At 68.0% G+C, this 53,547-nt stretch carries 61 protein-coding genes, 1 other RNA gene and 1 pseudogene (2 of these 63 only partly in view); 25 read left to right on the top strand and 38 right to left on the bottom strand.

Going from position 1 to position 53,547, the window contains the following annotated elements; translation table 11 throughout:
* The 6 genes from gnd to Q0907_RS16400 form a co-directional block, all read left to right on the top strand.
* Positions 1-793, top strand: partial view of a phosphogluconate dehydrogenase (NAD(+)-dependent, decarboxylating) gene (gnd, locus tag Q0907_RS16425; RefSeq protein WP_299346835.1) — the 3' portion only. The gene continues 116 nt to the left of window position 1, outside the view; the window shows 793 of its 909 coding nt (coding positions 117-909); the start codon falls outside the window, past its left edge; it ends in the stop codon at positions 791-793.
* A gap of 57 nt (positions 794-850) precedes the next feature.
* Positions 851-1,528 (top strand): type 1 glutamine amidotransferase domain-containing protein, encoded by a 678-nt coding sequence (locus tag Q0907_RS16420; protein ID WP_296282867.1) that lies wholly within the window; start codon positions 851-853, stop codon positions 1,526-1,528.
* A 62-nt stretch (positions 1,529-1,590) separates the two neighbouring features.
* A complete protein-coding gene (locus tag Q0907_RS16415; RefSeq protein WP_296282868.1) occupies positions 1,591-1,878 on the top strand; it encodes a DUF3247 family protein in 288 nt (95 codons plus the stop codon).
* Entirely contained in the window at positions 1,878-2,072 is a 195-nt protein-coding gene (locus Q0907_RS16410; RefSeq protein ID WP_296282869.1) for a CPXCG motif-containing cysteine-rich protein, read from the top strand. The genes Q0907_RS16415 and Q0907_RS16410 overlap by 1 nt, the downstream gene beginning before the upstream one ends.
* A gap of 73 nt (positions 2,073-2,145) precedes the next feature.
* The gene (locus Q0907_RS16405; RefSeq protein WP_343229823.1) at positions 2,146-3,456 is read left to right on the top strand and encodes a sorbosone dehydrogenase family protein; all 1,311 of its coding nucleotides are present in this window, start codon (positions 2,146-2,148) and stop codon (positions 3,454-3,456) included.
* A 68-nt stretch (positions 3,457-3,524) separates the two neighbouring features.
* The gene (locus tag Q0907_RS16400) at positions 3,525-3,959 is read left to right on the top strand and encodes a hypothetical protein (protein WP_299346833.1); all 435 of its coding nucleotides are present in this window, start codon (positions 3,525-3,527) and stop codon (positions 3,957-3,959) included.
* 243 nt (positions 3,960-4,202) lie between these two features.
* Here Q0907_RS16400 and Q0907_RS16395 read toward each other — a convergent pair whose 3' ends face one another.
* Positions 4,203-6,050, bottom strand: a complete 1,848-nt coding sequence (locus Q0907_RS16395; RefSeq protein WP_299346831.1) for an ABC transporter ATP-binding protein — start codon at positions 6,048-6,050, stop codon at positions 4,203-4,205.
* 52 nt (positions 6,051-6,102) lie between these two features.
* Positions 6,103-6,675 (bottom strand): NAD(P)H-dependent oxidoreductase, encoded by a 573-nt coding sequence (locus Q0907_RS16390; protein WP_299346829.1) that lies wholly within the window; start codon positions 6,673-6,675, stop codon positions 6,103-6,105.
* Positions 6,676-6,743: 68 nt separating this feature from the next.
* On the opposite strand from Q0907_RS16390, the gene soxR reads away from it, so the two are divergent.
* Positions 6,744-7,220 carry a redox-sensitive transcriptional activator SoxR gene (gene soxR, locus Q0907_RS16385; protein ID WP_299346828.1) on the top strand — a complete coding sequence of 159 codons (477 nt, stop codon included), beginning with the start codon at positions 6,744-6,746 and terminating at the stop codon, positions 7,218-7,220.
* A gap of 4 nt (positions 7,221-7,224) precedes the next feature.
* Positions 7,225-7,815: an HAD family hydrolase gene (locus Q0907_RS16380; RefSeq protein WP_299346827.1), complete on the top strand. Its 591-nt coding sequence runs from the start codon at positions 7,225-7,227 to the stop codon at positions 7,813-7,815.
* An 84-nt stretch (positions 7,816-7,899) separates the two neighbouring features.
* Here the strand turns inward: Q0907_RS16380 and Q0907_RS16375 are convergent, their stop codons facing one another.
* Complete coding sequence (locus Q0907_RS16375) at positions 7,900-8,952, bottom strand: oxidoreductase (RefSeq protein WP_299346825.1); 1,053 nt, start codon at positions 8,950-8,952, stop codon at positions 7,900-7,902.
* Positions 8,953-9,119: 167 nt separating this feature from the next.
* Between Q0907_RS16375 and Q0907_RS16370 the strand changes: the two genes are divergently transcribed.
* Together Q0907_RS16370 and Q0907_RS16365 are read left to right on the top strand one after the other, a co-directional pair.
* Positions 9,120-9,473, top strand: a complete 354-nt coding sequence (locus Q0907_RS16370) for a BON domain-containing protein (RefSeq protein ID WP_299346823.1) — start codon at positions 9,120-9,122, stop codon at positions 9,471-9,473.
* A gap of 171 nt (positions 9,474-9,644) precedes the next feature.
* Positions 9,645-10,139: a lipocalin family protein gene (locus Q0907_RS16365; protein ID WP_299346895.1), complete on the top strand. Its 495-nt coding sequence runs from the start codon at positions 9,645-9,647 to the stop codon at positions 10,137-10,139.
* A 128-nt stretch (positions 10,140-10,267) separates the two neighbouring features.
* On the opposite strand, the gene Q0907_RS16360 is transcribed toward Q0907_RS16365, so the two are convergent.
* From Q0907_RS16360 to Q0907_RS16330, 7 genes are all read right to left on the bottom strand, one after another.
* Positions 10,268-10,786 carry an acyloxyacyl hydrolase gene (locus Q0907_RS16360; RefSeq protein WP_299346821.1) on the bottom strand — a complete coding sequence of 173 codons (519 nt, stop codon included), beginning with the start codon at positions 10,784-10,786 and terminating at the stop codon, positions 10,268-10,270.
* A gap of 150 nt (positions 10,787-10,936) precedes the next feature.
* Positions 10,937-12,352 carry an efflux transporter outer membrane subunit gene (locus Q0907_RS16355; RefSeq protein WP_299346819.1) on the bottom strand — a complete coding sequence of 472 codons (1,416 nt, stop codon included), beginning with the start codon at positions 12,350-12,352 and terminating at the stop codon, positions 10,937-10,939.
* On the bottom strand, positions 12,346-13,095 hold the full coding sequence (locus Q0907_RS16350; protein ID WP_299346817.1) for an SDR family oxidoreductase: 750 nt from the start codon (positions 13,093-13,095) through the stop codon (positions 12,346-12,348). The genes Q0907_RS16355 and Q0907_RS16350 overlap by 7 nt, the downstream gene beginning before the upstream one ends.
* A 27-nt stretch (positions 13,096-13,122) precedes the next feature.
* Positions 13,123-16,293 (bottom strand): multidrug efflux RND transporter permease subunit, encoded by a 3,171-nt coding sequence (locus Q0907_RS16345; RefSeq protein ID WP_299346815.1) that lies wholly within the window; start codon positions 16,291-16,293, stop codon positions 13,123-13,125.
* 136 nt (positions 16,294-16,429) lie between these two features.
* Positions 16,430-17,635 carry an efflux RND transporter periplasmic adaptor subunit gene (locus Q0907_RS16340; RefSeq protein ID WP_299346813.1) on the bottom strand — a complete coding sequence of 402 codons (1,206 nt, stop codon included), beginning with the start codon at positions 17,633-17,635 and terminating at the stop codon, positions 16,430-16,432.
* 127 nt (positions 17,636-17,762) lie between these two features.
* Entirely contained in the window at positions 17,763-18,560 is a 798-nt protein-coding gene (locus Q0907_RS16335) for an SDR family oxidoreductase (protein WP_296282903.1), read from the bottom strand.
* A gap of 5 nt (positions 18,561-18,565) precedes the next feature.
* A complete protein-coding gene (locus Q0907_RS16330) occupies positions 18,566-19,021 on the bottom strand; it encodes a hypothetical protein (protein ID WP_299346811.1) in 456 nt (151 codons plus the stop codon).
* Between the two features lie 354 nt (positions 19,022-19,375).
* Between Q0907_RS16330 and Q0907_RS16325 the strand changes: the two genes are divergently transcribed.
* A complete protein-coding gene (locus Q0907_RS16325; protein WP_299346809.1) occupies positions 19,376-20,404 on the top strand; it encodes a LysR family transcriptional regulator in 1,029 nt (342 codons plus the stop codon).
* 208 nt (positions 20,405-20,612) lie between these two features.
* On the top strand, positions 20,613-21,158 hold the full coding sequence (locus Q0907_RS16320; RefSeq protein WP_299346808.1) for a hypothetical protein: 546 nt from the start codon (positions 20,613-20,615) through the stop codon (positions 21,156-21,158).
* Positions 21,159-21,385: 227 nt separating this feature from the next.
* Here Q0907_RS16320 and Q0907_RS16315 read toward each other — a convergent pair whose 3' ends face one another.
* Entirely contained in the window at positions 21,386-21,784 is a 399-nt protein-coding gene (locus tag Q0907_RS16315) for an OmpA family protein (RefSeq protein WP_299346893.1), read from the bottom strand.
* Positions 21,779-23,806, bottom strand: a pseudogene (locus Q0907_RS16310) (sodium-translocating pyrophosphatase); the annotation flags it as partial. The gene Q0907_RS16315 and the pseudogene Q0907_RS16310, both read right to left, overlap by 6 nt.
* Positions 23,807-24,066: 260 nt before the next feature.
* Here Q0907_RS16310 and Q0907_RS16305 point away from each other — a divergent pair.
* Positions 24,067-24,588 carry a hypothetical protein gene (locus Q0907_RS16305; protein ID WP_296282885.1) on the top strand — a complete coding sequence of 174 codons (522 nt, stop codon included), beginning with the start codon at positions 24,067-24,069 and terminating at the stop codon, positions 24,586-24,588.
* 51 nt (positions 24,589-24,639) lie between these two features.
* Here Q0907_RS16305 and Q0907_RS16300 read toward each other — a convergent pair whose 3' ends face one another.
* From Q0907_RS16300 to Q0907_RS16270, 7 genes are all read right to left on the bottom strand, one after another.
* Positions 24,640-25,128 (bottom strand): DUF2846 domain-containing protein, encoded by a 489-nt coding sequence (locus tag Q0907_RS16300; RefSeq protein ID WP_296282886.1) that lies wholly within the window; start codon positions 25,126-25,128, stop codon positions 24,640-24,642.
* 6 nt (positions 25,129-25,134) lie between these two features.
* Positions 25,135-25,791, bottom strand: a complete 657-nt coding sequence (locus tag Q0907_RS16295) for a hypothetical protein (RefSeq protein ID WP_299346807.1) — start codon at positions 25,789-25,791, stop codon at positions 25,135-25,137.
* 103 nt (positions 25,792-25,894) lie between these two features.
* Positions 25,895-26,263 (bottom strand): DUF4440 domain-containing protein, encoded by a 369-nt coding sequence (locus Q0907_RS16290; RefSeq protein ID WP_299346805.1) that lies wholly within the window; start codon positions 26,261-26,263, stop codon positions 25,895-25,897.
* Between the two features lie 31 nt (positions 26,264-26,294).
* Complete coding sequence (locus Q0907_RS16285) at positions 26,295-26,426, bottom strand: hypothetical protein (RefSeq protein WP_299346803.1); 132 nt, start codon at positions 26,424-26,426, stop codon at positions 26,295-26,297.
* A 69-nt stretch (positions 26,427-26,495) separates the two neighbouring features.
* Positions 26,496-26,885: a DUF488 family protein gene (locus tag Q0907_RS16280; RefSeq protein WP_299346802.1), complete on the bottom strand. Its 390-nt coding sequence runs from the start codon at positions 26,883-26,885 to the stop codon at positions 26,496-26,498.
* Positions 26,882-27,031, bottom strand: a complete 150-nt coding sequence (locus Q0907_RS16275) for a hypothetical protein (RefSeq protein WP_299346800.1) — start codon at positions 27,029-27,031, stop codon at positions 26,882-26,884. The genes Q0907_RS16280 and Q0907_RS16275 overlap by 4 nt, the downstream gene beginning before the upstream one ends.
* A 34-nt stretch (positions 27,032-27,065) precedes the next feature.
* The gene (locus tag Q0907_RS16270; protein ID WP_299346799.1) at positions 27,066-28,322 is read right to left on the bottom strand and encodes a 6-phosphofructokinase; all 1,257 of its coding nucleotides are present in this window, start codon (positions 28,320-28,322) and stop codon (positions 27,066-27,068) included.
* A 121-nt stretch (positions 28,323-28,443) separates the two neighbouring features.
* Between Q0907_RS16270 and Q0907_RS16265 the strand changes: the two genes are divergently transcribed.
* The 3 genes from Q0907_RS16265 (at position 28,444) to Q0907_RS16255 (ending at position 31,112) form a co-directional block, all read left to right on the top strand.
* A complete protein-coding gene (locus tag Q0907_RS16265) occupies positions 28,444-29,022 on the top strand; it encodes an adenylate kinase (protein ID WP_192310496.1) in 579 nt (192 codons plus the stop codon).
* A gap of 136 nt (positions 29,023-29,158) precedes the next feature.
* Entirely contained in the window at positions 29,159-30,526 is a 1,368-nt protein-coding gene (mpl, locus tag Q0907_RS16260) for a UDP-N-acetylmuramate:L-alanyl-gamma-D-glutamyl-meso-diaminopimelate ligase (protein WP_299346891.1), read from the top strand.
* Positions 30,527-30,533: 7 nt separating this feature from the next.
* Positions 30,534-31,112 carry an LON peptidase substrate-binding domain-containing protein gene (locus tag Q0907_RS16255; RefSeq protein WP_296282906.1) on the top strand — a complete coding sequence of 193 codons (579 nt, stop codon included), beginning with the start codon at positions 30,534-30,536 and terminating at the stop codon, positions 31,110-31,112.
* A gap of 107 nt (positions 31,113-31,219) precedes the next feature.
* Here Q0907_RS16255 and Q0907_RS16250 read toward each other — a convergent pair whose 3' ends face one another.
* Complete coding sequence (locus Q0907_RS16250) at positions 31,220-33,229, bottom strand: bifunctional DedA family/phosphatase PAP2 family protein (RefSeq protein ID WP_296282893.1); 2,010 nt, start codon at positions 33,227-33,229, stop codon at positions 31,220-31,222.
* A 128-nt stretch (positions 33,230-33,357) separates the two neighbouring features.
* Here Q0907_RS16250 and Q0907_RS16245 point away from each other — a divergent pair, with 128 nt between their 5' ends.
* The 4 genes from Q0907_RS16245 to Q0907_RS16230 all read left to right on the top strand — a co-directional run bounded on the left by Q0907_RS16245 (position 33,358) and on the right by Q0907_RS16230 (position 35,924).
* Complete coding sequence (locus Q0907_RS16245; RefSeq protein WP_296282907.1) at positions 33,358-33,954, top strand: phosphotransferase; 597 nt, start codon at positions 33,358-33,360, stop codon at positions 33,952-33,954.
* A gap of 138 nt (positions 33,955-34,092) precedes the next feature.
* Positions 34,093-34,908: an NAD(P)-dependent oxidoreductase gene (locus Q0907_RS16240; protein ID WP_299346798.1), complete on the top strand. Its 816-nt coding sequence runs from the start codon at positions 34,093-34,095 to the stop codon at positions 34,906-34,908.
* A 17-nt stretch (positions 34,909-34,925) separates the two neighbouring features.
* On the top strand, positions 34,926-35,363 hold the full coding sequence (locus Q0907_RS16235) for a VOC family protein (RefSeq protein ID WP_299346797.1): 438 nt from the start codon (positions 34,926-34,928) through the stop codon (positions 35,361-35,363).
* Positions 35,364-35,387: 24 nt separating this feature from the next.
* Positions 35,388-35,924, top strand: a complete 537-nt coding sequence (locus Q0907_RS16230; RefSeq protein ID WP_296282896.1) for an isochorismatase family protein — start codon at positions 35,388-35,390, stop codon at positions 35,922-35,924.
* Between the two features lie 9 nt (positions 35,925-35,933).
* Here Q0907_RS16230 and Q0907_RS16225 read toward each other — a convergent pair whose 3' ends face one another.
* Positions 35,934-36,818: an ion transporter gene (locus Q0907_RS16225; protein WP_296282897.1), complete on the bottom strand. Its 885-nt coding sequence runs from the start codon at positions 36,816-36,818 to the stop codon at positions 35,934-35,936.
* Between the two features lie 105 nt (positions 36,819-36,923).
* On the opposite strand from Q0907_RS16225, the gene Q0907_RS16220 reads away from it, so the two are divergent.
* Positions 36,924-38,153, top strand: coding sequence for an acetylornithine transaminase (locus Q0907_RS16220; protein WP_299346794.1), 1,230 nt, complete (start codon positions 36,924-36,926; stop codon positions 38,151-38,153).
* 1 nt (position 38,154) lies between these two features.
* Here the strand turns inward: Q0907_RS16220 and Q0907_RS16215 are convergent, their stop codons facing one another.
* The 6 genes from Q0907_RS16215 to thiE all read right to left on the bottom strand — a co-directional run bounded on the left by Q0907_RS16215 (position 38,155) and on the right by thiE (position 43,985).
* Positions 38,155-39,447 carry a HAMP domain-containing sensor histidine kinase gene (locus tag Q0907_RS16215; protein WP_299346793.1) on the bottom strand — a complete coding sequence of 431 codons (1,293 nt, stop codon included), beginning with the start codon at positions 39,445-39,447 and terminating at the stop codon, positions 38,155-38,157.
* Positions 39,444-40,133, bottom strand: coding sequence for a response regulator transcription factor (locus Q0907_RS16210; RefSeq protein WP_299346791.1), 690 nt, complete (start codon positions 40,131-40,133; stop codon positions 39,444-39,446). Before Q0907_RS16210 ends, Q0907_RS16215 begins: the two co-directional genes overlap by 4 nt.
* A 3-nt stretch (positions 40,134-40,136) precedes the next feature.
* Positions 40,137-41,261, bottom strand: a complete 1,125-nt coding sequence (locus Q0907_RS16205) for a type 1 glutamine amidotransferase domain-containing protein (RefSeq protein ID WP_299346789.1) — start codon at positions 41,259-41,261, stop codon at positions 40,137-40,139.
* A gap of 66 nt (positions 41,262-41,327) precedes the next feature.
* Complete coding sequence (locus Q0907_RS16200; protein ID WP_299346787.1) at positions 41,328-41,957, bottom strand: HAD-IA family hydrolase; 630 nt, start codon at positions 41,955-41,957, stop codon at positions 41,328-41,330.
* The gene (gene hemL, locus Q0907_RS16195) at positions 41,954-43,246 is read right to left on the bottom strand and encodes a glutamate-1-semialdehyde 2,1-aminomutase (protein ID WP_299346786.1); all 1,293 of its coding nucleotides are present in this window, start codon (positions 43,244-43,246) and stop codon (positions 41,954-41,956) included. The genes Q0907_RS16200 and hemL overlap by 4 nt, the downstream gene beginning before the upstream one ends.
* A 100-nt stretch (positions 43,247-43,346) precedes the next feature.
* Positions 43,347-43,985 (bottom strand): thiamine phosphate synthase, encoded by a 639-nt coding sequence (thiE, locus tag Q0907_RS16190; protein ID WP_299346784.1) that lies wholly within the window; start codon positions 43,983-43,985, stop codon positions 43,347-43,349.
* A 35-nt stretch (positions 43,986-44,020) separates the two neighbouring features.
* Between thiE and Q0907_RS16185 the strand changes: the two genes are divergently transcribed.
* Positions 44,021-44,242, top strand: coding sequence for a rubredoxin (locus tag Q0907_RS16185; RefSeq protein WP_299346783.1), 222 nt, complete (start codon positions 44,021-44,023; stop codon positions 44,240-44,242).
* 83 nt (positions 44,243-44,325) lie between these two features.
* On the opposite strand, the gene Q0907_RS16180 is transcribed toward Q0907_RS16185, so the two are convergent.
* Genes Q0907_RS16180 through Q0907_RS16170 form a run of 3 tightly spaced genes read right to left on the bottom strand, consistent with a single transcriptional unit; the run spans position 44,326 to position 46,154 of the window.
* Positions 44,326-45,174: a SirB1 family protein gene (locus tag Q0907_RS16180; protein ID WP_296278171.1), complete on the bottom strand. Its 849-nt coding sequence runs from the start codon at positions 45,172-45,174 to the stop codon at positions 44,326-44,328.
* A gap of 38 nt (positions 45,175-45,212) precedes the next feature.
* The gene (locus Q0907_RS16175) at positions 45,213-45,659 is read right to left on the bottom strand and encodes a DUF192 domain-containing protein (RefSeq protein ID WP_299346782.1); all 447 of its coding nucleotides are present in this window, start codon (positions 45,657-45,659) and stop codon (positions 45,213-45,215) included.
* Positions 45,660-45,719: 60 nt separating this feature from the next.
* Positions 45,720-46,154, bottom strand: a complete 435-nt coding sequence (locus Q0907_RS16170; RefSeq protein ID WP_299346780.1) for a hypothetical protein — start codon at positions 46,152-46,154, stop codon at positions 45,720-45,722.
* A 148-nt stretch (positions 46,155-46,302) separates the two neighbouring features.
* Between Q0907_RS16170 and Q0907_RS16165 the strand changes: the two genes are divergently transcribed.
* The gene (locus Q0907_RS16165) at positions 46,303-46,692 is read left to right on the top strand and encodes a hypothetical protein (protein WP_296278174.1); all 390 of its coding nucleotides are present in this window, start codon (positions 46,303-46,305) and stop codon (positions 46,690-46,692) included.
* Between the two features lie 14 nt (positions 46,693-46,706).
* Here the strand turns inward: Q0907_RS16165 and Q0907_RS16160 are convergent, their stop codons facing one another.
* The 8 genes from Q0907_RS16160 to Q0907_RS16125 all read right to left on the bottom strand — a co-directional run bounded on the left by Q0907_RS16160 (position 46,707) and on the right by Q0907_RS16125 (position 52,515).
* Complete coding sequence (locus Q0907_RS16160) at positions 46,707-47,375, bottom strand: SH3 domain-containing protein (protein ID WP_299346778.1); 669 nt, start codon at positions 47,373-47,375, stop codon at positions 46,707-46,709.
* 14 nt (positions 47,376-47,389) lie between these two features.
* Positions 47,390-48,040, bottom strand: coding sequence for a ribose-5-phosphate isomerase RpiA (gene rpiA / locus Q0907_RS16155; protein ID WP_296278176.1), 651 nt, complete (start codon positions 48,038-48,040; stop codon positions 47,390-47,392).
* Positions 48,041-48,107: 67 nt separating this feature from the next.
* On the bottom strand, positions 48,108-48,575 hold the full coding sequence (locus tag Q0907_RS16150; protein WP_296278177.1) for an EVE domain-containing protein: 468 nt from the start codon (positions 48,573-48,575) through the stop codon (positions 48,108-48,110).
* A complete protein-coding gene (locus Q0907_RS16145; protein WP_299346775.1) occupies positions 48,572-49,171 on the bottom strand; it encodes a 5-formyltetrahydrofolate cyclo-ligase in 600 nt (199 codons plus the stop codon). The genes Q0907_RS16150 and Q0907_RS16145 overlap by 4 nt, the downstream gene beginning before the upstream one ends.
* Before the next feature lie 204 nt (positions 49,172-49,375).
* Positions 49,376-49,562, bottom strand: a non-coding RNA gene (gene ssrS, locus Q0907_RS16140) — 6S RNA.
* A gap of 84 nt (positions 49,563-49,646) precedes the next feature.
* On the bottom strand, positions 49,647-49,943 hold the full coding sequence (locus Q0907_RS16135; RefSeq protein WP_296278179.1) for a cell division protein ZapA: 297 nt from the start codon (positions 49,941-49,943) through the stop codon (positions 49,647-49,649).
* On the bottom strand, positions 49,940-50,161 hold the full coding sequence (locus tag Q0907_RS16130; RefSeq protein WP_296278180.1) for a TIGR02449 family protein: 222 nt from the start codon (positions 50,159-50,161) through the stop codon (positions 49,940-49,942). Before Q0907_RS16130 ends, Q0907_RS16135 begins: the two co-directional genes overlap by 4 nt.
* A 158-nt stretch (positions 50,162-50,319) precedes the next feature.
* Positions 50,320-52,515 carry an EAL domain-containing protein gene (locus Q0907_RS16125; RefSeq protein ID WP_299346773.1) on the bottom strand — a complete coding sequence of 732 codons (2,196 nt, stop codon included), beginning with the start codon at positions 52,513-52,515 and terminating at the stop codon, positions 50,320-50,322.
* A 197-nt stretch (positions 52,516-52,712) separates the two neighbouring features.
* Between Q0907_RS16125 and Q0907_RS16120 the strand changes: the two genes are divergently transcribed.
* Complete coding sequence (locus Q0907_RS16120) at positions 52,713-53,255, top strand: UPF0149 family protein (protein WP_299346771.1); 543 nt, start codon at positions 52,713-52,715, stop codon at positions 53,253-53,255.
* Positions 53,255-53,547: the 5' end (the start) of an aminopeptidase P N-terminal domain-containing protein gene (locus Q0907_RS16115; RefSeq protein WP_296278183.1), read on the top strand. Its footprint extends 1,033 nt past the window's final position; 293 of the gene's 1,326 nt are visible here — the first part of the coding sequence; the start codon lies at positions 53,255-53,257; the stop codon falls past the right edge of the window. Before Q0907_RS16120 ends, Q0907_RS16115 begins: the two co-directional genes overlap by 1 nt.

Genomic DNA, 53,547 nt, shown 5'->3' with positions numbered 1-53,547 from the left:
CGAAGCGCGCGGCATCGTGCCGCATGCCAGCCTGCAGAACGCCGTGGCCGCGCTGCCTTCGCCGCGCGTGGTGTGGCTGATGGTGCCCGCCGGACCGGTGGTGGACGACACGCTGGCGCAGCTGCGCCCGCTGCTCGGCGCGGGCGACGTCGTCATCGACGGTGGCAACTCCCACTACAAGGACAGCCAGCGCCGCGCGCTGGAACTCGGCGCCGCCGGCATCCACTACCTCGATTGCGGCACCAGCGGCGGCGTGTGGGGGCTGGCCGAAGGCTACAGCCTGATGATCGGCGGCGACGTGGATGCGGCGCATGCGCTGGCGCCGGTATTCGCCACGCTCGCGCCCACGCCGCAGACCGGTTGGGGACGGGTGGGGCCGAGCGGCGCGGGCCACTTCGCCAAGATGATCCACAACGGCATCGAGTACGGAATGATGCAGGCCTACGCCGAAGGCTTCGCCATCCTCGAGAAGAAGGAGGCGATGGAGTTCGACCTGGCGGGACTGGCGGAAATCTGGCGGCACGGGAGCGTGGTGCGCTCGTGGCTGCTCGACCTGACCGCCGATGCCTTGAAGAAGAACCCGGCGATGGACGGTATCGCCCCGTATGTGGCGGACTCCGGCGAGGGCCGCTGGACGGTGGCCGAGGCGATCGACCTGGACGTGTCCGCGCCGGTGATCACGATGTCGCTGCTGGAGCGCCTGCGCTCGCGCGAACACGACGCCTATGCCGACAAGCTGCTGTCGGCGATGCGCAACGAGTTCGGCGGCCATGCCGTGAAGAAGGCGGACTGATCACCCGGTCTTATCGCATCCGGCGCTAGCCTGTGCGCCCGATTGCAGGAGATGCCGATGAAGATCCTGATGGTGCTGACCTCGCACGACCGCCTGGGCGAGACCGGGCAGAAGACCGGCTTCTGGCTGGAGGAATTCGCCGCGCCGTACTACGTGTTCAAGGAAGCCGGTGCCGACATCGTGCTGGCCTCGCCGAAGGGCGGCCAGCCGCCGCTGGACCCGAAGAGCGATGCCCCCGACGCGCAGACGGCTGCCACCGTGCGCTTCAACGAAGATGCCGAGGCGCTCTCGGCGCTGGCCAACACACGGCCATTGAAGGACGTGGTGGACGCGGAATTCGACGCGGTGTTCTATCCCGGCGGACACGGCCCGATGTGGGACCTCGCCGAGGATGCGGATTCCATCCGCCTGATCGAACAGACCTTCTCCGCCGGCAAGCCGGTGGCGGCGGTGTGCCACGGCCCCGCCGTGTTCCGCCACCCGCGTGGCGCCCTGGGCGAGCCGCTGGTGAAGGACAAGCGCGTGACCGGGTTTTCCGATGAAGAGGAAGCGGCGGTAGGCTTGACCGACATCGTGCCGTTCTCGCTGGAAGACGCGTTGAAGCGGAACGGGGCACGCTATGAGCGCGGGGCAGTGTGGCAGTCGTACGTGGTGACCGATGGCCGGCTGGTGACGGGGCAGAACCCCGCTTCGTCGGAAGCAGCGGCCCACGAGGTGCTGCGGCTGCTGCGCTGACGCCATTCACGGCGCCTTACTCCGGAAGGACTAGGGTGCGTCACCGATCGCAGGAGCACGACATGACGGATGGGCCAGGGCACCTCTACACGCAGCAGGCCGACATCGCGCGCATGGAGGCGCTGATAGGCCAACTGCCGGACGAAGCGAGGGTGGAGATCGTGCTCACCGATGGCGGCACGATCACCGGCGTGGTGCCCGCGCGTCCGACGGTGCAGGTCTTCCGCGATGCGCAGGGCGGAGAGGGATTCAACGCGGTCGTCCGCATCGAGGACCACACGCGGCCCGACGTCACCCATTACCTGTGGCTGGACCGCATCGCGTCCGTCACCGCGCTGGGATCGGCCTGATGCCGCACCTGCCCGCCTTCGACATCGACTGCCCTTACTGCGGCGAGACCATCACGCTGGTGGTGGACGATTCGGGCGGCGACCAGCAGTACATCGAAGACTGCCACGTGTGCTGCAAGCCGATCGAGGTGCGCGTGCGTGTCGACGATGACGGCGCGGTCGAGGTCGATGCGTGGGGGCAGGACGACGCCTGAGCCGGCAGGCAGGTTGACGCCGCGTTCGCACCGGCGCGCCTAGGCTCGCCGCTTCCTCCCGGGAGTGCGTGCGATGACGATGATCCGCTGCCTGTTGCCGTGGTTGCTGCTGGGCTGCCTGTCGTGTTCCAGCCATGCGCAGGCGCCCAGCGAGACCGGGCCGCAGCCCGCCTTGCCCGCACCGTCGCAGCGCTGGATTCCCACCGTCAACGTGGCGCCCGCCGTGGGTTGGCCGGAGGGGACCGCCCCCACGCCGGCCCCTGGCCTGCGGGTCACCGCCTTCGCCCGCGGACTGGACCATCCGCGCTGGCTGTACGTGTTGCCGAACGGCGACGTGCTGGTCGCCGAAACGAACGCGCCACCGAAGCCGGCCGAAAAGAAAGGGCTGCGCACCTGGTTCATGAAACGCACGATGAAGAAGGCCGGCGCCGCCGTGCCCAGCGCCAATCGCATCACGCTGCTGCGGGACGCGGACAGGGATGGCGTGGCGGAGGTGCGTGACGTATTCCTCGCCAACCTGATGTCGCCGTTCGGCATGTCGCTGGTCGACGGCCGCCTGTACATCGCCAATGCCGATGCCATCGTCAGCGTTCCGTATCGCGACGGACAGACCCGCAGTGACGCCATGCCGGTGAAACTGGTCGACCTGCCGGGTGGCCCGCTCAACCATCACTGGACCAAGAGCCTGCTGGCCAGCGCGGACGGCAGGTTCCTCTATGTCGGTGTCGGGTCCAACAGCAACGTCGGCGAAAACGGCATGGGTATGGAGGTCGACCGGGCGGCGGTGCTGCAGGTGGAGATCGCGACCGGCGCGCGTCGCGTGTTCGCGGGTGGCCTGCGCAATCCGGTCGGACTGGCATGGGAACCGCAGACCGGTGCGCTGTGGACCGTGGTCAACGAGCGGGACGAACTCGGCGACGCACTGGTGCCCGACTACCTGACTTCGGTGCGCGAAGGCGCGTTCTACGGGTGGCCGTACAGCTACTACGGCCAGCATGTGGATACGCGCGTCGAACCGCCGCGTCCGGATCTGGTGGCGCGCGCCACCGCGCCGGACTATGCACTGGGGGCGCATGTCGCGGCGCTCGGGCTGGCCTTCCATGACGGCGCGGGCTGGCCGGCGGCGCTGCAGGGTGGCGCCTTCATCGGCGAGCACGGATCCTGGAACCGGCGCGATCCCGCCGGCTACACGCTGGTGTTCGTGCGCTTTGCCGGTGGCCGTCCGCAGGGGATGCCGGTGGACGTGCTGACCGGCTTCCTCGACGCCGACGGCAACGCGCGTGGACGGCCGGTGGGCGTGGCGGTGGACGCGCGCAATGGCGTGCTGCTGGCCGATGACGTGGGCAATGTCGTGTGGCGGGTAGCGCCGACCGGCGGACCGTAACGGCGGTATCGCATGTCCCGGCGCTATGCTCATCCCCGGTTCCGACAACGACCCTGGGGAGGGCAATGATGACGACGACAGCGACGAAACGCTCGGTGGGTTACTGGATTGTCGCGGTGTTCGCGCTGGTCTGGAATCTGATCGGCGTGGCCATGTGGTACCTGCAGGTCAGCATGACGCCCGACCAGCTGGCGGCGATGCCGGAGGCGCAGCGGCAGGTGTACGAGGGCACGCCCGGCTGGATCAACATCGTGTTCGCGGTGGCGGTACTCGGTGGCGTGCTGGGTGCGCTGGGGCTGCTGATGAAGAAGCGCTGGGCGTGCACCATGTTTGCGTTGTCGCTGATCGCACTGCTGGTGCAGATGATCGGTGCCTACGTGGTGACGCCGGCATGGGCCGCGTATGGTCCCGTCGGACTGGTGATGCCGGTGGTGCTACTGCTGATCGCGCTGTTCCTGCTGTGGTACGCCAACAAGGCGAAGGCGCGCGGCTGGTTGTCCTGAGCGTCGCTGGATAAAGAAAAAGCCGCCGGGAAGCCGGCGGCTTTTTTGTTCCCTTCTCCCCGCGCGGCGGGGAGTAGGTGGCCGGAGGCCGGATGAGGGGCGCGCGCGATGACGGACCGGGAAAGCACTGCGCTTTGGGATCGCGAGGTCGGAAGTGGCGATGCCGCGTCGACGCCGCTGGCTTCGTCACCCCTCACCCGCCTTCGGCACCCTCTCCCCGTTGCACGGGGAGAGGGAAAGACATCATGCCTCGACGTCTTCCAGATCCACGCCGATGAAGCCGCCGGACTGCCGGCGCCACAACGCCGCGTACAAACCGTCCTGTTGCAGCAACGCCTCGTGGCTGCCGCTTTCGATCACGCGGCCGCCGTCCATCACGATCAGGCGGTCGAGCACGGCGATGGTGCACAGGCGGTGCGCGATGGCGATGACGGTCTTGCCTGCCATCAGCGCGTAGAGCTGTTCCTGGATGGCGGCCTCGACTTCCGAATCCAGCGCGGAGGTCGCTTCGTCCAGCACCAAGATCGGGGCGTCCTTCAACAGCACGCGCGCGATCGCCACGCGCTGGCGCTGGCCGCCGGAGAGCTTCACGCCGCGCTCGCCCACCTGGGTGTCGTAGCCGCTGCGGCCCTTGGCATCGGTGAGCCCGCGGATGAACTCGTCGGCATGCGCGCGCTCGGAGGCCTGCAGCAGTTCCTTTTCGGTGGCGTCGGGACGGCCGTAGCGGATGTTGTCGCGGATCGAGCGGTGCAGCAGCGAGGTATCCTGGGTGACCATGCCGATGTTCCGGCGCAGCGATTCCTGGGTGACATGCGCCACGTCCTGGCCGTCGATCAGGATGCGGCCGCCTTCCACGTCGTAGAAGCGCAGCAGCAGGTTCACCAGCGTCGACTTGCCGGCACCGGAGCGGCCGACGATGCCGACCTTCTCGCCCGGCTTGATGACCAGCGACAGGTCGTCGATCACCTTGGCCTCGCGGCCGTAGTGGAACTTCACGTGGTCGAAGCGGATCTCGCCATGCGCGACGTCCAGGTCCTTCGCGTCCTTGGTATCGGCGATGGCCAGCGGCTGCGCCAGCGTGCCCATGCCGTCCTCGACCGTGCCGATGTTCTCGAACAGCCCGGCCACTTCCCACAGGATCCAGTCCGACATCGAGCGGATGCGCATCACCAGGGCGATGGCCACGGCGATCGCGCCCATCGAGATCGACGACTGCAGCCAGGCCCAGATCGCCACACCGGCCACGCTGGCCAGCAGGAACGCATTGAGCGTGTGCAGGCTGACGGTCAGCTGGGTGACCAGCCGCATCTGCGCGTGCACGGTGACCATGAATTCGTCCATGGCGCCACGGGCGTAGTCCTGCTCGCGCATGGTGTGGGCGAACAGCTTGATGGTCTGGATGTTGGTGTAGCTGTCGACGATGCGGCCGGTCATCTGCGCGCGCGCGTCCGACTGCGCCATCGACACCTTCTGCAGGCGCGGCACGAAATGGAACACCAGCAGCAGGTAGCTGACCAGCCAGACCACCAGCGGCAGCACCAGCCACACATCGGCCTGCGCCACCAGCACCACGGTGCCGACGAAGTAGACGACGACGTAGACGAACACGTCCATCAGCTTCATCACCGTCTCGCGGATCGACAGCGCGGTCTGCATGACCTTCTGCGAAATGCGGCCGGCGAACTCGTCCTGGAAGAAGCCCACGCTCTGCCGCAGCAGGTAACGGTGCGACAGCCAGCGGGCGATCATCGGGTAGTTGCCGAAGATGGTCTGGTGGATGATCAGCGACTGCACCAGCACCAGCAGCGGGTAGGCCACCAGCACCAGCACGCCCATCCACAGCAGCTTCTGGCCATGCACCTGCAGGAAACTGTCGCGACCGGTGCTGCCCATCCAGTCGACCAGCTGGCCCATGTAGTCGAAGAAGGTGATCTCCAGCGCGGAGATCACGCCGGTCAGCACCGACATCACCACCAGCCACGGCAGCAACGGCCGCGAGTAGTGCAGCAGGAACGGCAGCAGCTTCCGCGGCGGCGTGGTGGGCTCGCCCTTCGGATACGGATTGATGCGGGTTTCGAAGAATCGGAACATCGGGTCGGTCCATCGTGGGCGCGCATCGGCGCGCCGGGGAAAACGTACCGGCTCAGCCGGCGGGATAGGGCCAGGCCGCGCGCGCCTGGCGGAGCGCGTGGCCGTACCAGGCGAGCTGGTCCAGCATGCGGCGGGCGGCGCGTTCGCTGGCGTCGCCGTCGCGCGGCCTGCCTCCGGTGTCGAAGCGGTCCCACGCCTGGGTGAAATACACGCCATCGCGGACCGGCACCGCATGCAGGCCGGAGAACACCTGCCGCAACTGTTCCGCCGCGCGGACGCCGCCGCTGTGGCCCCCATAGGCGACGAACGCGACCGGTTTGGCCTGCCAGTGGGCCTGGACCGAATCGATCACGAATTTCAACGCGGATGGATAACCATGATTGTACTCCGGCACCACCACCACGAAGGCGTCGGCGCGCCAGACGCGTTGTTGCAGATTCACCAGGTCGGCGCTCGGTGCGCCGCCGTGGCGGTGCGGAAGGTCGAGCAGGGCAGGATCGATGGCGTCGACAGTGTAGTCGCGCCGCAGGGCCAGCTGTGTGCGCAACCAGTCGGCGACGGTGTCGCAGAAGCGGCCTTCGCGCGTGCTGCCATACAGCAGGGCCAGGTGGAGAGGGGCGGACATGGACGCTGCGCTTGCCAGGACGGGGAAACGCAGGGTAGAACCTCAAGCATTCTTGAGGTCAATGCACCATGTCCGGAAAACAGCATTCCCTGAAGCATCCCCCCATCGAAGCGGAGCTCACGGTCGGCCAGGTCGCCGCGCGCGCGGGCGTCGCCGTCTCCACGCTGCACTTCTACGAATCCAAGGGCCTGATCCACAGTTGGCGCAACGCCGGCAACCAGCGCCGCTATCCGCGCGAAGTGCTGCGCCGCGTGGCCGTCATCAAGGTGGCACAGCGCACCGGCATTCCGCTGGCGGAGATCCAGGCCGCGCTGTCGTCGCTGCCGGAGAGCCGCACGCCGACCGCCGCCGACTGGAAGAAACTCTCCGCGCGCTGGCACGCCGCGCTCGATGCGCGCATCGCCAGCCTCACCCGCCTGCGCGACCAGCTCGATGGCTGCATCGGCTGCGGCTGTCTGTCGTTGAAGGCCTGCCCGCTGCGCAATCCGTGGGACGAACTGGGCGAGGACGGCCCCGGGGCGCGGTTGCTGGAAGCGGAGGGCTGACGCAATGGATCTGGCCCTTTTCGACTTCGACGGCACGCTGACCACGCGCGAGACGTTTCCGGATTTCATGCGGCACGCCGTCGCGCGGCCGCGACTGCTGGTCGGCGGCGTGCTGCTGGCGCCGGTGGTGTTCGGCTACCGGCGCGGTTGGGTGGCCGGCAATCTCACCCGCGCCAGCATCGTGCAGGTGGGATTGCGCGGGGTGGACGCCTCGCGCCTGCGTGCGCAGGGCGACGCCTTCGCGCGCGAGGTGCTGCCGGACGTGCTGCGGCCGGAGGCGATGGCGCGACTGGCGTGGCACCGCGAGCGCGGCGATCGCATCGTCGTGGTGTCGGGCGGGCTGGATGTCTACCTCGCGCCGTGGTGCGCGACGCAGGGCGTCGAACTGCTGTGTTCGGTGCTGGCCGAACGCGATGGGCGCATCACCGGCTATGCCGGGGCGCAATGCGTCGGCGAGGAGAAGGTGCGCCGCGTACGCGCGCTGTGCGACCCGCAGGCCTACGCCGCCATCCACGCCTACGGCGATACGCACGAAGACAACGCGATGCTGGCGATGGCGCATCATCGGACCTATCGCGGGCAGGCGGTGGCTTGAGGGAATTGTTGTTGTGGGAGCGACGTAAGTCGCGAGAGCCGGAAGCGGTAGACGTTCGGTGCAAAAATGCATATCGGTCGCGACTCACGTCGCTCCCACATCGACCACCATCTCGCGCCGCTCCTCACTGCTCCGCACGCCCAGCTCGATCAGCCGCATGACATCCAGCGCCTGCTGCGGCGTGACCGGCGGCGCGCTGCCCTGCAGCACGGCATCGCGGACCGCGGCGTAGTAGCGGCGATAGTCGCCGGCCTCGGGATGGGCGACTTCCGCGACGAGTCGTCCTTCGCGCTCACACACGAGTTCACCCGCACGCGTGTCCACGCCCCAGCCCGGCGCGCCGGGTACCACGCCCGCGCGCAACTGGTCTTCCTGCACGTCCAGGCCGTGCTTGAGGTAGCTGCCGCGCGTACCATGCACGGCAAAGCGCAGTCCGTTGCCGGCCACCAGCGTGCCCGCATGCAGGTGCACGCGCAGCGTCGGGTAGCGCAGCGTCGCGTGGACGTAATCCGGCGCTTGCGCACCATCGCGCAGCCGGGCGACGTCGACGCTGATCGCTTCCGGCATGCCGAACAGCTGGAGGGCCTGGTCGAGCAGATGCGGTCCCAGGTCGTACCAGAGGCCACCACCGGGCTCGTCGCGTTCACGCCAGCGGTCCTGCACGACGGGGCGGAAACGGTCGAAGTGCGAATGGAATTCCGCGACGCGGCCGAGCGTGCCGTCGCCGACCAGGCGCTGCACGGTCAGGAAGTCCGCGTCCCAGCGCCGGTTCTGGAACACGCTGACGATGCGGCCGGCGCGCGATGCAGCCGCTACCACGCCGTGCGCTTCGTGCAGCGTGATCGTGAAGGGCTTGTCCACCACCACGTGCTTGCCTTCGCCCAGGGCAGCCATCGCGAGCGGCGCATGCGACGCGTTGGGCGATGCGATCACCACCACGTCCACTGCCGGATCGGCAAAGGCCATCAGCGGGTCTGCCACGACAACCGCATCGGGCCAGTCGCGATGCACCTTGGTGGCGTCGCGCGATACCACGGCATGCAGCCGCAGACCGGGTGTGGCGTGGATCAGCGGTGCATGAAAAACCTTGCCGACGAAGCCGTACCCGACTAGCGCCACATTCAGATGACTGCCCATGCGCGATGCTCCCGTGTCTGCGCGCATGGTAAGCGAAGGTGAGCGTTGACCTCACGTGCACGAGCATGAACCCCCCGCAACACCTTTCAGGATCCGCGTGCGTTTTTCACGCGTGTTGTACGGGATGGCGCCGGTACTGCGAGCGCACCACGACCAAGGAGACGATCATGACCCATGCACGTGCCCGCTCGATGTTGGCCGCCGCGCTGTCCGCCGCCCTGCTGTTCTCCGCGGCGCAGGCCATGGCCGCCAACCCGCCGAATGAGCCGGAAGAGAACACCCAGAACGATTCCAACCAGCCGGTGACCGACACCTGGATCACCACCAAGGTGAAGGCCGATCTGCTGGCAACCGAGAACGTGTCGGGCCTGGACATCAAGGTCGAGACCGTCGACGGCACCGTGATGCTGTCGGGCGCTGTCGCCAGCCAGGCGCAGAAGGACAAGGCGATCGCCGTCGCCAAGCAGATCAAGGGCGTGAAGAAGGTCGAAGCCAGTGGCCTGACCCTGGTTACGAAGTAATCCCTTTCTGCACGACCGGTGTGGCACGAAGCGGGTGCATCCCAGCGAAGGATGCATCCGCTTCTCTGTCTGTGCCGTAAGCCGCTCTTATTTCCCACGACAGGGGACATCCGCATGACACATCGCTCCCTGGCCGCACGCGCAGCGCTGGCCCTGTGCCTGGCCGCAGGCATGACCGCCGCGCACGCCGCTGAACCCGTCACCTCGGTGCCGCACCTCGACATTGCCCGCTATGCGGGTCAATGGCACGAGATCGCACACCTGCCCATGTTCTTCCAGCGCCAGTGCGTGGGCGACATTACCGCGCGTTACGGCGTCGAGAAGGCCGGCACCATCAGCGTGGTGAACGCATGCCGCACGAAGGACGGCAGCATGGACCAGTCGACCGGGGAGGCACGTCCGGTCGAGGGCCATCCCGGCAGGCTGGAGGTGCGCTTCGCGCCCGAATGGCTGTCGTGGCTGCCCATGGTGTGGGCGGACTACTGGGTGATCGCGCTCGATCCGGACTACCAGTGGGCGATGGTCGGCGAACCGGACCGCAAGTACCTGTGGATCCTGTCGCGCGAGCCGTCGATGGACCGTGCGCAGTTCGAACAGCTCAAGGCGAAAGCCGAGGCCATGGGGTACGACCTGTCGCCGCTGATCGTGGCGGCGCCGCTGAAGTAGGTCGCATCCAGGCGGCGTCGGCATCTGTGGGAGCGACGTAAGTCGCGATTGATCGCACCGGAAGGATCGGTGGTACGTGCGTCTCGCGGTCGCGACTTACGTCGCTCCTACAGGGGAGCAGTCCGCCCTCAGAACCGCTGCGTGTAGCGGAACTGCAGGAAGTTCTCGCCCGGGTTCGGATTCTTGATCCGGCCGTTGGAGAAATGCTGGAACCGCAGCGACCACTCGTGTTGCTGGTCGGCGCCGAAGCGCTTGCCAACGGCGATGTGGTCGCCGAAGTTGAAGGTGGTGCTGAATTCTTTCTTCCGCGTGTCGTACTTGGGGAAGATGACGTTCACGCCGATGCCGCCTTCGACGAACCAACCGTTGTCCCAGCCGTTCGGGCGCCAGCGCAGCGCCGGGGTCACGCCTAGTTGCGTGCTGTTCTGGCTGTCGCTGTGCCAGCGCGCGACTTCGCCCTGCCACTGGCCGCTGATGTGACCGTAGCGGTACTGCTTCTCCCACTGCCAGTCGCGGCTCATGCCGACGGTCAGCGATTGCGCATCCTCGGCGACACCGCCCTGCACGTACCACGCGCTGCGCGGCTCGGCGGCGAATGCCTGCGTCGTCGCGGCGGCCAGCAGCAACCCGAACACCGGGCGGAGCACGGAGCGACGGAGAAAGGGCGAGGGGATCGAAGCAGGAGTTGCGGCGTTACGGTGTGCAGCGGACACGGATGACACTCGGAAGGGTGGGAAGGACCGCGCCCGGGGGCGCGGCATTCGGTGGATTGTCGGGAAGGCGGCGTGACGGCCCGCTCAGGGCTGCGCCGCGAGCGCGGGCGCGACATCCTGTTCGCCCCAGCCGCCCAGCGACTTGTAGATCGCCACCACCCCGACGTTGACGCCGGCTTCGGCTTGCGCGAGCGCATCGTCCGCAGCGAGCTGCGTGCGCTGGGCGTCCAGCAGGGTGAGGAAGTCCGACGAGCCGGCACGATACCGGACTTCGGCCAGCTCTGCTGCACGGCGCGCGGCAACGGATTGTTCCAGCCGGAATTTCAGCTGGGCCTGCTGCTTGGCATAGGACAGCAGTGCGTTTTCCGTATCTTCCAGCGCGCCCAGCACGGTCTTCTCGTACTGCGCGGCCACGCCGTCGGCCTGGGCTTCGCTCGCGCGCAGGCGTGCACGCACGCTGCCCATGTCGAACGCGGCCCAGCTGATCGAGGGCGTTACCTGCCAGGCACGGTTGTCGCCGTTGAACAGGTTGCCCCAGCCGCCGGACAGGAAACCGACGAAGCCGCGCAGGCTGACCCGAGGGAACAGGTCTGCGGTGGCGACGCCCACGCGCGCCGTGGCCGCGGCCAGGCGACGTTCGGCGGCGCGCACGTCCGGCCGCTGGCGCAGCAGTTCAGTGGTGTCGCCGATCGGCAAGGCCTTGGCGAACGCCGGGGGTTCGCGCGGAGCGAGCAACGCATCGAGCTCACCCGGGCGCTTGCCGACCAGCACCGCGAGGCGATGGCGCGACTGCCCTTCGGCGGTCTCCAGCAGCGGCACCTCGGCCTCGACCGCCTTCACGCGGGCAAGGCTGCTCTGCACTTCCAGTTGGCTGCCGGCGCCAAGGTCGAAGCGCGACTCGGTCAGGCGTTGGGTCTCGCCCAGGCTGACCAGGATCCGCCGCGCGACGTCCAGCCGCTTCTGCGTGCCGCGCAACTCGAAATAGTTGCGCGCCACTTCCGCGGCCACGGTCACCTGTGCCGCCTGCAGATCGTTGCGCTGCGCCTGCAGGTCCGCATGCGCGGCCTCGGCACTGCGGCGCACGCGGCCGAACAGGTCCAGTTCCCAGGCCGCATCGAAGCCGGCGGAGTAGCTGTCGGTCTCCACGCGGCCCTGGCCCTCGACGGGCTGCTTGGTGCGGGTGCCTTCCACGCCGGCGGTCACGTGCGGCGCCAGGTCCCAGCGCCGTTCGGAGAACACCGCGCGTGCTTCGTCCACGCGCGAGACTGCGATGCGCACGTCGGGGTTGGCGAGCAGCGATTCGCGTACCAGCTGGTCGAGCACCGGGTCGTCGAACTGGCTCCACCACGCGGCGACCGGATGGTCGGCCACGTAGTCGGCGGAGCCCGCGTGCTGCAGCGTGGCCGGCGCGGTCTGCGGCGCCACGTAGTCGGGACCCACGGTGACGCAGCCGGCCAGCACCACCGACGCGACGGCGATGACGAGCGGACGGATCACCATGGCAGCACCTGGTCGAAGTAGTAGTAACCACCGGTCGGACCGTCGTTGCCGATCAGCGCGAGCTGCACGCTGGTGCGCGCGCCCTCCGGCACGGACAGCTCGCCGTTCTGCTGGTCGCCGGCCTTGTTCATGTCGGTCTGCACGTAACCCGGGTGGATGGTGTTGACCTTGATGCCGGTGTCCTTGAGTTCGTGCGCCAGGTGGATGGTCCACGCGTTCACCGCGCTCTTGGAGACGTTGTAGGCCGGCACGCCCTTGAAGTCGTAGATGAAGGACGCCGGGTTCTGGTGCTCCGACAGCGAGCCCAGCAGGCTGGACACGTTGACGATGCGGCCGGCGTCGGACTTGCGCAGCAGCGGCAGGAACGCCTGCGTGGTTTCGATCAGGCCGAACAGGTTGGTGTCGAACGTGGTGCGCCAGGTGTCCAGCGCCTGGCCCGAGACGCCCCGGGTGGGATCGTCGACCAGGATGCCGGCATTGTTGACCAGGATGTCGAGCCTGCCGTGGCGCTGCTCGATCTCCTTCACGGCGGCGGCGATGCTGGCGCTGTCGGTGACGTCCAGCGCGATCGCTTCCACCGGGAGGCCCTGCGACTGCAGGTCCAGCGCGGCTTCCATGGCCCTGTCGCGATTGCGGCCGGCCAGCAGCGTGTGCACGCCGGCTTCGGCCAGTTGGCGGACGGTCTCACGGCCGATGCCGCGGGTGGCGCCGGTGACCAGCGCGATCTTGGATGACGTGTTCATGGCTTTGCCTCGTGATGTAGGGATGGATCAGGAATGGACATGCGCGTCGGCGGTGGCCGGGGCATGGGAAACGAGCGGACGATGGGCGAGCTTGCGCAGGGCCACGTAGAACCCCGGGGTCAGGAACAGACCGAACAGGGTGACGCCCAGCATGCCGGCGAACACGGTGATGCCGGTGACCGAGCGTACCTCCGCACCGGCACCCGACGACAGCACCAGCGGCACGGTGCCGGCGATGAAGGCGACCGAGGTCATGACGATGGGGCGCAGGCGCAGGCGGCAGGCTTCCAGGGCGGACTCCACGATGCCCTTGCCCTGCAGCTCCAGTTCGCGGGCGAACTCGACGATCAGGATCGCGTTCTTGCACGCCAGGCCCATCAGCACCACCAGGCCCACCTGCACGAACACGTTGTTGTCGCCGCCCATCACCCACACGCCGAACAGCGCCGACAGCAGGGTCATCGGCACGATCAGGATCACCGCCAACGGCAGCGTCCAGCTCTCGTACAGGGCGGCCAGCACCAGGAAAGCCAGCAGGACGGCCAGCGGGAACACCACCAGCGCCGCCTTGCCCTGGGTCGCCTGCTGGTAGCTCAGGTCGCTCCAGTCGATGCCCATGCCGGGCGGCAGCACCTGCTGCGCCAATTCGGTGACCTTGACCATCGCTTCGCCGGACGACAGCACGCGCGGATCGGCTTCGCCCAGCAGGTCGGCGGCCGGATAGCCGTTGAAGCGGATCACCGGGTCGGGGCCGTAGGTCTGCTTGATGTTCACCATGCTGCCCACCGGCACCATCTCGCCGTTGGCGTTGCGGGTGCGGAGGTTGGCGATGTCCTCGACGTTGTCGCGGAACGGACCGTCGGCCTGCGCGATGACCTGCCAGGTACGGCCGAACATGTTGAAGTCGTTGACGTACGCCGACCCCAGGTAGGTCTGCAGTGTGTCGAACAGCTCGGTGAGCGGCACGCCCTGCGCCTTCGCCTTCACGCGGTCGACGTCGGCATCCAGCTGCGGCACGTTGGCCTGGTAGCTGCTGATCGGGAAGCCCAGGCCGGGCGTCTGCGACGCCGCGCCCTGGAACGCCTGCACCGCATTCTGCAACTCGCCGTAACCCAGGCGGGTGCGGTCCTCGACGAACAGCGACCAGCCCGACCCGTTGCCCAGGCCTTGGATCGGTGGCGGCATGAAGGCGAAGGTGAAGCCTTCCTGGATGCCGGCGAACTTCTGGTTGAGCTCGGCGGTGATCTCGGCCGCGCTGCGCGAGCGCTCGCTGAAGGGCTTCAGGGTGAAGAACACCACGCCGTTGTTCGGGGTGTTGGTGAACTGCAACGGGTTGAGGCCCGGGAACGCGACTTCGTTCGACACGCCGTCCACGTCCTTGGCGATCGCAGCCATCTTCTTCAGTACCGCGTCGGTGCGTTCGATCGATGCGCCTTCCGGCATCTTCACGCCGGCGATCAGGTACAGCTTGTCCTGCACCGGGATGAAGCCGGCCGGCACCGTCCGGAACATCAGGCCTGCGCCGATCAGCAACACCACGTACACCGCGAACACCGCGCCGCGCTTGCCGAGGGCGCGCGACACCGCGCCTTCATAACGCTCGGAGTTGCGCTTGAAGAAGCGGTTGAACGGACGGAACAGCCAGCCGAACAGGCGGTCGATCAGACGCGACGGCGCGTCCTTCGCGGCATCGTGCGGTTTCAGCAGCTTGGCGGCCAGAGCCGGCGACAGGGTCAGCGAGTTGATCGCCGAGATGACGGTGGAAATGGCGATGGTGACGGCGAACTGCTTGTAGAACTGGCCGGTCACGCCGGTCAGGAACGCCATCGGCACGAACACCGCGCACAGCACCAGCGCGATCGCGATGATCGGGCCCGACACTTCCTTCATGGCCAGGTGCGCCGCCTGCAGCGGCGTGGCGCCGTGCTCGATGTGGCGCTCGACGTTCTCCACCACCACGATGGCGTCGTCCACCACGATGCCGATCGCCAGCACCAGGCCGAACAGGGTCAGCGTATTGATCGAATAGCCCAGCAGGTACAGCACCGCGAACGTGCCGACCACCGACACCGGTACCGCCAGCAGCGGGATGATCGAGGCACGCCAGGTCTGCAGGAACAGGATCACCACCAGCACCACCAGCAGGGTGGCTTCCAGCAGCGTGCTGACCACGGACTTGATCGAATCGCGGACGAAGATCGTGGTGTCGTAGATCGACTGGATTTCCACGCCCGGCGGCAGGGTGGGGCGGATCTCGTCCATCTTCGCCACCACGGCGTCGCGGATTTCCAGCGCATTGGCGCCGGGTGCCTGGAAGATGCCGATCGCCGAGGCGTTCTTGCCGTCCAGGCGCGCGCGCAGCGTGTAGTCGCCGGCGGCCAGCTCGATGCGGGCCACGTCGGCCAAGCGCACGATCTCGCCGTCGGTGCCGCTCTTCAGCACGATGTTGCCGAATTCCTCGACGGTCTCCAGGCGGCCCTTGGCGTTGATCGGCAGCAGGAAGTCGCTGCCGTTCGGCATCGGTTCGGCGCCCAGCTGGCCGGCCGAGACCTGCACGTTCTGCTCGCGCACGGCGCGCAGCACGTCGCCGGCCGTCATGCCGCGCGAGGCGACCTTGTCCGGGTCCAGCCACAGGCGCATGGCGTAGTCGCCGCCGCCGAACTGCTGCGCGTCGCCGACGCCGGGGATGCGCGCCAGTTCGTCTTTCACGTGCAGGCGCATGTAGTTGCGCAGGTACAGCGAGTCGTACCTGCCGTCCTTGGAGGTCAGGTGCACGACCATCAGGAACACCGGCGACTGCTTCTGCGTGGTCACGCCCTGCCGGCGCACGTCCTCGGGCAGGCGTGCCTGTGCCTGCGCCACGCGGTTCTGCACGCGCACGGCGGCCTCGTCCGGATCGGTGCCCGGCTTGAAGGTCACGGTCAGCGAGAGCACGCCGTCGGAGCCGGCGACGGACTTGATGTACATCATGTCCTCGACGCCGTTGATCGCTTCCTCGAGCGGCGTGGCGACGGTCTCGGCGATGACCTTGGGGTTGGCGCCCGGATACACCGTGCGCACGACGACCGACGGCGGCACCACTTCGGGGTACTCGCCGATCGGCAGCAGCGGAATCGAGATCAGGCCGGCGGCGAAGATCACGATCGACAGCACGGCGGCGAAGATCGGCCGGTCGATGAAGAAACGGGAGAAGTCCATGGGTGGATTTCCTGGAAATGAAGATGCAAGGGACTGGCCACCGCCGAGGGGCGGTGGTCGGAAACGGTTCGACGCGGCATGTCAGCCGATCCGCGCACCCGTGGGCGACGCGGATCCGCCTGCGCGGGTGATGCGGTTACTTCATCGCCACGGTGGTGGCGGGCGCCTGCGCTGCGCCCATCGCCACCGCCTTGGCCTGCACCGGCATGCCGGGGAAGAAGACCTTCTGCACCCCGCTGACGATCACCTTGTCGCCAGCGGCCAGGCCCTGTTCGACGATGCGCAGGCCATCGGCCATGCGGCCGATCTTCACGTCGCGGCGCTGCGCCTTGCCTTCCTTGTCGACCACGTAGACGTACTTGCGGTCCTGGTCGGTCAGCACGGCCTTGTCGTCGACCAGCGCGGCCTTGAACTCGCCGCTGCCGAGCAGGCGAACGCGGGCGTACAGGCCCGGCGTGAACGTGCGGTCGGCATTGTCGAGCAGCGCGCGGGCGCGGATGGTGCCCGTGCTGCGGTCGACCTGGTTGTCGAGGAAGTCGACCACGCCCGCATGCGGGAAGTCGGTTTCGTCGGCCAGCGCCACCTGCACCGGCACCTTGCCGTCGCGCTCGCTGGGACGTTCGCCCTTGCGGGCCATCTCGGCGTAACGAAGGAACGCGCGTTCGTCGGCATCGAAGTGCACGTGCACCTTGTCCAGTGAAACGACCGTGGTCAGCACGCTGGCGGCGTCGCCCGCGCTGACCAGGTTGCCGGCGGTGACCAGCGCGCGGCCGGCGCGACCGTCGATGGGAGCGCGCACCTGGGTCCATTCCAGATTGAGCCGGGCGCTTTCAACGGCAGCCTGGGCGGCGGCGACGTTCGCCTGCGCCTGGTCGGCATTGGCGCGGCGCTGCTCGTACTCTTCGGTCGACAACGCCTGCACGTCGGACAGGCGCTTGGCGCGCGCCGCTTCGCTGCGGCCGAGGTCGGCCTGGGTGCGGGCGCGTGCGAGTTCGGCCTGCGCGCGCGCCAGTTCGGCGCGATAACTGCGCGCGTCGATGGTGAAGAGGACGTCGCCCTTCTTCACTTCCTGGCCTTCGGTGTAGTTGACGCGGTCGATGTACCCCGAGACGCGCGGGCGCAGGTCGACGTGTTCGATGGCTTCGACGCGGCCGCTGAATTCGTCCCACTGGCTGATCGACTTGACCGGGACGGCCGCCACGCTGACCTCTGGCGGTGGCGGCGCGCCCTGTTCGGCGGCCTGGCCACTGCAACCGGCCAGCACGGCGAGGGCGAGGGCACTGAAGGCGGCGAGCGCGAGCTGGCGCTGCGTACGCGTAGAAGAAGGGGAAGGCGTGTTCATGGGTGGTGGTCTCTTTGGGGGAGAGGAGGAATCGGGCGGGAAGGGTGCGACCTGAAGTCAGGTTGAGGTCAAGCGGTGGATCGGGGTCGGCATGGCAGGGACGGGCGAGGGCTCGATGGCGTGACGCTCAGGCGGAGGCGCGGCCATTGCGTGGAGCGCCGGCCACCGCCCACAGCGCGTCTTCGAAGTCGCGCGCGAGCGTCTGCGCCGGCGGCTTCGCGTCCTGCGCGGACCAGGTGACGATGGACTGCGTCGCACGCCCGCCACGCGCCAACAGCGCGACGGCACTGCGTCCGACCGCCAGCGCATCCGGCCATTCCGCGCAGGCGTTGATCGCGTTCTCCGGCGTGCACACCGGCTTGTCGACCGACAGCAGCTGCACGCGTACGCCCAGGGTCTGCGCTTCCTCATGCAGCACCTGGGTCAGCATGCGCACCGCCGCACCGGTCACTGAGGCGTGGCCGTAGCCGGACCAGCCGCGCTCCGCGTAGGGACCGCCGATCAGCACGTAGTTCGCGGCGGTCTGGCTTTCGGAGAGCAGGGGAATCAGGTGGCGGGCGGCGGCCAGGTGCGGGATGAGATCGGCCTCCAGCTTCTCCAGCAGGAACGACGCCGGACGGTCGAGCAGGCGCCCGCTCTGCAGTGGCGTGCCCATGCTCGCGAACACGGCGCGCAGGGGGCGGCCACGTTCGCGTATTTCGTCGGCCAGGCGCGCGGCGCCGCGATCGTCGTGCACGCAGGGCGAATACAGCAGCTGCAGTCCCGGCTCGTCCTCGAAGTGCTCGGCCAGCGCGCTCATGCGCGGGCCTTCGCGGCCCACCGCCAGCACCGGGCTGCCGGCCTCCAGCAACGCGCCGACCACGCCGAAGCCGACGTTGCCGCTGGCGCCCATCACGAGCGCGCCCGGGGTCAGCGTGTCCGTCATGGCGTTCACCGCGCGCTCCGCGTGAGCGGTGCCGCAATGCGCCCGCTCACGCCCGCCGATTTCACCTGCAGGCGTTGCCGCACGTCATCCGCCTGCGGACGCGGCAGGGTGAATTCGCGGAAGCCGGCGCGCTGGCCGGCCAGCGGCAGGCGTGCCACCGGCCGACCCGTCGTGGGGGAGGGCGTCGACGGATCGGCCGGCGCGTGGAGGCGCGCGACCAGCGCACGTGCAACGGCACGCAGCCAACGCATGGCGGCATTCGGGAAGGAAACGGGCATGGCGGCCAGTGTGGCCAGCATCGTCGTGGCCGCGATATCCGGATCCTGCTGTGCGATTGCCTGATCCTGCGCGTCATCGCCCCTGGGGGCGACGAAGGCGCGGCAGGTCGCCAGCCGCAATGCGACCGGCGCTTCGCAGGGGGTGCCGCTCGTCGGCGCACGTCGGGCAAGTGTCCCGCTCATGGGATGAATCCTCCCGTGATCGGGATAATCCCGGAAGCCGACATCACCTTGCCGATCCGGCGACCACCTCCCACCGTGCCGCCCCGCTGGGAGCGCGGCGCGGCGACATGACCGGAAATGTCCTGTAACAGAAGGCTTTTGCTACGACGGAAAGCCCGAGGGTACGGGGATTCCGAGACGTCTTCACGGTGTTCCAGCGATTGGAAGAGGCGGGCGAACAGCATGGGGGCGATACCCGGTGGAGGACGATGGACGCCACGTTACGCCGCCAATGAGGACTTGATTAGTCCTGATTTAGGGGAATAATCATCCCGTCAGCGGGCCAATTCGCCCATCGCCTACCGGAGTCTCTCGATGACCCACGATCTCAACGACACCCTGATCTTCGTCAAGGTGGTGGAGCAGGGCAGCTTCATTGCGGCCGCCAACGTGCTGCGCCTTCCCAAGACCACGGTCAGCCGCAAGGTGCAGGAACTGGAGACGCGCCTCGGCGCGCAACTGCTGCACCGGACCACGCGCAAGCTCGGCCTGACCGAAGCCGGCAACGTCTACTACGAACACTGCCAGCGCATCGCGCGCGAATTGAACGAAGCCGCCAGTGCGGTGGGCCAGCTGCACGCCGGGCCTCGCGGCTGGTTGCGGTTCACCGCGCCGTATTCGATCGGCATCGACAAGATCGCGCCGCTGCTCGGCGAGTTCCATGCGCAATACCCCGAGATCCGCGTGGAGATGCTGCTCGCCAACGACACCCTGGACCTGATCTCCGGCGAGATCGACGTAGCGCTTCGGATCGGCAGCCTGCCGGATTCCAACCTCGTCGCGCGACGCCTCAGCACGCTGCGCACGCAGGTGTATGCCAGCCCGAAGTACCTGGCGCGTTACGGCGAACCCCTGCACCCGGACGACCTGCAGCACCATCGCGTGCTGGCGATGCAGAAGCATCGTCGCGGCAACGGCTGGGCGATGACCCTGCACGGCGCCGAGGGCGAGCACGACTATCCGATCAATCCCATCCTGGTGGCCAACGATCCCGCGGCGCTGAAGGGCGCCTTGCTGTGCGGCGAAGGGCTGATGCTGGGCGCCGACGTGATGGTCAAGCCGTATCTAGAGCAGGGCCGCCTGCAGCGCGTGCTGGCGGGATGGACGGGGCCGGAATACGAGTTCAATGCCGTGTTCCCGCGTGGCCACGTGCAGTCGCCGAAGGTGCGTGCGTTCGTCGACTTCCTGGTCGAGCGCATGAAGTTCGACGTCGACTACATGATGCAGCACTGCCCGGTATACCTGCAGCAGCAGGCCGAAGCGCGTGCGGCCGCCGAGACGGCACCCGAAGTGGAAGCCGCCGCGGCGGTCGGGCGCAAGGTATTGGCTGACGTGCTGAGTTGAGCCGGTGCCGTCGTCCCGCGCACGCGGGGACGACGGCAACGACAGTGGCTTGCCGCCCAGATGGGAGCGACGGGAAACGTGTGGCCTAACGATTCCCGAACGCAAGCCGGCGCAGGGCTGGCTAGGATGGGCCCGCATCGCCGGAGTTGGGTTGTCCGCCATGGATGGACGTCCGCACCGCGTCTCCACCTGACCAGGAATCCGCACGATGAAGACACCGATCGCCGCGCTCGCGGTGTTGTGGCTGGCGGCTTGCGCGCCGGCCACGCCTGATACCGCCGCTTCCGCTGCCGATACGGCGCCAGCCGCGGCTGCCGCAGACGCAGCACCCACGGTTCCTGCCGCCGCCCCATCGGAAGGCGAGGCCGTCGATGATCCGCGTGCAGTCAACCAGGCCATCGACGAAGTACTGGGCGATCACGCCCGCTACGAGACGGTGATCCGGCAACTGCAACAGGCCGTGACGGCGAACGACACCGAGGCCGTCGCGGGGTTGGTGGCCTACCCGTTCGTCACCGTTCGCGACGGCGAGTCGTTGAAGGTTGCCGATGCCGCCGCCTTCGTGCGCGAGTACGACCGCATCATGACCCCGGCCATCGCCGACACGATCAAGCGGCAGAAGTATTCGCAGCTGATGGTCAACTACAAGGGCGTGATGTTTGGCAACGGCGAGGCCTGGGTGAACGGCATCTGCCAGGACGCCGCCTGCAAGGATGTCGACGTGCGCGTGGTGGCGCTGCAGCCGACGTCGTGATGTATACGGAGTCACTGTAGGAGCGACGTGAGTCGCGACCGCCCGGCCTCGCACGTCATGAAGCGTTGGAAAGGCGCACACGCTGGAGGCCAGGGGCCTTCCTGCTCATCCAGGGGTGAGGCTTCCGTACGCGGATGGCGTGCGGTCGCGACTCACGTCGCTCCTACAGAATCGCAAAAAGAAGGGCGGCCAATGGCCGCCCTTGTTCTGACGCATCGTGCGTACGCTTACTCCACCCGTACATCCACGCGGCGCGCCTCATCCGCGTCGCCGCTACCTGTGGTCTGCGCGGGCTTGTCCAGCGAGATGCGCTCCGCGGCCACGCCGTTGACCACCAGCCACTGCTGGATGGCCTCGGCGCGCTGCTTCGCCAGCGCTTCGTTGGCGGCGGCATTGCCGCTGGCATCGTGGAAGCCCGAGACGCGGACCGTACTGTCGGGATCCGCGCCCAGCGTCCCCAGCACGCCCGCCATCCGTGCGGTGGTGTCCGAGGGCACCACCGCGGAGCCGCTGTCGAACAAGATGCGGGCGCGGCGTCCGTCGACGACGTGATCGGCCGCAGCGGCAACGTGGGACGCGGCCTCCGCCGGCGCGGCACTGCCCAGCCATCCATTGACCGGCAGCACCGGCACCAGCAGCAGCGCGACGATGTTGATGATCTTGATCAGCGGGTTGATCGCCGGGCCGGCCGTGTCCTTGTAGGGATCGCCCACGGTGTCGCCGGTGACCGCGGCCTTGTGCGCTTCGCTGCCCTTACCGCCGTGATGGCCGTCCTCGATGTACTTCTTGGCGTTGTCCCACGCGCCGCCGCCGGTGGTCATCGAGATGGCCACGAACAGCCCGGTGACGATGGTGCCGATCAGCAGGCCGCCGAGCGCCTGCGGGCCCAGCAGCAGGCCCACGATGATCGGCACCACGACGGGAAGCAGCGAAGGCACCACCATTTCCTTGATTGCCGACTTGGTCAGCATGTCGACGGCCTTGCTGTAGTCCGGCTTGGCGGTGCCGGCCATGATCCCGGGGATCTCGCGGAACTGGCGCCGCACTTCCTCCACCACGCTGCCTGCCGCGCGGCCCACGGCTTCCATCGCCATTGCGCCGAACAGGTAGGGAATCAGGCCGCCGATCAGCAGGCCGACGATCACCAGATGGTTGGACAGGTCGAAGGTGAACACCGTCCCCGGATGTGCGGTCTGCAGGTTGTGCGTGTAGTCGGCGAACAGCACCAGCGCCGCCAGCGCGGCGGATCCGATCGCATAGCCCTTGGTCACCGCCTTGGTGGTGTTGCCCACGGCGTCCAGCGGATCGGTGATGTTGCGGATCTCCGGCGGCAGTTCCGCCATTTCCGCGATGCCGCCGGCGTTGTCGGTGATCGGGCCGTACGCGTCCAGCGCGACGATCATGCCGGCCATCGACAGCATCGCGGTCGCCGCGATGGCGATGCCGTACAGGCCGCCCAGCGCGTAGGCGCCGAGGATCGCGATGCACACCGCCACCACCGGCCACGCGGTCGAGCGCATCGACACGCCGAGGCCCGCGATGATGTTGGTGCCGTGCCCCGTCGTGGATGCTGCGGCGACGTGTTTCACCGGCGCGTACTGGGTGCCGGTGTAGTACTCGGTGATCCACACGATCACCCCGGTCAGCACCAGGCCGACCAGCGCGCAGAAGTAGAGGTTCATCGCCCCGTAGGACGAATCCGCCATCAGCTGCGTGGTGATCGGATAGAACGCGATGGCGGCCAGCACGCCCGACACGATCACGCCCTTGTAGAGCGCGCCCATGATCGAGCCGCCCGCCTTCACTTTCACGAACATCGCGCCGATGATCGAGGCGATGATCGATACGCCGCCGAGCACCAGCGGGTAGAGCACCGCGTGTTCGCCCGCCTGCGCCATCATCAGGCTGCCGAGCAGCATCGTCGCGATGATGGTGACCGCATAGGTTTCGAACAGGTCGGCCGCCATGCCGGCGCAGTCGCCGACGTTGTCGCCCACGTTGTCGGCGATCACCGCCGGGTTGCGCGGGTCGTCTTCGGGAATGCCGGCTTCCACCTTGCCCACCAGGTCCGCGCCGACGTCGGCACCCTTGGTGAAGATGCCGCCGCCCAGGCGCGCGAAGATCGAGATCAGCGAGGAGCCGAACGCCAGGCCGACCAGCGCGTGCAGCGCGTCGGCGGTGCCGTAGCCGAGATGCAGATGAAGCACGGCGTAGTAGCCGGCCACGCCCAGCAGGCCCAGGCCGACGACCAGCATGCCGGTGATGGCGCCGCCCTTGAAGGCCACGTCCATCGCCGCGCTCATGCCCTTGGTGGCGGCCTCTGCCGTGCGCACGTTGGCGCGGACCGATACATTCATGCCGATGTAGCCGGCGGCACCGGACAGTACCGCGCCGATCAGGAAGCCGATGGCGCTGGCCCACGACACGAAGAAGCCGATCAGCGCGAGCAGCACGATGCCGGCGATGCCGATGGTGGTGTACTGGCGGTTGAGGTAGGCGCTGGCGCCTTCCTGCACGGCCGCCGCGATTTCCTGCATGCGGGCGTTGCCCGCAGGCTGTTTCAGGATCCAGCGCGCTGCCACCACGCCGTAGATGATCGCCACGCCGGCGCAGATCAGCGCCAGCGTCAAACCGTGTTGTTCCAGCATGACCCCTCCCAAGGTTGATGGATGTCGTCCAGCAGAACGCTTGAACACGCAACCCAATCCCGGTGGAGCCTGTTGAACGATTGAGCGCACTCGACCGCTGCGATGGACTGCAGCACGAAACCCTTGTTCAGACATCCCTGGAGCTGGCCCGAGTATGACCGGATGCGCTGCGGGCCGCCAGCGGTGACGCGGCCGTTCAGCCGCTCCGTGCCAGCCTTGCGGCCCGCATCCCGTTTTCGTACCGGCTCCAAGGAGTTGCCATGCGCCAGACCGTCGCACTTCCGCTGCTCGCCGCTTGCCTGGCGATCGCAACGCCGGCCCGCGCCGCCGATCCCGCACCCGAGATCCAGCGCCCGGCGGGCACGCCGCAGGCCGTCGGCACCGTGCACACGCTGCGACAGATTCCCGAGGCCTGCGCGCGCCTGGAGGGCGCCTTCACGGGCGATGCCGCGCAGCCTTATCGCTTCGCGCCCGTGCGCACCAGTCCGCAGTGCCAGCCCCGCGCGCGCTTCGTCGATATCGAGAAGGCAAAGCCTTCCCTGGCCGCAGGCTGGAAACTCAACGACATCATCCGCGTCCCGGACGCGGCCTGCCCGTCGCGGCAGGCCGTCGTGCGCGTGTGGCGCAAGCCGGGCAGTGCGACACCGCCGGCCGCCGATGGCCAGGGCCAGTCGCGCATCTACCTGCAGGAGGCGAAGCAGCAGGCCGCGGGAGCCGCGCAGGCGCCGTCGCTCACGCTGTTCGCGGCCCGTCTCGACATCGAAGGCAAAGGCTGCAAATGAAAACGGTGACGGCCTCTTGCGAGGCCGTCACCGCGGGACCGTTGCCTTCTCTTACTTCTTGGCGGGCTTCAGGTCTTTCGCCATGCCGTTGAAGGCGGCCTCGTCGGAGGGCGACAGGTTCGGGCGGCCCGCCATGAAGCCCATCGTGATCGAACCCAGCACGTAGTAGGTTTCGCCTGCCTCCACTTCCAGCGTCAGCACGTCCTTGGCCTCGGAGTGCACGGTGTACTGGTGGGTACCCGGCGCAACGGAAGCGATGAAGTAGGTACCACTGCTCAGCTTGCCCAACTCGGTCTCGCCTTCACGCACTTTGTACTTGACGGCCGCACCCGCGAATTTTTTCTCGCGGAAGAACACGACCTGGCCCATCCCATCCGCAGGAGCACCCACCAGACCGCCCGTGGGCGCTGCGGGTGCTTCGGCGGCAGGAGCGGCAGTCTCTGCGGCAGCCGGGGCGTCCTGCGATTGGGCATGGACGGCGACGGCCGGCAGCAGCAAGAGGGTCAAGCACAGCAGGGCACGGTTGAGCGGATAACGCATGCGGGATCACTCCGGTTGATGGGATGGGATGGTGCTGGGGGGTAGGGTCGCGCGTTCCGGCGCCGCGGGGTCGGCTGTCGCCCCGGATGCATCGGACGTGGGTGCCGCCTGCAAGGGCTCGGCCAACTTGGCCGTGCCGGTGGTCAGGGCAGGAATCTCGATTTCCTTGCCGTGGATGAAGTGTGCGAACGGGCCGATGCCGACCGCGACGCCCAACGCTACGCCGCTCGTGTCCTTGCCGGCACCGCCGAGCTTGAGGCCGCGCAGCCTCACCTCGCGGTCGCCCAGCTGCAGCCGCCGTGCAGCGAGGATCAGTTCCCCAGGCTTGCCCCCACCGCGCGATGGCTCCGCGTGGACGATCTCGCCGACGCCCTCCGTCCCTGCAGGCAGCACGACGATGCCCTCGATGCCGATGTCCTCCTGCACGCGCACCCGGAAGGCATCGCCGCGTTTGGCGCGGGCAGAGCTGATGGGGTCGAGGATTTCGAGCCGCACGGGAGTGCCCTCCGGCAGCTCGCAGCACGCGAGCGGCGTGGGCGTGATGAAGGAACTCGTTTCCGTCGTCGGCGCGTCTGTCGGGGACGGTACATCCTGTGCACCGCAGGCCAGGACCCACATGCCAGCCAGCAGGCCGATGCCCGCGCGTTTCCTTGCTGTCGCCATGCTCCCTCCCCTGGGCGGCTACGCTAACGCAGCGCGGGCGCGCCGCCAAGCGGGGCGTCGCAAGGGAATGGAGTCGGGTCCGGGCGCCGACGATGCCTGCGGATCAGGTGTCGGCCGGGGTGCCCTGGTGGTAGTGAAGCTGCCAGCCCAGCGGTGTTCGCCGCCAGACGGACATCCGCAACGCCGCGTGGCGGTGCGTGCCGTCCACGGCCACTTCATGCGACGCGAAGTGCAGCAGCGCGACGTCGTCGGCAAGACGTTCGACGCGGTGGTCGCATGCGACCACGGGCGGCAACGGAGCACGATCCGCCAGGAAGTCGATCACCCTCTGGCGGATGTAGCGCGTGCCGGAGCGACCGACTTCGTGGAACTCCGGATGCAGCAGGCGCTCCAGCCGCTCGCGCGTGCAGGTCGCGCCGGGGTGGTGGAGCTCGGTTTCGAGGGCCGTCAGTGTGGCGAGCAGGTCATCCATGGCGCCATGCTAGCGCGGTGGACGTGCGCGATCAGGACGTTGCGCGTGCCGGTGAAGCCGCATCGTCCTTCTGCGCCAGGTACTGCCCGAAGCGGTAGCCCGCACCTGCGATGGCGAGGCCGATGGCGACGGCCAGCAAGCCGATCAGCACTTTGCGGAACATGGCAGTCTCCTCTCGCGTGATGGTGGGCGCACGCTAGCACTGCCGATGTCGCCGCGACGGTGCCTGAAGTCACTCCCCTGCGATGGCCGCGCCACGTTCGGCCAGCAGCCCGCGCAGCACCGACCGATGGCAGCGTGCCTCGTCTTCGCAATAGCAGCCCAGCGAAAACGCACTGGCCAGCGACAGCGCAGCAAGCAGGTCCAACGTACGGGCGTTCTCCGGCGTGGCCATCTCCGCGCGGTACTTCTTCACGAAGGCGGCCCACGCCTGGGGCGTGGCGGCACCCTGTGCTTCCTTCACCAGCCCGGCGCTGGGCGCGAGATTGGGATACCACACGTCGTACCAGTCCTGCGACGCGAACGCCGCCTTCGGCACGCCACGCGGCGGCCGGCGCACCGTGCCGATGCGCAGGCCTTCGTCCTTCGCGCGCGGCGCGCCAAGGCGGACGATGCGGATCATGGCGCCCGGTGCGCGGCGTCCAGGGACGCATGACGCGCGAGGGCGGCGTCGTGGATCTCGAACAGATCGGCACGCGCTTCCCAGAGGGCAGCGCATGCGACCATCGTCAGGAAAAGCCAGGCGCGACGCGGCAATGCCTGCTTCATCGCGTGATTCCGAGCAGCGGGGTAGCCAGAGGGTTCATCCTTCCCATGCAGGCAGCTTCTTCTTCACCGCCACATTCCTCAGCGCGACGTACTTGGGCAGGCCATCGTTGCCGTAAGGCGGATAGGCTTCGCCACGGATCAGCGGCTGCAGATAGGCGCGCGCCTTGTCGGTGATGCCGTAGCCGTCCTTGCGGATGAAGGTGGGCGGGAACTTCTTCTCGTGGTTCGCCACCTTCGACAACGGCGCGGCCTCGATCTTCCAGCGGAACGGCGCATCGGACGTGCGCACGATCACCGGCATCACCGCGTTCTGTCCCTTCAGAGCGAACTGCACCGCGGCCTTGCCGACGGCCTGCGCCTGTTCCCAATCGGTCTTCGAGGCGATGTGGCGCGCCGAGCGCTGCAGGTAGTCGGGCAGGGTCCAGTGCACCTTGAGGCCCAACTGGTCCTTCACGCGCCCGGCCAGGTACGACGCGACGCCACCCAGCTGGGTGTGGCCGAACGAGTCCTTGCCGCCGCCCGCATCCGCGACGAAGCGGCCATCGGCATGCTGGATGCCCTCGCTGGCCACCACGACGCACCAGCCGACCCTGTCGACGACCTTCTTCACCTGCGCGAGGAACTGCGTCTCGTCGTAAGCGCGCTCGGGGAACAGGATGATGTGCGGCGCCTCGTCAGGCGACTGCCCGGCCAGGCCAGCGGCGGCCGCCAGCCAGCCGGCGTGGCGACCCATGGCCTCGTAGACGAACACCTTGGTGGAGGTTTCCGCCATTGCGGCCACGTCGAGCGCGGCTTCGCGCACGGAGACGGCGGTGTACTTCGCCGCCGAGCCGAAGCCGGGGCAGGTGTCGGTGACGGCGAGGTCGTTGTCCACCGTCTTCGGCACGCCGATGCAGGTCAGCGGGTAATCGAAGGCCTGGGCCAGCTGCGAGACTTTCCAGGCGGTGTCAGCGGAGTCGTTGCCGCCGTTGTAGAGGAAGTAGCGCACGTCGTGCGCTTTCAGCACGGCGAGCAGGCGCTCGTACTTGGCGCGGTCGGCCTCCAGCGACTTCAGCTTGACCCGGCAGCTGCCGAAGGCGCCGCCGGGTGTATGGGCGAGGGCGCGGATGGCCGCGGCCGACTCCTTGCTGGTATCGATCAATTCTTCGCGCAGCGCACCGAGGATGCCGTTGCGCGCGGCCAAGACCTTGATTTTGCGGGCCCGCGCTTCGGTGATGACCGCTGAGGCAGAGGCATTGATGACGGCGGTGACACCGCCGGACTGCGCATAAAGTAGGGTGCCAGGCGCCATGTGGGGTTCGTTCCGGGGTGCGGGGATGCGGTAAGCTTCACACAGATGACGCGGTGCAGCGCGGCGCCCGGCGCCCGGCGCGGTCCACCGCCCGCAGGATTCCAGCTTCGGGAGTGACAGCATGCGATTGGTTCTACTGGGCCCACCCGGGTCGGGCAAGGGCACTCAGGCGGCGCGCCTGAAGGACTACCTGCAGGTGCCGCATATTTCGACCGGCGACCTGCTGCGCGCCGAAGTCGCCGCCGGCAGCCCGCTGGGCCTGCAGGCGAAGGAAGTGATGGCGCGCGGCGAACTGGTCAGCGACGACATCCTGCTCGGCATGCTGGAAGACCGCTTCTCCCGCGATGACACGAAAGCCGGCTTCATCCTCGACGGCTACCCGCGCAATCTGGTGCAGGCCGCCGCACTGGGCCAGCTGCTGGCCAAGCTGGGGCAGAAGTTCGACTTCGCCGTGCAGCTGGAGGTGCCTACCGAACTGCTGGTGGAGCGCATCGCCGGCCGCGCCAAGGCCGAAGGCCGCGCCGACGACAATCCGGAATCGGTGCGCAAGCGCCTGCAGGTCTACACCGACCAGACCGCGCCCGTCATCGACTTCTATCGCCAGCAGGGCGAGCTGACCGTCGTCGACGGCGTCGGCTCGCTGGACGAGGTGTTCACCCGCATCACCGAGGCGCTGGCGCCGGCCAAGGAAGTGGGCTGAGGCCCGCCTCTCCGCACTGGCACGCGTCCGGAAAGGCCCCGCATCGTCGGGGCCTTTTCGATGGCGCGGCGGCACCTCGCGCCGCCCTCGTGCCGAACCCCGTCCGCTCGGCTAAAGTCTGCGGAGTTTCCACGGAATTCCTGTCTTGAAGATCCACATCCTCGGCATCGCCGGCACCTTCATGGGCGGCGTCGCCGCGCTGGCGCGCGAACTCGGCCATACGGTCGAAGGCAGCGACCAGGCCATCTATCCACCCATGTCGACGCAGCTCGAGACGCTCGGCATCGCACTGGCGCAGGGTTACCAGCCGCAGAACATCGCGCCGGACTGCGACGAGATCGTCATCGGCAACGCGCTGTCGCGCGGCAACCCTGCAGTGGAAGCCGTCCTCGATCAGGGACGTCGCTACATCTCCGGTGCGCAATGGCTGTCGGAACGCGTACTGCCCGGCCGCGACACGCTTGCGGTCGCCGGCACGCACGGCAAGACCACCACCACGACCATCCTGACTTACCTGCTGGAAGCCGCCGGCCGCTCGCCGGGCTTCCTGATCGGCGGCGTGGCAGAGGATTTCGGCGCATCCGCGCGCATCGGGGGTGGTCGAGAGTTCGTCGTCGAGGCGGACGAGTACGACACCGCGTTCTTCGACAAGCGCAGCAAGTTCGTCCACTACCGGCCGCTGGTGGCCATCCTCAACAATCTGGAATACGACCACGCCGACATCTTCCCGGACGTGGCCGCGATCCAGCGCCAGTTCCACCATCTCGTGCGTACCGTGCCGCGCCGTGGCCGCCTGATCGTCAATGGCGAGGACGCACGCCTGGCCGAGGTGCTGGCGATGGGATGCTGGACGCCCGTCGAACGCTTCGGCTTCGACGCGACGCTGGAATGGAGTGCGCGCCTGATCCGCGACGACGGAAGCGCGTTCGCGGTGCGCCACCATGGCATCGAGATCGGCGAGGTGCACTGGCCGATGCTGGGTCGCCACAACGTGCTCAACGGCCTGGCCGCGCTCGCCGCCTGCAATGCCGTTGGCGTGGACGTGTCCACCGTGCTGCAGGCGCTGGCGGCTTTCCGCAGCGTGAAGCGCCGGCTCGAGGTGATCGGCCAGCACGACGGCATCACCCTCTACGACGACTTCGCCCATCACCCCACCGCGATCCATACGACGCTCGAAGGCCTGCGCGCGCGCGTCGGCGAGGCGCGCATCCTGGTGGCCATGGAGCCGCGCAGCAATTCGATGCGTTCGGGCGCGCATGCCGATGCGCTGGCGCCCTCGCTCGACATCGCCGATGTGGTGGTGTTCCTGCATCGTCCCGAACTGGCGTGGGATGCGGGCAAGGTAGTGGCCGCGATCCGGGGCGAGGCGCGGACCGTGCCCGACGTCGATGCGCTGATCGCCGCGTTGAAGGCGCAGGCACGTCCTGGCGACCACGTGGTGTTCATGTCGAACGGTGGCTTCGACGGGGCGCCGCGCCGCTTCCTGGCGGCCCTGCAGGGCTGAGGCAGCGATCGTGGCGCACGAATCGTTGCCGCTGTTCCCGTTGCACAACGTGCTGCTGCCGGGTGCGGGGTTGGACCTGCGCATCTTCGAGCGACGCTATCTGGATCTGGTACGCGACTGCGGACGCTCCGGGAGCGGTTTCGGTGTGTGCCTGATCCTGGAGGGCAGCGAAGCGGGTGCGCCCGCCACGCCGGCCGCCTACGGTGTCGAAGCGCGCATCGAGGACTTCGACACCGGCAGCGACGGATTGCTGGCGCTGCGGGTACGCGGCCACCGGCGGTTCCATGTGGTGCGTACGCGCGTACGCGACAACGGGCTGGTGATGGCGGATGTCGACTGGCTCGCCGCCGACAGCGCCGACGCGCTGCGTCCCGAACATGCGCTGCTGGGCACCCTGCTGCAGACCATGATGGAAAAGGCCGGCAGCGACCTGGCAGGCCTGCCGCCGCGCATCTTCGAACAGGCGGCGTGGGTCGGATGGCGACTGGCGCAGGTGCTGCCGATCACCGCCGAACAGCGGGTATCGATCCTGCAGGAAGACGATGTGCATGCGCGCCTGCAGCGGCTGCTGGAGTGGATCGACTGACCCTGTCGCCGCAGGGTCGAGCGTGCTCGCTCTGCGAGCCTTCGTCACGGCGGACTGCTGGCGGGGACCCGCGGAGCAAGCGGCGCTCTGCGTTTCCCCTGCAAGACTCAGCGAGGCGTGGCCTGCCCGTCGTCGGTGCGCAACCGCACTACCGGCAGTCCGGATTCCGGGTGCGGCGCGATCGCGTGGTCGAGTCCGGTGGTGGCCTGCGTCACCGCCTCCAGCGCCGTCTGGGCCTCGGACAGCGGACGCCACACGCGCACCAGGTTGAATGCGCGGTGCTGCCGCAGTACCTGCGCACTGCCGATCCACAGCGGCACGTCGCCGGGCTGCAAGCGGGTGTCCGCCGGCCACAGGCGCAGCACGAACACCTCGCCCGGCTGCGCGCCCTGGCGCAGCATCAGCAGGCTCTCTGCGCGCGTATCGAGCGTGGCGGGCAGGACGGGCTGCGCGTCGTCCGGCAGGTCGCTGTCCAGCAGGTTCAGCGCCTCTTCCCAACCTGCCTGCGGCTGCTCGCGCCAGCCGTCGGCCACCAGGCTCGCTTTCAGCGGTGCCAGCGGGCCGGCGACCTGCACGTCCAGCGGCCAGCGCTGTTCGTCGTCGAATTCGTTGCGGCGCGCGGGCAGCGATTGCCATCCCTCGGCCCACCAGGCCTGCAAGGCGACGCTGCGTTCGATCACCGGCGCCTGGAACTGCGCCAGCATGTGCTCGACGTTGCGCGGCGCATGCCACAGCCCGGCCAGCACGAAGCTGCCGTAGAACAGCCACGCGATCGGCTTGATCCAGAACGAGCGGACCATGCGGCGCCGGTAGGCGATGCCCAGTACCAGCAGCCACACCAGGCCGAACAACATGCCGCCGATGATGTCGCTGATCCAGTGCGCACCCAGGTAGATGCGCGCGAACCCGATGAGCGCCACCACGATGCCCGAGACCAGATAGGGCCACACGCGCGTGCGGCCCGGCAGCTCGCGTGCGATCAGCACGGCGAAGAAGCCGAAGGTGATCGTCGACATCGTGACCGCGATGGACGGGAAACCGAACCCGCTGCTGACGCTCGGCGGCTTCGGGATATCCACCGACGCGCCCAGCCACGCCGTCAGCGCCAGGCCGAAGGCGATGGCCGCCAGCCAATGCGCGGCCGCCATCCAGCGCTTGCGCCAGCACAGGTAACCGAGCACCAGCAACGATGCCGGCGCCAGCACCTGCTCGTCGCCCAGGGACGCGATGGCCGCCAGCGGATAGTCCGCGAGCGGGTTGCGCAGGGCGCGCATCAGCTCGTACACCCACAGGTCGATCGCCAACGGTTCGCCGTGGCCGATCACGATCACCAGGAAGGCAAACCACACCCAGACGATCGCCAATAGCAGGATCGCGAGCAGCGCCAGCGGCACCGATTCGCGCCGTGTCGGCTCGAACACGGCCGCGGTATACCGCCCCAGCACCGGATGCGCGTGCGACCACGCCAGGGCGCGTGCCAACAATGCGTCGGCATGCGCAGCGAACCATCGATAGGTGTACAGCACCAGCGCCCATGCCAGCGCGATCACCAGCACCAGCAGCCCGAGCACCAGCGCCAGTCGGCCGGCCACGGCGGCCACGGCATCGTAGGCATGCCCCAGCACCCAGCCCGGCAGCAGGAATCCGACGGCCCACGCGACGCACGCCGCGCCACTGGCCACGAGGTAGCGGCGCATCGGCATGCGCGAGATGCCGGCGACGGCCGGCACGAACGGCCGGATCGGGCCGACGAAGCGCGCGATGAAGAGGCTCTTCCACGCATTGCGGCGGAACAGCAGTTCGCCCCGGTCCAGGAGCTGCGGATACCGGCGGAATGGCCACACGGTGCGCAGCTGCTGGCCCCAGCGATGGCCGACCCAATAGCTGGTCGCATCACCGATGAGCGCGCCCAGCGTGGCGCAGGCAACGGCATAGGGGCCGGAAATCTCACCCAGGCCGATCAGCACGCCCACCGCGAACAGCAACGGCAGGGCCGGCACGATGGCGCCCAGGATGATGACCGCATCGCAGAACGCGATAGCGAAGATCACCAGCCCTGCGGCCACGGGATGCGCGCTGATCCAGGCCAGCAGGTTGTCGAACCAGGAGGCTTCCATCGGCGGATTATAGGCGGCGCTACATGACCCGCGTCTGCGACCTATGGACGTAGAATGACGGTGTGGACTTGCACTCGCCTTCCGAAATCGCCGCCCTCAAGGCCGACAGCTTCGGCCGCATCTCGTTGATGCAGGGAGCGGAGGGGCCCTTCGTGCGCCGCGACCTCGCGCACGTCCCGCTCTGGCTGCGCTTGCCGGCGTGGTGGCTGGCGCGACGCGAGGCGCTCGCGCTTCGGCGGGTCGCCGGCATGGCCGATGTCCCGCAACTGCTCGACTGGACCGGGGGGCGGCTGGATCGCAGCTACATGGACGGCGCGGCTATGTACCAGCGCCCGCCACGCGGCGACGTCGCCTATTTCCGGCGCGCACGCAGGCTGCTGCAACAACTGCATCGCCGCGGCATCGCGCACAACGACCTGGCCAAGGAAGCCAACTGGCTGGTGCTGGCCGATGGCCGTCCGGGCATCATCGATTTCCAGCTCGCCACGCGCGGACAGCCGCGCTCGCGCTGGATGCGCCTGCTGGCACGGCAGGACCTGCGCCACCTGCTCAAGCACAAGCGCATGTATTGCCCGGCCTCGATCACGCCGGTCGAGCGGCGCGTGCTCAAGCGCACCTCCTGGGTGCGCGACCTGTGGTTCCGTACCGGCAAGCCGGTCTATCGCTTTATCACGCGCCGGCTGCTGAAGTGGGAAGACAACGAAGGGCAGGGGCCGAAGCCGTGATGTCTGCCCTGTCCCGATCTGCAGGAGCGCCCCGCGGGCGCAATGCTCCCTCTCCGTGCGGAACGGACACCATCGCGTCCATGGGGCGCTCCCGCAGTGAGCATTGACCGCGCACGACACACGCCACAAGGACATGCCATGACACTCGCCGGCAAGACCCTCTTCATCACCGGTGCCTCGCGTGGCATCGGCCTGGCCATCGCGCTGCGCGCCGCGCGCGATGGCGCCAACGTGGCGATCGCAGCCAAATCCTCGGTACCTAACCCGAAGCTGCCTGGCACCATCCACACCGCCACGCAGGCGGTCAATGAAGCGGGGGGGCGCGGACTGGCGCTGAAGTGCGACATCCGCGAAGAGGACGACGTGAAGGCGGCGATGGCGGCGACCGCCGATGCCTTCGGCGGCATCGACATCCTGGTCAACAATGCCAGCGCCATCTGGCTGGCCGGCGCGCTGGACACGCCGATGAAGCGCTTCGACCTGATGCAGCAAGTGAATGCGCGCGGCAGTTTCCTTTGCGCGCAGGCCTGCCTGCCGTATCTGACGCAGGCGGCGAATCCGCACATCCTGACGCTGGCGCCGCCGCCGTCGCTCGATCCGAAATGGTGGGCGCCGCATACCGGCTACACGCTGGCGAAGATGGGCATGAGTTTCGTGACGCTGGGGCTGGCCGGGGAATTCGGTCCCCGGGGGATCGCCGTCAATGCCCTGTGGCCACGCACCATCATCGCCACCGATGCGCTGAACATGATCCCCGGTGTCGAAATCCCGCGCTGCCGCACGCCACGGATCGTGGCCGATGCCGCGCATGCCGTGCTGGTGCGCGAAGCGCGGGGCTTCCATGGCCACTTCCTCATCGACGAGGACGTGCTGCGCGAGGCAGGTACGACCGATTTCTCCGGCTATGCCGTCGATGCGTCGTTGTCGCCGCTTCCCGATCTCTTCCTCGACTGATCCCGCGAGACGTCCCCATGAAATACCTGCACGCCATGATCCGTGTCCACGACCTGGACGCCACCGGCCGCTTCCTCACCGACGGTCTGGGCCTGCGCGAAACCCGCCGCATGGACAGCCCGCAGGGCCGGTTCACGCTGGTGTATTTCGGCGCACCGGCGAATCCGGAGGCGGAAATCGAGCTGACCTACAACTGGCCGCCGGAAGACGGCACGCCGCCGGAGGACTACGGCAGCGCGCGCAACTTCGGGCATCTCGCCTTCGAGGTCGAGGACATCTATGCGCTCTGTGCGCACTTGCAGTCGCGCGGCGTCACCATCAACCGCCCGCCGCGCGACGGCCGCATGGCCTTCGTGCGCACGCCGGACCTGATCTCCATCGAACTGCTGCAGAAGGGAGCGGCGCTGCCGCCGCAGGAACCTTGGCTTTCGATGCCGAATACGGGAAGCTGGTAACCCGCCGAGCCCGGAGTCCGCAAGATGAATCTCGCCCTGGTGGTGATCGATGTGCAGCGTGGCCTGTTCGAGCCGCAGCCAGCCCCGGCCGAGGCCGACGCAGTGATCGGGCGCATCAATGCGCTGGCCGACAGGGCACGCGACGCCGCCGCGCCGGTGATCTTCGTGCAGCACGAGCGCGCGGGCGACCTGGAGGCCGGATCGCCGGGTTGGGACCTGCATCCGGCGCTGCGCGTGGTGGAAGGCGACCATCGCATCCGCAAGGCCACGCCGGATGCCTTCCTTCGCACGGGGCTCGACGAAGTGCTGTCGTTCTGCGGCGTGGAAGGCGTGGTGCTGTGCGGTTACGCCACCGAGTTCTGCGTGGACACCACGGCCCGCAGCGCCGCCGCGCACGGCTACCACGTCGTGCTGGCCGCCGACGCGCACACCACCCACGACAAGGCGCATGCCGACGCCGCGCAGATCCGCGCCCACCACAACGCCACGTTGCCGGCGATCCGCAGCTTCGGTGTCGGCATCCGCGCGCTGCAGGCGGACGAGATTGCGTTCACCGGCTGAACCACCGCGTCACCCCATCGGCACGGGCAGTTGCGAGCCGCAATGGCGGCAGTGAAGAGCGTCGGGGTCGTGCCCCTCCAGTCCGCATTCCGTGCATCCGCGGCGATCCAGGTGGCCGCGCTCGTGCGAGGCTTCGCGCAGGCTGCTGGCGAGCTCCGCCGTGTAGATGCCGGTGGGCACCGCGATGATGCTGTAGCCGATCAGGATCAGCACCGAGGTGATCGCCCTGCCTGCCGTGGTTTGCGGTGCGATGTCGCCGAAGCCGACGGTGGCCATGGTCACGATGGCCCAGTACATGCTGGTGGGAATGCTGGTGAAGCCGTTGTCCGGGCCTTCGACCACGTACATCAGCGCGCCGAAGATGACGACCAGCGTCAGCACCGCGCAGACGAAGACGAAGATCTTGCGGCGGCTTCGCCATAGCGCGCCCACCAGTTGCCCGCTCTCTTCGACGTACTGGGTCAGTTTCAGGATGCGGAACAGGCGCAGGATGCGCAGGATGCGTACCACCAGCAGGCTTTGCGCGCCCGGCACCAGCACCGACAGGTATGTCGGCAGGATGGACAGCAGGTCGATGATGCCCCAGATGCTGACGGCGTAGCGCAGGGGTCGACGCACGGTCGCCAGCCTCAACGCGTATTCGGCCGTGAACAGCAGGGTGAACGCCCATTCCAGGGCGTAGAGGACTCCCGCGTGGCGCGCGTGGAACGATTGCACGCTGTCGAGCATGATGACGATGACACTGGCGAGGATCGCCAGCACCAGCGCCAGGTCGAAGTTGCGCGACGGCGGCGTGTCGTGCCGGTAGATGATGTCGAACCAGCGACGTCGCCAGCCGTCCTCCGTGGCGGGATTGAGCTGGGGATCGGAGAAAAAGCGTGGCTGGAACTTCATGGGAGGCCATGATGCACCAACGCAAGCCGCTGGCGCCCCTGCCGACCTGTCGCACGGGTCTGCATGGGTGACAATATGGGCCTCCGTCCCGCCTGCCGCCTGCCCATGAGCGCCACGACCCCCGACCTGCTGTCGAACGGACAGCGCTATTACTTGCCCGTCTATCGTCCGCGCGACGTCATCCTGGCGCGCGGCCAGGGCGCACGCGTATGGGACAGCGAAGGACGCGAGTACCTGGACTTGTCCGCGGGCATCGCGGTCTGCGGCCTGGGCCACAACGATCCCGACCTGGTCGCGGCGCTGACCGAACAGGCCGGCAAGCTGTGGCACACCAGCAACGTGTTCTACAGCGAGCCGCCGCTGCGGTTGGCCGAAGAATTGGTCACCGCCTCGCGCTTCGCCGAACGCGTGTTCCTGTGCAACTCCGGTGCGGAAGCGAACGAGGCCGCGATCAAGCTGGTGCGCAAATGGGCGGCCTCGCAGGGGCGCGCGCCGGACCAGCGCGTCATCGTGACCTTCCGCGGCAGTTTCCACGGCCGCACGCTCGCCACGGTCACCGCGACCGCACAGCCCAAGTACCAGGAAGGCTACGAACCGCTGCCGGGCGGCTTCCGCTATGTCGACTTCAACGACCTGACCCAACTCGAGATCGCGATGTCGTGCGGTGACGTGGCGGCGGTGATGCTGGAGCCGGTGCAGGGCGAGGGCGGCGTGATGCCGGCGGCATCCGGGTTCCTGCGCGGCGTGCGCGAGCTGTGCGACCACCACGGCGCGCTGCTGGTGCTGGACGAGATCCAGGCCGGCATGGGCCGCACCGGCACGCTGTTCGCGCACTGGCAGGACGGCGTGGTGCCTGACATCATCACGCTGGCGAAGGCGCTGGGTGGCGGATTCCCGATTGGCGCGATGCTGGCCGGGCCGAAGGTGGCCGAGGTGATGCAGTTCGGTGCGCATGGCACCACGTTCGGCGGCAACCCGCTGGCGGCGGCCGTGGCGCGCGTGGCGCTGCGCAAGCTGGCATCGCCACAGATCGCCAACAACGTGGCGCGCCAGTCCGCCGCCCTGCGCAAAGGCCTGGACACGATCAACGCGGAACTCGGGCTGTTCGCCCAGGTGCGTGGCCGCGGCCTGATGCTGGGGGCGGTGCTCAACGCGAAGTACGCAGGCCGTGCAGGCGAGGTACTGGACCTCGCTGCCGCGCAGGGCCTGCTGATGCTGCAGGCCGGTCCGGACGTGCTGCGCTTCGTGCCGGCGCTGAACATCACCGACGAGGAAGTCGGAGAGGGCCTTAAGCGCCTGAACGCCGCGCTCAGGGCGTTCGCGATGCCGGGCTGAGCTATCCGGAAGCGTCCTGGCGGAGACGAAGGCGGGCGGTGCTGCCGTCCGCACTGCTTTCGAAGCGCAGGTCGATGGCGTGCCGTTCGCACAGCCGTCGCACGATCGACAGACCGAGCCCGAAGCCTGTGCTGTCCTCGCCTTTCACGAATGGCGCGAAATCGCCCTCGCGGACCGCGTGCCCGGGATTGCTGACGCAGAGGGTGTCGCCGTCGGCCACGATGACAACGTCGCCTTCGCGGGTGTGCGCGAACGCATTCCCGATCAGGTTGGCCAACAGCACCTGCAGCACGGGCGCCGTCAACGTACTGGTGAGGTCCGCGGGCACCTCGACCGCCACCTGTACGTGCTTGCCTTCCAGCAAGGGCGACTGCTCTACCACGACGCGCTCCAGCAGCGGGATTACGCGCGTCACTGGTGTCGACGCCGTTGGAGGCGCGGGCTGTTCGCGCGCCAGCGCCAGCAGCAGGGCGACGGTCTGCTCCAGGTGCGAAGCGGACTGCCCGATATGTTCGACGCTGGCGCGCGCGTCGGCACTCAGCGTCGTGTCGGCGGAAAGTCGCTCGCTGGCGGCACGGATGACGGTCAACGGCGTGCGCAGTTCATGGCTCGCGTCGCGGGTGAATTCGCGCTCCCGATCGATAAAGGCGCGGACGCGGCCGATCAGATCGTCCAGGCGCCTTGCGAGCAGCCCGACCTCGTCATCGGGAAAGCCTGCAGCGAAGTGCGGCGGCAGTCGTTCCGGCGTCGCTTCGCCGACGGCGTCCGCCAATCGCGAGAGCGGTGCCGTCGTCCGTCGCGCCAGCCAGCCGCCGAGGAGCAGCGCAAGCACCACGGCGATGGCGCCGGTCCAGGCCAGCAGCTGCAGCATTTCCCCACGCATCGGCCGCACCGCGAGCAGGCCGCTGACTTCGGCGACCAGCCAGGCGCGCGTGGCGGGTGCGGGTGGATCCAGCGCAAGCAGGTGGTAGTGGCGCCCGTCCGCGCCGGCGAACTCCCTTCGTGCGGGCTCCTCGCGCAGCACGCGGCCGATCCCGTCGGGCAGATCATCGCGCCGCTCGACCACGCTCATGAAGCCGTTCCGCGGCGGAGACCAGCGTCCGTGCGCGGCGTAGTGATCCTGTTGCGTCGCGGCCTCGCGCTCGAGCAGCGTGTCGAACAGCTGGTCCTCGACCGTGTAGACGAAGAGCAGCGTGTAAAGGCCGAACAGCGCGGCCAGCACCAGCGTGAACGCCGCGAACACCAGCATCATGCGGTTGCGAAGCCGCCGGCGCGGCAGGATCGATGCGCTCATGCGTCGGCTTCCAGCCGGAAGCCCACGCCATGCACGGTTTTCAGCATCGGCGTGGCAAACGGCTTGTCCAGCGCCTGGCGGAGCAGGTAGAGATGCGTACGCAGCGGATCCGACTCCGGCGGCGCATCGCCCCACAGGCGCTGGATCAATTCGCTGCGCGTCAGAGTCCGTGGCCACGCCTCGGCCAGGGCGAGCAGGATCTGGTAAGCCGTCTGGTGAAGGTCGAGCGGAAGCTCGTGTCGTGTCGCCAGCGCGTGCCGGCGATCGACGCGCAGCGTGCCGATCCGCACGACATGGGTCTCGCCACTGCGGTGTCGCTGCGTGAGCGCCAGGCAGCGCGCGATCAGTTCCGCGCCCGCGAACGGCTTGACCAGATAGTCGTCGGCGCCAGCGCGGAAGCCTTGAAGCTTGTCCTCCAGCGCGTCGCGTGCGGTCAGCATCAGTACCGGGACGTGGCGATCGGCCTCCGCCCGAAGGCGCTCGCACAGGCGCAGGCCATCGAGTGCGGGCAAGCCCACGTCGAGCACCAGCACGTCGGGCGGCGCGTCGAGCGCCATCTGCAATCCGCTGAGGCCATCCGAAGCGAACTCGACGGTCATGCCAGCATCGGTGAAAAGGTGTTGCAACTGCACCCGCAGCAGCGCGTTGTCTTCGATCACCAAGATGCGGGCAGCAGGTGCCGTCATCGTTCAACCATCGATGCGTTGCAGGAGGGCCTTAGCTTCGGCCATGTCCGGCTTGCCCGCCAGCACCTGCTGCACCAGCGATTTCGCCTGTTCTCGTTCGCCCAGGCGGAGATGGGCCTCGGCGGCACCGAGCTTCAGCTGCGGCTGCGCCATGTAGGGCATCGCCAACTGCATCAGGGTCAGTGCATGCCGCAGGTCGTCGTCGCCACCCGCCGCCTGCGCCTGGTAATAGCCCAGCATGCCCAGCAGGTCCACGTGATAGCGCTCGCGACCCTGCGCCAGCGCGTCCGCTGCGCCACGCACATCGCCACTGCGGGCCCGGGCCGCGAGCGCCATCGTCAGCTCGTCGCGCCATGTCGTGCGCACCACGGGCGTGCGGCCGGTCGCGCGCACGATGGCGTCGGCGACGCCGGGCGTGGAGTAAGGATTCTGCCCGGTGACCAGGCGCCCGTCCACGACGACCTTCGCCATCATCAGTGGTGCTTCCTGCCACCGCGCCCCGCGCCCGCGCAACGCGTCCTCGAGCTGCCACGGGAACTCCTTCGCCCAGCGCTTGCCGAACACCGCTTCCTCTTCATTCGTGAAGCCCGTCATCGCCTTGCCTGCAACCAACATCGTTCCGTCGCCGAGCTTCACGTCCACCAGCGCGGCCGGCCCATGGCAGACCGCGCCGATCACGGCGCCCTGCATGTAGGCTTCGGCCAGCAGCGACGCCAGCGCGTTGTCGCGCGGCAGATCGAACATCGCGCCCTTGCCGCCGACGACGTAGATCGCCGCGTAGTCCGCCGCCTTCACGTCGCGCGTCGAACGCGTCGCCCCCAGCGTACGCATGGCCTCTGCATCACCGAGCAACGCCGCGTTGAAAGGTTCCTTCGCGTTGTACTTGTCGGCTTCCACGGCACCGCCCTGCGGACTGGCGACGTCCACCTGCAGTCCATTGGCCTTGAAGATCAACCAAGCTTGCGACAGTTCGTCGAACTCGTAGCCGGGACGGGTCTTGCCTTGGTCGCGTCCCTCGCCGCTGACGACGATCAGCACCTTGCCCGGCACGGCGGCGTGCGCGGGCAGTACCACGGCGAAGCAAAGCAGTGCGCCCAGCCGGCGCAGGGCGTTGGGAATCAGGGACATGGGACGGATCTCCGAGGGAAGGCCGCCAGTCTCCCGCGCCCGGATCAACCAAGCTTCAAACGCACGCTACCAGCCCGTCTGCGGGCCGAACACGTAACGCTTCAGCGCCTTGCCGAAGCTGCGCGCATCGGTGACGGTTTCGGCATGCATGCCGGCGTCGCGTGCGCCCCGCACGTTGTTGAACTTGTCGTCGACGAACAGCGTGCTGCCGGCGTCCCAGCCCAGCACGTCTAGCGCACGCGTGAACGTCGCTGTCGCCGGCTTGCGCATCTGCAGTCCGCCGCTGGTCAGCACGCGGCCTTCGATCCTGGACGCCATCGGCGCAACGATGCGGGGGATCGCGTGCGTCATCATCACGCCGTTGTTGGTCAGCACGCCCAGGGAAAGGGCGGGGTGCAGCGCTGCGATGCGCTCCAGCACGCCGTCGATGGCCGTACTGCCCGCCATGCGCGAAGCCAGCCACGTGTCTTCATCCACCACCGCGCCCAAGCCCTCGCCCAGTCGGCCGAGATAGGCGGCGGTGTCGATCGCGCCGCTGTCGTACTCGGTTTCCAGGCCCGAGACGAACAACACCTCGCGCACCCGTTCGGAGGCGCAACCCGCATGCGCGGCGAGGTGCGCGATGCGCACGTCGTGCCGGTAGTGGGCCAGGACGCCGTCGAAATCAAACAGCACCTGGTGGATGCGGGGCTTCATCCCGCGGCGACGACCTTGAAGGCCTCGCGGGCAGCGGCGATCGTCGCGTCAATGACGTCGGGCGTGTGCGCGCTGGACATGAAGCCGGCTTCGAACGCCGACGGCGCCAGGTACACGCCGCGTTCCAGCATCGCGTGGAAGAAGCGGTTGAACGCCGCCGTGTCGCAGGCCACGGCCTGCGCATACGTGTCCACTTGCTGGTCGGTGAAGAACAGCCCGAACATCGCGCCGACGCGCGTGGTGGTCAGCGCCACGCCGGCATCGCGTGCGGCGGCTTCCAGGCCATCGCAGAGCGTCGCTGTCGCCGCGGCGAGGCGGTCGTGGAAACCCGGCGCCTGGATGAGCTCCAGCATTGCCAGACCCGCGGCCATCGCCACCGGATTGCCGCTCAGCGTGCCGGCCTGGTAAATCGGGCCGGCCGGTGCGATCCGCTGCATCAGGTCGCGACGGCCACCATAGGCGCCCACCGGCATGCCACCGCCGATGATCTTGCCGAAGGTGGTCAGGTCCGGCGTGATGCCGTAGTGCGCCTGCGCGCCGCCCAGCGCCACGCGGAAGCCGGTCATCACTTCGTCGAAGATCAGCAGCGTGCCATGCTGTGTGCACAGGGCGCGCAGGTGCTGCAGGTAGCCTTCGCGCGGCGGCAGGCAGTTGGCGTTGCCGACGACGGGTTCGATGATCAGGCAGGCGATCTCGCTGCCGTACTGTTCGAACAGCTGCGTGGCGCCTTCGACGTCGTTGTAGCTCAGCGTCAGCGTCAGTTCGCTAAGCCCCACCGGCACGCCGGGCGAGGTCGGCACGCCCAGCGTCAGCATGCCGCTGCCGGCCTTCACCAGGAACGAATCGCCGTGGCCGTGGTAGCAGCCTTCGAACTTGACGATGCGGTTGCGCCCGGTCGCGCCGCGCGCCAGGCGGATCGCCGACAGCGTGGCTTCGGTGCCGGAGTTGACCATGCGCACCATCTCGCACGATGGCACCAGGCGCGTGATCGTTTCGGCCATCGTCACTTCCGCCGGACAGGGCGCGCCGTACGACAGGCCGTCCTGGATCGCCGCCTGCACCGCCTCGCGCACTGTCGGATGGTTGTGGCCGACGATCATCGGGCCCCACGAACCGACGTAGTCGATGTAGCGATTGCCATCGACGTCGTGCAGGTACGCGCCATCGGCGCGCTGCACGAAGAACGGTTCGCCCCCGACCGACTTGAACGCGCGCACCGGCGAATTGACGCCGCCGGGCAGCAACTGCTGGGCGCGGGCGAAGAGGGCGTGGGACTGGTCGTGATTCATGGGATTCCAGAAAATGGGAGGTCGTCTTGTGGGAGCGATGTAAGTCGCGATGAACCACCATCGGCCCATCATCGCGACTTACGTCGCTCCCACAGGAGCATCAGGCTCGGTCGAATCCTGCTCGGTAGGCCCGCGCCGCGGCCACCGGATCGGCGGCCTCGAACACGCCGCCGATCACGGCGACCAGGTCGGCGCCGGCCACCACCAGCGGGCCCATATTGTCAGGGGTAATGCCGCCTATCGCCACCCGCGGAACGCCCAGGGCAGCAGCCTCGGACAGCAGCGAGGCCGTCGCACGTCGCGTGGTGACCTTGCTGGTGGTGGGAAAGAAGGCGCCAAAGGCCACGTAACTGGCGCCCGCGGCCACCGCGCGTTCGGCCAGGGCGACGTCGTCGTAGCAGGAGGCACCGATAATGGCCTGAGGTCCCAGCAAGGCGCGCGCGGCGGCGATGTCGCCGTCGTCTTCGCCAAGATGGACGCCTGCAGCGCCCACGTCGGCAGCGAGGGCCGCATCGTCGTTGATGATCAGCGGTACCCCGGCCTGCGTGCATGACGCCTGCAAGGCTGCGGCTTGCGCCTGGCGAAGAGCGGCATCTGCGCCCTTCTGGCGGTACTGTAGCCAGGTGGCGTGTGGAAGCACGGCCGCCACGCGCGCTAGCAGGCGCGCCGTCTCCGGCTCCTCCGGCGTGATCAGGTACAGCCCGCGGACAGGGCGGACGGACGGCGGCAGCGAGGTCATCGATGAACTTCCGGTGCGCGGGCGGCGATGGGACAATGGCCGCTCCTTCCAGCCGGCATTATCCCGTGACCGACGCCACCACCACCACCTTCCGCACCTGGATGTGCGTGGTTTGCGGTTTCATCTACGACGAGGCTGATGGTCTGCCCGAAGAGGGCATCGCCCCCGGCACGCGCTGGGAAGACATCCCGGACGACTGGACCTGCCCGGACTGCGGCGTGGGCAAGGAGGATTTCGAGATGGTGGAGCGGGACTGAGGAGTCTAGTGGGAGCGACGTAAGTCGCGATGATGGGCCGATGGTGGTTCATCGCGACTTACGTCGCTCCCACGCCGGCAACATCAATGCATCCGCGACGTACGCGCCGCGTTGAGCTCGATCAGCTGTTCGCGCATCGCCGCGGCATCGTTCGCTTCCGGCGACAGGTGCAGGTAGCGGGCCAGGTCGCGCTGCGCGCCGGCCTTGTAGTCCATCTTCAGGTAGGCGAGGCCGCGGTCGCGCAGGGCGTCGGGCTGGTCGGGCGTGAGTTTCAGCACGCGGTCGGCGCTGCGGGCGGCGCGGTCCCATTCCTCCCGCTCGGCATACAGCCCATGCAGGTTGCGCAGCGTGCGCACGAGGATGGCGCGCGGCGAGGCGGGATTGAGGATGTGCAGCAGCGCGGCATCGTCCGGAACGTCGCCGCCCAGATGGGGTTTGGCGCGTTCGCGCAGCTCGTCCACACCGAGCGGCCGCCCGCCATTGAACGGGTCCATCACCAGCAGGCCGTCGTCCACCGGCAGGCGGACCAGGAAATGACCGGGGAAGGACACACCATCCAGCGGCACGCCGAGCCGGCGGGCGACTTCGATCTGCACCATCGCCAGCGACACCGGATTGCCGAGCCGGCGTTCGAACACCTGGTTGAGGTAGCTGTTGCGGGGGTCGTAATACTCGTCGTGGTTGCCGGTGTAGCCCAGCTCGTCGAACAGGTGCCGGTTGATGGCCGCCATCTTCAGCGGCCACGGCTCGATCGTGTCGATCTCGTGGCGCAGGTGTTCGGCATGGCTCTGGACGAGCGTGTCGTAGAGATCGGCGTCCAGGTCGGGGTACTCGTCGCGCGCAATCAGAAGCGCGGTTTCCAGCAGCGGTACGGTGTCGTCCGCCTGGCTGGCCAACGCATTCCATTCCGGCAATGTCAGTCGATCCCCCATGGCCACAGACTGCGGCCAATCGTCGCGACAATCAAGCCTCAGCGGACAGGCGGAATGCCTTTGCCCAACTCCATTTCCGCACCGTCCCTGAGCTTCAGCCGCTCGGCTTCGCCGGCATTCAGTTCCAGCACGTAGCGGGCGGGCTGGTCGCTGGGATAGGAGGGGCAGCTGTCGCCGCCGGAGCAGGGCGGGACGTTGCGTTGCTGGGTGACCAGCTTGCGGGCATCGTCGAAGTACAGGATGTCCAGCGGGATGCGCGTGTTCTTCATCCAGTAGGCCTGCGGTTCTTCGGCGTCGTGGATGAAGAGCATGCCGGTGCCGGCGGCCAGCTCGTCGCGGAACATCAGGCCGCGTGCGCGCTCGGCGTCATCGTCGGCGATCTCCACCGTGAAGCGTTCGCCGCCGACTTCGACCCAGGGGCCGCCGTTGGCACAGGCGCTGAGCAGCAGGGCGGGGGCGAGAACGGACCACGGGGGCAGGCGCATGTCGACATCCGGCGTCATCAGGGAGCCGCCAGTGTAGCGCCGACCGCCGCGGGGACCGCGTCACCCGCACGCCAGCCGCTCGGCCACGCGCTCCGCGACCCGACGGTTGTCGCGGTAGTAGGCGGCGTTGTCGGCGAGCGCCTGCCAGCGGTGCTGGTCCTCCACGTGGTGTCGCAGCTGGCGGACGACCCGGGGCATCAGTCGTCGATGCGTCGTGGCGTCCGCCGGCTGGGAGAGCTGCAGCAGGTCGAGCAGCAACAGGATGCTGTCGTGGTTGCGTTCGGCCTGGCGACGCGCGGCGAGGAACAGGCGATCGAGACCGCCGGGTGTCAGCCGCGCGAGACCGGGGTCGGCCAGGCTGTGGCCCGGTGCGGCCTGCAGCACGTACAGGGCATCGTCGAGCGGTGGTGCTACGGCTTCGAACATCGTGTGCGGAACGTCGCCGGTATCGGTGCGCGGCGGGATGTCGTGCGTGTTGCGATCCTTCGGTGTCATCGGAAGCTCCTTGTGTCCGTTGTCGCGCATGCGTGTCGTGACTGTCATCCGACGTGCGCGGTGCGCCGCACTGTATGAACTCAAAAAGTGCGCGTCAATTCACGTGGATAGTGAATATGTGTGACTTCACGCCGCTAACGTGGCCGGCATGGGCAACGAGCGCGAAAAATTCTCGCAACGACTGGCGAACGCCATGCAGCAGGCGGGGTACGAAGCGCGGCCGAAAGTGTTGTTCCATCTGTTCAACAGCCACTACCGAGGTCGTTCCGTCACATTCCAGACGGTGTCACGTTGGCTGAGGGCGGGCGCGATCCCGGCGCAGGACAAGCTGCAGGTGATCGCGGACCTGCTGGGAGTAGAGCCGCATGCGCTTCGCTTCGGCTCACCCTCGCGTTCGCGCGTGGCGGAGACGCGATCGCCATGGCCGTCCGGTGTCGGCAGTCGCGAGCGCCAGGTCATCGATACGTTCCTGAAGTTGTCGCCGAAGAAGCGCGACCTCGTCGGCGATCTGGTCAGGGCGCTGTCCGACAACAGCTGAAGAACCCGGCGCGCTCAGTCGCCGGCGACGAAATACTGTAACGCCCACCCGCGCGCGCCTTCGCGGACCAGGGAGATGCGGTAGTCGATCGGGCTACGCAGCAGACGAGTGGCGATGTAGCCCTCCTGGCCCGATGCCAGGCGAACACGCATCCACGCGGAATCGCCGGCGCCGTCGACCGCGTCGTCGACGCGCGTCAGCACGGCGTGACTGACCCGCGTGACGACGGGTGCCGCGAGATCGGGTTTCGCCCGTACGGCGACATCGCGGCCGACCACCACCTGCGCTTCGAAGACGTCCAGATCGCCCGGGTAGGGCAGGCAGTACACATACGGCGCGCAGTACACCGCCTCGCCATCCTCCTGCCTTGCCACACCGGGCAGGGCGAGGACCTCCTCGAGTATCCGCCACAGCTCGCGCGTGGCATCGGCATCGCGCAGCCACAAGGCATCGAAGCCCTGGGGCCCGGTATCGCCACCGAAGCTCAGCGTGGTGGCATCGCGGACGTGGGCGCGCAACGCCTGCACGTCGCGCGCCGCGACGATGCGTTGCAGATCGTCGCGCATCGCCTGTACCGAGGGCGGCAAGGCCTGGCTCGGTGGCGCAAGCACGGGATCACGGGCCGTCGCCATGCCGGCCGCGACCATCAGGCCGGCTAACGACAGGGTGCGCGCGACGGACACGGCGGTCCTTTTCCTCAGCCCAGCACGATCGGTGGTTCGCCACCGACGATCACGATGTCCGCGGGGCGGCGGGCGAACAGCCCCACGCTGACCACGCCGGGAATCTGGTTGATCTCGCGCTCCATCGCCACCGGATCGGTGATCGACAGATTGTGGATGTCGAGCACCACGTTGCCGTTGTCGGTGGTCACGCCATCGCGCCATACGGGCTGGCCGCCGGTCATCGCCAGGATTTCGCGCGCGACCAGGCTGCGTGCCATCGGGATGACTTCCACCGGCAGCGGGAAACGGCCGAGGACGGGCACCTGCTTGCTGGGGTCGATGATGCAGACGAACTGCTTGCTGGCTTCGGCGATGATCTTCTCGCGCGTTAGCGCCGCGCCGCCACCCTTGATCAGCCGCTTGTGCGGATCGCACTCATCGGCACCGTCGACATACAGCGACAGCGTGCCGGTGTGGTTGAGGTCGAGCACATCGATGCCATGCTGCTTCAGGCGTGCCGTGCTCTGCTCCGAGCTGGAGACGGCGCCCTTGATGCGGTCCTTGATGCCGGCCAGCGCATCGATGAAGTAGGCGACGGTGGAACCGGTGCCGACACCGACGATCATGCCGTCCTCGACGAACTCGATGGCCTTTTCGCCAGCCAGGCGCTTTGCTTCGCTCATGGTGTCTTCTCAACAGGAAAATGATGTCTGCGGGAGCGCACGCGGACCGCGCCCGAGGGTATGCGCATTACTCCAGCGCCAGCAGGAACTTCCACTGCGCGGCGGTCACCGGCAGCACGGAGAGTCGGCTGCCGCGCTGGATCAGCGCGAAACCTTCGCCAAGGTCGTCGGCATGCCGCTTGATTTCGTCCAGCGTGATGGTGCGCTTCAACGCACGATCGAACTTCACGTCCACCAACGACCAGCGCGGTTCCTCGCGCGTGCTCTTGGGGTCGTAGTAGTCGGACGTGGGATCGAACTGGGTGTCGTCCGGATACGCCGTCGTCGCGATGGTCGCCGTGCCGACGATGCCCGGTTCCTTGCAGTTGGAGTGGTAGAACAGCACCCCGTCGCCGACTTTCATTGCGCGCATGAAGTTGCGCGCCTGGTAGTTGCGCACGCCGTTCCACGGCTCGATGCCGACCTTCTTCAGGTCGTCGATGGAGAACGTGTCCGGCTCGGACTTCATCAGCCAATAGTGCTTGCGGGAGGTCATGGCGAAGGGTCCGGCAGGGGAGAGGGGAACAGCGTGTCGCGTTCGGTGCAGACGGCGTCTAGCGGCACGTCCCAGGGCTGCGCGCCCAGCGTGTCGATCCGCTGCGCCTCGAAACCGACGCCGACCAGCCAGGGCGGCGCAGGGCGTTCCAGGCGCGGCGCCAGCGTGCGGTCGTACCAGCCGCCGCCCATGCCCAGGCGATGCCCCGCCTTGTCGAAACCGACCAGCGGCACGACGATCAGGGACATGTCCGTCGCGGGCAAGCCCGAGCGCGGATCGACGTCCGGCTCCGGGATGCCATAACGGTTGGTCACCAGGGCATCGCCCGGTCGCCAGGGCGCGAAACGCAGCGTCGCGTCGTCCGACAGCATGGGCAGGCAGTACACCAGCCCCTTCGGCAGCCGCATCTGCCAGCTGTGCAGCCCGATTTCACCATCCATCGCCCAGTAACCGGCGACATAGCCGGTCGTCGGGAAGAATGGCAGGGCGAACAGGCGTGCGGCGAGCGCATCCGCACCGGCGATGCGCTCGGCAGCGGGCAGGGCGCGACGTCGCGCACGCAGGTCGCGTCGCAGCGCATCGCGCTCGACGGTCATGGCAAGGAAGGGGACGGTACAGGCATGCGCGAATTTTACGGCATGCGCACCAGCGTTGCCGGTGGGACCGCGGGAGCGGCCTCAGTCACGGCCCTGTGCGTCGGATCCCTAGTGCAGTCGGCTTCGTTTCGAAGTCATCCCGCTCAAGGGCGGGTGCAACAGGACCGGCCGGGTCGCGGCTGATGCCGCTGCCGCGGGAAAAATACGTCCTCCGCCATGCACGATGTTCGCGAAACGACCTTGAACCCGGGGTTCAAGTGGGAAGGTTGGGTAACCATCGGGCTTTCCGCTGCGAGGCAGACTTGCACTCCCGGTAACCGTCACCCCCCCGTGGTCGTCATTAAGGGACAAGGCGAATGTTTGCGCTCACTGTCGAGTACAGCAGAGGACGCGAGGCCAGTATAGCGAGCGAAGATTTTTTGCCTAGCCCGTTCGTCGGCGGATTCAGTCCGCAGTCGGCGACGTCGCAGCGCCGTTACGAAGTGCCCAGCGCGCTGTCCAGCTTGCGGTGCAGATCCTGCAGCGTGCGCTCGACGTCACGGTTGCGCGCGTGCTGCTCGTCGCGCAACTGCTGCAATTCGTGTGCCAGATTGAGCGCCGCCAGTACTGCGATGCGGTCTACCGCCGCCATGCGATTGCTGCCGCGTACTTCGCGCATGCGGCTGTCGAGCAGCTTGGCGGCTGCCATCAGGCTGGAACGTTCGTCCGGGGCCACGCCCACGGTGTATTCGCGATCCAGCAGATGCACGCTGACCGGTTCGTTGGCGCTCACGTGTGCTGCTCCAGGGACTTGAGGCGGCTGATCATCGCTTCGACGCGCGACCGCGCCTGCTCGTTCTTGGCCAGCAACTGCGAGCGCTCGCCGACCAGTTGCTCCTGTTGCTGGCGCAGGCTGCGGTTTTCGTCCGCCAGGCGCTGGCACCGGTCGGCCAGGTCCTGGATGCGCGTACTGAGCGCGCGGAGCTGGTCGAGGAGGTCGGCGGTGTCCATGCCGGTCACGATAGGCGTGCGCTTGCCGGGCGGTCAAGCGGCCGAACGCCGGATGTCAGCAGGAGCGGGCCATGCCTCCGATGCTCTTGCGTGGTCAGATCGAAAAGCATCGCGGGCATGGCCCACTCCCGCAGGGTTTCCCGCCAGGGTCGCCGGGGTCAGGAGGCCACGCGCATGCCCGAGCCGGGGTAGTAGTCCCGGATGAAGCGCAGGCACTGGTCCGCCACCAGTGCCTGCGAGACCCAGTGGCCCTGCACTTCGTCGCAGCCGTGGTTGCGCAGGAACTCGTACTGGTCCCACGTCTCCACGCCCTCGGCGACGACTTTCAGCGCCAGCGACTGTCCCATCGTGATGATGGTGCTGGTGATGGCCTCGTCATCGGTGTCGTGGGTGAAGTCGCTGATGAATTCGCGGTCGATCTTCAGCGTGGTCAACGGCAGCCGCTTCAGGTACGCCAGCGATGAATAGCCGGTGCCGAAGTCGTCGATCGCCAGCGAAATGCCGAGGCGCCGGCAGGCGCGCAGCGTGTCGGCGTTCTGCTCGGGACTGGCCATCACCACGCTCTCGGTCAGTTCCAACTCCAGCCGGTTGGCGGGGACGCCGGTTTCCTGCAGCGTGCGCGCGACCACCGTCTGCAGGTCGCCGCGCTGCAACTGGGTGGCGGACACATTCACCGCCACACTGAGTTCTTCCAGGCCGGCGTCGTGCCAGTCGCGCAGGGTCAGGCAGGCGTGGCGCAGTGCCCAGGCGCCGAGTTCGAGGATCATCCCCGACTCTTCCGCCAGCGGGATGAACTGGCCCGGCGACACGGTGCCGAATTCCTTGCTCTCCCACCGCAGCAGGGCCTCGACGCCGGTGATCCGCTGCCGCGAGATCGACAGGCGCGGCTGGAACACCAGCGACAGTTCGTTGCGGTCGATCGCGCGGCGCAGGGCGCTGGCGAGGATGGCGCGATGGCGGTTCTTCTCGTCCATCGATTCCGAATACACCTGATAGGTGTGCCGCCCCATCGCCTTGGCCTGGTACATGGCGGTGTCGGCGTGCTTCAGCAGCTCCGTCGGTACCTGGGCGTGCTCCGGATACAGGCTGATGCCGATCGAGGGCGATACCGCCAGTTCCAGCCGTTCGCCGAAGTTCAGCGGCGTACGGAAGGCCTGGATGATGCGCTGGGCCACCTCTTCGGCATCGGGCATGCCGTTGATGTCCTCCAGCACCACGGTGAATTCGTCGCCACTCAGGCGCGCGACCGTGTGCTGCGTCCCGACTGTCTGCTGCACGCGCGCGGCCGCCGAGCGCAGGATGCGGTCGCCGGTGGCGTGGCCGAGCGAATCGTTGATGTCCTTGAAGCGGTCCAGGTCGATGAACAGGACGGCGACGTGGCCGTGCTCGCGACGCGCCCGCACGATGGCGCGCGACAGCCGCTCGGACAGCAGCGAGCGGTTGGGCAGGCTGGTCAGGGTGTCGTAGTTGGCCAGGTAGCGCAGTTCCTGCTCGGCGCGCTTTTGCTCGGTGATGTCGGTCAATACCTGCACGTACAACGGACGCTCGCCGGTGGCGTCCGGCACCACGTTGGTCTCGATGCGGCAGAGGATTTCCTCGCCATCCTTGCGGACCTTCCAGATCTCACCGGACCAGCGCCCGGTCAGGCGCAATTCGCGGTTCATCCGTTCGAAGAAGGCATCCTCGTGCTGGTCGCTGTCCAGCATCGTCATCGGCTGGCCGATGATTTCCTCTTCCGCATAGCCGGTGATGCGGGTGAAGGCGGGATTGATGGTGATGAACTGGTGCGCCCAGTCCAGCACGGCCACCGCTTCGTTCATGCTGCGCATCACCTCGCCGGCGATGCGGTGCTCGTACTCGGCATTGCGGCTGGCGGTGATGTCGCGGGCGGTGCCGGCGATCCGGATGGGTTGTCCCTCACCGTCGCGCTCGACGACGCGGCCACGGGCGCGCACCCATACCCAAGTGCCGTTGCCCAGCATGTCCATCCGGTGTTCCGACATGAAGAGCGGGGTCTTGCCCTGCAGGTGCAGGCGCAGGCGCTCCTGCACCAGTGGCATGTCTTCCTCGTGGATGGTCGGGACTTCGCCCTGCCGCGTCAGCACGGTGATGTCGGCGGTCTGCACGGCGGTTTCGTCCGCCCGCATCCGGTAGAGCCGGCGCTGCACCAGGTCGTAATCCCAGAACTGCTCGCCCGAGGCCCACAGCGCCAGCTTCAGTCGCTCGTCGCGGTTGCGCAGGGACTCGCTGCGCAGCGGCTCCTGCGGAACCTGCCGGCTCGCCAGCCATGCCTGCCACCAGCGCCGCGTCCCGATCAGCACGACGCCCAGCAACACCAGGCCCGCGAGGCCCATGGCCAGCCGGGACGACAGGGGGGAAGCCGTTGCCAGGACTGCAGCGACAGGGGAGGCGTGCATGGAGGGGCGAGGGGCCAATGCGTAGGCAATATGTGAGTGTAGGCATGCGTACACACGCACAACAAGGAGGGAAGCGGCTTTTGATTGCTACACTTGCAAGGTTGTCCGAAACCCCTGACGGATTGCGTTCTTCTATGCCCGACCTTCCCGATATCGCCGACGTGGCGGCCGCTTCCCGCCAGTCCGGCCTGGCCATGGACGCGTCGGAACTGCACGGTGCGCTGTGCGGCTGGCTCGCCGGTGGCGGCACGGCCGACGACACCTGGCTGGCCCGCGCGCTGGCCGACGACCAGTTGCCGGCGCCTGCGACCGGCAGCGCGCTTGACCAGTTGCGCGAGTGCGCCGTCGCCCAGCTGGAAGACCGCAGCTTCGCCTTCGACCTGTTGCTGCCCCCCGCCGACCGTCCGCTCGACGAGCGCGCGGAAGCGCTGTTTGCCTGGTGCCAGGGATTCCTGGGCGCCTTCGGACTGGCCGCGGGCGCCGCGCCGCCGCTGTCCGAAGAGGGGCAGGAGGCGTTGCAGGACCTCGCGCGACTGGCCCAGGCATCGCCCGAGAGCAGCGACGACCAGGAAGACGAGGATGCGCTGGCGGAACTGGAGGAGTTCGTCCGGGTGGCCGTCCTGCTGCTGCATGGCGACTGCGTGCTCGGGCCCCGGCATCGCCGGAGCCTGAACTGATGAAGGCCGTCGCCGGCATCGGCGCGGCGGAGTTCGCCCGCCGGCGCAAGCAGATGATGCGGCTGGCCGGCAACGACGCGATCCTGGTGCTGCCCGCCGCCGCCGAGCGCGTGCGCAGCCACGATACGCATTATCCGTTCCGGCAGGACTCTGACTTCTGGTATCTCAGCGGCTTTCCGGAGCCGGAGGCGGTGCTGGTACTGGTACCCGGTCGCAAGCACGGCGAAACCATCCTGTTCTGCCGCGAGCGCGATCCCGAGCGTGAAGGCTGGGACGGCCCGCGCGCCGGCCA

This window comes from uncultured Pseudoxanthomonas sp., from assembly GCF_947498795.1.
Taxonomy (GTDB): domain Bacteria; phylum Pseudomonadota; class Gammaproteobacteria; order Xanthomonadales; family Xanthomonadaceae; genus Pseudoxanthomonas_A.
Note: the sequence above shows the minus strand (reverse complement) of the source record. Positions and strands in the feature narration are given on the sequence as shown.

Coding starts and splice junctions, on each gene's coding strand:
- rpiA (WP_296278176.1), bottom strand. CDS start 48,040: ATGAGCGAAGCAAAGCGCCTGGCTGGCGAAAAGGCCATCGAGTTCGTC.
- Q0907_RS16235 (WP_299346797.1), top strand. CDS start 34,926: ATGAAATACCTGCACGCCATGATCCGTGTCCACGACCTGGACGCCACC.
- Q0907_RS16230 (WP_296282896.1), top strand. CDS start 35,388: ATGAATCTCGCCCTGGTGGTGATCGATGTGCAGCGTGGCCTGTTCGAG.
- Q0907_RS16390 (WP_299346829.1), bottom strand. CDS start 6,675: ATGTCCGCCCCTCTCCACCTGGCCCTGCTGTATGGCAGCACGCGCGAA.
- Q0907_RS16305 (WP_296282885.1), top strand. CDS start 24,067: ATGCGCCAGACCGTCGCACTTCCGCTGCTCGCCGCTTGCCTGGCGATC.
- Q0907_RS16185 (WP_299346783.1), top strand. CDS start 44,021: ATGGCCGCTCCTTCCAGCCGGCATTATCCCGTGACCGACGCCACCACC.
- Q0907_RS16295 (WP_299346807.1), bottom strand. CDS start 25,791: ATGGCGACAGCAAGGAAACGCGCGGGCATCGGCCTGCTGGCTGGCATG.
- Q0907_RS16250 (WP_296282893.1), bottom strand. CDS start 33,229: ATGGAAGCCTCCTGGTTCGACAACCTGCTGGCCTGGATCAGCGCGCAT.
- Q0907_RS16225 (WP_296282897.1), bottom strand. CDS start 36,818: ATGAAGTTCCAGCCACGCTTTTTCTCCGATCCCCAGCTCAATCCCGCC.
- Q0907_RS16300 (WP_296282886.1), bottom strand. CDS start 25,128: ATGCGTTATCCGCTCAACCGTGCCCTGCTGTGCTTGACCCTCTTGCTG.
- Q0907_RS16205 (WP_299346789.1), bottom strand. CDS start 41,261: ATGTCCCTGATTCCCAACGCCCTGCGCCGGCTGGGCGCACTGCTTTGC.
- Q0907_RS16275 (WP_299346800.1), bottom strand. CDS start 27,031: ATGAAGCAGGCATTGCCGCGTCGCGCCTGGCTTTTCCTGACGATGGTC.
- Q0907_RS16340 (WP_299346813.1), bottom strand. CDS start 17,635: ATGAACACGCCTTCCCCTTCTTCTACGCGTACGCAGCGCCAGCTCGCG.
- Q0907_RS16175 (WP_299346782.1), bottom strand. CDS start 45,659: ATGCGCCTGCCCCCGTGGTCCGTTCTCGCCCCCGCCCTGCTGCTCAGC.
- Q0907_RS16320 (WP_299346808.1), top strand. CDS start 20,613: ATGAAGACACCGATCGCCGCGCTCGCGGTGTTGTGGCTGGCGGCTTGC.
- Q0907_RS16335 (WP_296282903.1), bottom strand. CDS start 18,560: ATGACGGACACGCTGACCCCGGGCGCGCTCGTGATGGGCGCCAGCGGC.
- Q0907_RS16400 (WP_299346833.1), top strand. CDS start 3,525: ATGACGACGACAGCGACGAAACGCTCGGTGGGTTACTGGATTGTCGCG.
- Q0907_RS16325 (WP_299346809.1), top strand. CDS start 19,376: ATGACCCACGATCTCAACGACACCCTGATCTTCGTCAAGGTGGTGGAG.
- Q0907_RS16220 (WP_299346794.1), top strand. CDS start 36,924: ATGAGCGCCACGACCCCCGACCTGCTGTCGAACGGACAGCGCTATTAC.
- Q0907_RS16270 (WP_299346799.1), bottom strand. CDS start 28,322: ATGGCGCCTGGCACCCTACTTTATGCGCAGTCCGGCGGTGTCACCGCC.
- Q0907_RS16130 (WP_296278180.1), bottom strand. CDS start 50,161: ATGGACACCGCCGACCTCCTCGACCAGCTCCGCGCGCTCAGTACGCGC.
- Q0907_RS16420 (WP_296282867.1), top strand. CDS start 851: ATGAAGATCCTGATGGTGCTGACCTCGCACGACCGCCTGGGCGAGACC.
- Q0907_RS16240 (WP_299346798.1), top strand. CDS start 34,093: ATGACACTCGCCGGCAAGACCCTCTTCATCACCGGTGCCTCGCGTGGC.
- Q0907_RS16145 (WP_299346775.1), bottom strand. CDS start 49,171: ATGACCGTCGAGCGCGATGCGCTGCGACGCGACCTGCGTGCGCGACGT.
- Q0907_RS16290 (WP_299346805.1), bottom strand. CDS start 26,263: ATGGATGACCTGCTCGCCACACTGACGGCCCTCGAAACCGAGCTCCAC.
- Q0907_RS16370 (WP_299346823.1), top strand. CDS start 9,120: ATGACCCATGCACGTGCCCGCTCGATGTTGGCCGCCGCGCTGTCCGCC.
- Q0907_RS16150 (WP_296278177.1), bottom strand. CDS start 48,575: ATGACCTCCCGCAAGCACTATTGGCTGATGAAGTCCGAGCCGGACACG.
- Q0907_RS16410 (WP_296282869.1), top strand. CDS start 1,878: ATGCCGCACCTGCCCGCCTTCGACATCGACTGCCCTTACTGCGGCGAG.
- Q0907_RS16330 (WP_299346811.1), bottom strand. CDS start 19,021: ATGAGCGGGACACTTGCCCGACGTGCGCCGACGAGCGGCACCCCCTGC.
- Q0907_RS16245 (WP_296282907.1), top strand. CDS start 33,358: ATGCAGGGAGCGGAGGGGCCCTTCGTGCGCCGCGACCTCGCGCACGTC.
- Q0907_RS16210 (WP_299346791.1), bottom strand. CDS start 40,133: ATGACGGCACCTGCTGCCCGCATCTTGGTGATCGAAGACAACGCGCTG.
- Q0907_RS16405 (WP_343229823.1), top strand. CDS start 2,146: ATGACGATGATCCGCTGCCTGTTGCCGTGGTTGCTGCTGGGCTGCCTG.
- Q0907_RS16375 (WP_299346825.1), bottom strand. CDS start 8,952: ATGGGCAGTCATCTGAATGTGGCGCTAGTCGGGTACGGCTTCGTCGGC.
- Q0907_RS16395 (WP_299346831.1), bottom strand. CDS start 6,050: ATGTTCCGATTCTTCGAAACCCGCATCAATCCGTATCCGAAGGGCGAG.
- soxR (WP_299346828.1), top strand. CDS start 6,744: ATGTCCGGAAAACAGCATTCCCTGAAGCATCCCCCCATCGAAGCGGAG.
- Q0907_RS16165 (WP_296278174.1), top strand. CDS start 46,303: ATGGGCAACGAGCGCGAAAAATTCTCGCAACGACTGGCGAACGCCATG.
- hemL (WP_299346786.1), bottom strand. CDS start 43,246: ATGAATCACGACCAGTCCCACGCCCTCTTCGCCCGCGCCCAGCAGTTG.
- Q0907_RS16365 (WP_299346895.1), top strand. CDS start 9,645: ATGACCGCCGCGCACGCCGCTGAACCCGTCACCTCGGTGCCGCACCTC.
- Q0907_RS16125 (WP_299346773.1), bottom strand. CDS start 52,515: ATGGGCCTCGCGGGCCTGGTGTTGCTGGGCGTCGTGCTGATCGGGACG.
- Q0907_RS16265 (WP_192310496.1), top strand. CDS start 28,444: ATGCGATTGGTTCTACTGGGCCCACCCGGGTCGGGCAAGGGCACTCAG.
- Q0907_RS16200 (WP_299346787.1), bottom strand. CDS start 41,957: ATGAAGCCCCGCATCCACCAGGTGCTGTTTGATTTCGACGGCGTCCTG.
- Q0907_RS16180 (WP_296278171.1), bottom strand. CDS start 45,174: ATGGGGGATCGACTGACATTGCCGGAATGGAATGCGTTGGCCAGCCAG.
- Q0907_RS16345 (WP_299346815.1), bottom strand. CDS start 16,293: ATGGACTTCTCCCGTTTCTTCATCGACCGGCCGATCTTCGCCGCCGTG.
- Q0907_RS16120 (WP_299346771.1), top strand. CDS start 52,713: ATGCCCGACCTTCCCGATATCGCCGACGTGGCGGCCGCTTCCCGCCAG.
- Q0907_RS16280 (WP_299346802.1), bottom strand. CDS start 26,885: ATGATCCGCATCGTCCGCCTTGGCGCGCCGCGCGCGAAGGACGAAGGC.
- Q0907_RS16170 (WP_299346780.1), bottom strand. CDS start 46,154: ATGACACCGAAGGATCGCAACACGCACGACATCCCGCCGCGCACCGAT.
- thiE (WP_299346784.1), bottom strand. CDS start 43,985: ATGACCTCGCTGCCGCCGTCCGTCCGCCCTGTCCGCGGGCTGTACCTG.
- Q0907_RS16380 (WP_299346827.1), top strand. CDS start 7,225: ATGGATCTGGCCCTTTTCGACTTCGACGGCACGCTGACCACGCGCGAG.
- Q0907_RS16350 (WP_299346817.1), bottom strand. CDS start 13,095: ATGAACACGTCATCCAAGATCGCGCTGGTCACCGGCGCCACCCGCGGC.
- Q0907_RS16215 (WP_299346793.1), bottom strand. CDS start 39,447: ATGAGCGCATCGATCCTGCCGCGCCGGCGGCTTCGCAACCGCATGATG.
- Q0907_RS16285 (WP_299346803.1), bottom strand. CDS start 26,426: ATGTTCCGCAAAGTGCTGATCGGCTTGCTGGCCGTCGCCATCGGCCTC.
- Q0907_RS16415 (WP_296282868.1), top strand. CDS start 1,591: ATGACGGATGGGCCAGGGCACCTCTACACGCAGCAGGCCGACATCGCG.
- Q0907_RS16355 (WP_299346819.1), bottom strand. CDS start 12,352: ATGGTGATCCGTCCGCTCGTCATCGCCGTCGCGTCGGTGGTGCTGGCC.